Source organism: Chitinophaga sp. (assembly GCF_039596155.1).
GTDB lineage: Bacteria > Bacteroidota > Bacteroidia > Chitinophagales > Chitinophagaceae > Chitinophaga.
The window spans coordinates 1-57,671 of the sequence record NZ_JBCNKF010000007.1; the positions used below are offsets into that span (position 1 = coordinate 1).

The following is a 57,671-nucleotide window of genomic DNA, read 5'->3' on the forward strand; positions in this document are numbered from 1 at the left end:
CTACGGATAAAGTTTTACCTCTTGCCATATTTAAATATAGGAAGAGTTAATAAAATATTGATTAACAATACATTTTTTTATACAAATAAAAGAGGGTGCCTCATTTATTTATGAGACACCCTCTTCTATTTTACATTGACGCACCGCCAGGAGGAGGACCTCCCGGCATTCCGCCACCCGGAGGGCGCATAAAGCGCATTTCACGTGGCGGACCTTCGCGGTTGTTATTATTATTTGAACCAAACTTACGCAGGAAATATGTAAAGCTGACCATGAAGTAGCGTTGTAATACCATGTTCTGCGTATCCTGAATATAATTCTCTCCCGTAGTACGGCTGATACTCACATTTTGTTTCAGCAGGTCGTAAGCATAGAATTTAAATTGTCCCTGTTTTTTCTTTCCCACAAACTTAGATACATATCCGTTCAGTAAAGTGTAGTTTACATTGTAACCCGCAGCACGACCAGCATTCAACGTATACGTCATATCACTGCCTAGTTGAAAACCTGCAGGAAGATTGATATTGAAATCAAGAGAAAAAGAATAGTTGAAATAGTTCGTGTTATTGCTTGGCAGAATGTCATATCGTGCGGCTGCATATTGCACGCTACCGGATGTAGATACATCAAATAATTCTTTGTAGAAGTAGTTGAATGTAACACCCTCTGTCAGACTAAAGTTTCTGGTGTAGTACTTCGTAATATCCCTGAAATCTTTGTCTTCTCCGGTAAAACTTGCATCTCTTTTATAAGAGACATTCGTACTTACGTTCAGCGATGTTATATGATTTTTGATAGGAATAGAATTCACCATACTTCCACTTAATGAATACACACCATTTGTATTAATCGGTTTAGTGTATTGCTTACCGGTAGAGTCATCGGTGCGGTTTGCATTTACAATCTGATTGTTTGCAAACGTCGCATTTGCGTTGACAAAAATACCTCGGAATGAACTTCTGTTAAACGCATTGTAACCCGCCATCAGCGTATGTGTAAATGTAGGCTTCAGGTTAGGATTACCCTGTTGTACATATAAAGAAGAAGACAGGTCAGGCAGTGGTTGTAACTGAGAAATGGTAGGCTGTGTTGTACTACCATTGTATCGGAAACGGAACCTTCTGCCTTGCTCAAAGTTATAGTTGAAGCTTGCAGAAGGAAAATAGTTAACTGTGTTTTGCGTGATGTGTGTGTTTCTACTTACATTATCATTTACAAGACTGTTCCATTTCACATTCATGCCGAAGGTATAGTCATACTTGAACTTGTTTGTGCGTATGTTGATGCCTGCCTGGTTAGTAGAAAATGTATTTTCAAAGATGTTACTCAGACTATCATTCAATATATCATATTTACCCGAAGCATTCGCATCGTAGGTTAGATTCGTTGATGAACTGTAATTATTGCTGTATGTATAATTCAGTTCCAGATATCTGTCCTTCATCAATGGCTCGGTGTATGTGAGTGCAGCCTGATAATTTCTACCCAGGTTATTCGCATTCGTCTTCCTGTTATATCCGCTGCTATAGGCACTTGAAGTATCTGTTGCCACATAATTGTCCAGCGTGTTATAATAGTTCTGCCGGTCAGTAGTATTATATCCATACGTAAGGTTAGCACTTAGCGTACGACCCGCTTTATGGAATTTCTGACGATACAATGCGGAGCCTGCAAAGTTTGGAGATGAAGCACCGCTACGATTCATATTAGAACCATCGATAGATGTCACCTTGTTGTTATCCTGCTGCTGATAATAACTGGTAGAGTTAGTGCTACCATCCGTGTAGGTGAAGGTTGGTGTTAGGATCACGGAGTGGAAGGAGTCAATCTGGTACTCGATCCGCATATTCAGACGGTTATTCTTATTTTCTGTAAGAGAACCGGTTGTAGAGTTGTAATAGTAGGTACTATCTTTTGTAAAGGTTTGCCTGGCGTTTTGATTTTTGGTTTCAGTTTTTACGTCGTTGATGAAGTAACTTCCGTTTACTTTTAATTTCGATCCAAAGTCCTGGTTATAGTTGAAACCCGCATTCCAGTTGGTAGTGATACCAGTGCTGTTGTTACCTCCCAGGTTGCTGATGGTCGATTGTGCAGCTCCTCTTCCTCCGCCACCACTTCGGCCGTTGCTACCTCCGCTGCCATTGTTGCTGCTGGAGAAGTTGAATACATCCTGCATAGTAAAGCCCATGTTATTGACATTGTTTCCACTACCCAGGAAAGAGAGCTGCCTGTTATCGCGGAAGGCATTTGCATTTGCATTGACTGCAAAGCGATCGTCTGTACCGTAGCCGGCAGAAGCCTTTCCGAATACACCTTTTTTCTTGTCTTTTTTGATGGTAATATTGATGGCTTTTTCCGTGTTTCCATCATCTATACCAGTAAATTGCGCCTGATCTGATTTACGGTCTATCACCTGAATTTTATCAATCACCTCAGCAGGCAGGTTTTTGGTGGCAAGTTTTGGATCATCGCCAAAGAATGGTTTACCATCTACCAATATTCGTTTTACAGTTTCGCCTTGTGCGGTAACTGTTCCATCTTTATCCACAGTAACACCGGGCAGTTTCTTGAGCAGATCTTCCACCACTGCATTTTCACGTGTCTTGAAGGCATCCGCATTAAATTCGAGGGTATCTTTTTTTACTACTACAGGGGGTACTTCCTGTATAATCTCTACTTCCCCGAGGGTGATACCTTTGCCCTGCAGGTGAATGGTACCCATATCTACTACAGGTTGTGCAGCAGATACAGTAATGCTTTTGAAGATAGGCTTGTAACCAAGGTAAGTGATGTATACCCGGTATCCGCCCGCAGAGAGACCTGTAAAGCTGAATCCTCCTTTTTTGTCGGTAAATGCAGTCGCTGCAAGAGAAGAATCTTTGCCATTCAGCAAAGCAACAGTGGCGTCAGCCAGCGGATGTGAAGCGGATGAGTCAGTCAGTTGGCCTTTAACCTGGCCTGATTGCGCGCTGGAAACAAGCGCAATCAGGATCAGGCATAAAGTCATAAAGGAGATCCTTTTCATGAGGAGGATGTGAGTTAATGTAGATGTCTGTTTAATTCCTGTTTTGTCTGTCACGGAATTTCTGCATAGCCTCCCGACGCATGTTGCGCAGGTCTTCTTCACTCACTTTCTCCGCATTACCGGGCAGGTTAACTTTCTCAGCAGGTACTGGTTTAAATTCTACTTTTTTTGCTGTAAAGGAACGATTACTGCTTTCTGCCGCCAGTACTACCCCATTGGGTTCTGGTAACAGGCCATTTACCGGACTGTAGCTGAAAGGCAGTTCCGTGGTATACCATACAGTATAAGTTTCATCCCGTACAGTTACAGCTGCTTTTTTACAATTATAGCCAGCAATTTTTTTCGTCTTATCTCCGGGTTTTACATCTTTTGCCGGACGGTAATCTTCTTCTGCAAAGAAGGTTTTGGTAGAGTCATCAGGTTTGGTAAATGTTTGGAGATATTTGTGAGACTGCAGGTCTACGAATCCGCCACCCATCATACCAAAGCCACCACGGAAACGGCCACGTCCTCCACCCTGACCAGGGCCACTATTTCCTTGAGGAGGAGCACCGCCCGGAGGAGGACCTTGTTCGCCACCACTACCCGGAGGAGGTCCCTGGCGATCCCTTCCGCCAAAGTCGGGACGTTCTGTCTCCAGCTTACCATGGCCAGCTGAGAAAAAGAAATGTTGGTTTATAGTGATTACCTGCCCTTCTTCATCGCTTCCATCACCGCCTCTGGGAGGCATTTTTTGACTCACTTCATAGTCTATCACGCCGCTGTTCTTATCCTGTGCCTGTGCCGTAAAGCCTGTGAAGGCAATCAGGGCGGCACCTAAGAGGGTTTTTGATAAATGGTTCATGTGTTTGTTTTTTTGCTCTCACAAAAGTCAATATTCAGCACACATTTTCAGGTTAAATAGCTTTATTTATTGTTAATTACTGTTAAGAAAAGAACATAATATGGGCGCTATGGTTAAGGTTCCTTATTTACTGTTAATTACTGTTAATAGGATAGCCGTGATAACCTTATAATCAAATAGCTTTGCATGATAAATTCATTGAGATAATGCGCCAGCGGATCCGAAACATTCTGATACTCATGTGTATATGCATTTTAGGCATCTACATGTTCCAGGGGTACTGGTTATATAACTCCTATCATGTACAGTTGGATCAGTTCAGTAAAGATATCAACGAATCATTGCGTACGGCCGTTTATAACAAACAGTTTGCCGATGTACGCCGTTATTTCAGGCGCTATGGCAGAGAGCACGGCGATAGCCTGAGGGGCCCCGGTGAGCTACCACCGCCACCTGGGCCGGAAGATGGTGAAAGACATGTATTTAACGATGCCAGTCATCATCCGGCTTCTCATCAGAATCCTAACAGAATCTATGCTGATACACTGGCGCGGCAAATTTCCGACTTCCTCTTATTGAACAATATCACAAGTGATAGTGTCAAACTCATAAAGCTGGATTCCATTTTTAGCTCGGAACTACACAATCGCCAGATAAAAACAGACTTCCGCCTGGATACTTTTCATATCAGCTTCGATGGTTTTGCAAGGGATAGTTTCCGTGACAGTCTGCGCAGACGCAGCCCTCAGAAGACCAGTAAAATTCCATTCAATCCGGCCAGCAATTTGTTTGTGCAGGCAGTATTTGAGTCTCCGATGTCTTACATCCTGGCCAAAATGACCTGGACTCTTGTAGGCTCTTTTATGCTGCTGGTGCTTACCACGATCTGCTTTATCTACATGTTGCGCACCATCCTGAAACAGAAGAAACTTTCAGAGGTAAAGAATGATTTCATCAACAATATGACGCATGAGCTGAAGACACCTATCGCAACTGTATATGCAGCCGTAGAAGCCATGCAGAATTTCAATGCACTGAATGACCAGCGTAAAACGCAAACCTACCTGGACATCTCCAAACAGGAATTGCAACGGTTGTCCGATCTGGTTGAAAAGGTATTGCACATCGCATCAGAAGAAAGAGAAGAAATAGAGCTGTACAGGGAAGATACTGACATGAACGAGATCATGGATACGATCATTACCAACCATCAGCTCAAAACCCACAGACCAGTGCAATTCAGGTATGATAACCTGATTGGTGACCGGTTGGTGGATGTGGACCGTACACACCTGTCAAATGCCATCAGCAACCTGGTGGACAATGCCATCAAGTACTCAGGAGAATTACCTGTAGTACATATCCGCAGTTCCATAGAAAACGGTAACTTGATCGTTCGGGTGAAAGACAATGGGATCGGTATTCCTAAAACATACCAGGAAAGTATCTTTGATACTTTCTTTCGGGTACCCACCGGCAATCTGCATAATGTGAAAGGTTTCGGACTGGGACTCAGTTATGTAAAAAAGATCGTAGAACTGCATGGTGGCCGTATCACAGTACATAGTGAGCCGGATAAAGGCAGTGAATTTATAATACAGATACCTGTTTGAGATTAAATCTGTTTCTATGGCTAAAATATTATTGATAGAAGATGAATGGCAACTGGGACAAATTGTGAAGGATAGTCTGGAGATGCGTGGTTTTGAAATGCTCTATGCTTCAGATGGAAAGGAAGGGCTGGAACTCTACCAGCAGCATAAACCGGATGTGGTGGTGCTGGATATTATGATGCCAAACATGGATGGGTTTACTGTGACTACAGAGATCAGGAAACAGGACAAATTAACCCCGATCATTTTCCTTACGGCTAAGTCTCAGACGGCAGATGTGGTAAAAGGATTTGAACTGGGAGGCAATGACTACCTGAAAAAGCCATTCAGTATGGATGAACTGATTGTAAGGATCAAAGCGCTGCTGCAGCGATTCAATGACCAGCCGGCGGCACAGGAAACATCCGGTACTGACGTCATCCAGATTGGCCAGTACCAGTTTAATTATACCAAGCAGACCCTGACCCGCGACCATGAAACGGCCTTCCTTTCCCATCGGGAAGCCGAAATACTGCGGCGCTTGTCAGAAAACCTGAACCAGGTGATAGAAAGAAAAAGCGTGCTGCTGGATCTGTGGGGGGATGACAGCTTTTTTAATGCCCGCAGCATGGACGTTTTTATCACCAAATTGCGTCGCTACCTGAAAGATGACCCAAGGGTACAAATTGTCAATATCCGGGGAGTGGGTTATAAATTAATTTTCTGAGTATATCATTATCTTTGCTGTCTTATGGATCACATAGAACAGCAAATAGCTGCCTACAAACAGGAAATCCAGGCATTTGAACCGGCCACAGCTGCCGACCTGGAAGCATTCCGTATCAAATTCCTTGGCACAAAAGGGATTGTAAAAGCTATATCCGGAGAAATGGCGAACGTGCCCAAAGAGCAGAAAAGAGAATTCGGGTTACTGCTCAACGGGTTTAAACAAGTCGCTGAAGAGCGCTATGCGCAGTTTGAACACCTGAAAGATGGTGCCGGTGCCGCCTTTACTGATGCGGATTTTACCCTGCCTGCGGAACCTCATCGCCTGGGCACCCGTCATCCTATCAGCATTGTAAGAAATAACATCATCAGCATATTTGAGCGCCTGGGTTTTGCTATCGCAGAAGGGCCTGAAATAGAAGATGACTGGCATAACTTTACCGCACTGAACTTGCCGGAAAACCATCCGGCCAGGGATATGCAGGATACTTTTTACATCAGCAAGGCCCCGGATTGGTTGCTGCGTACCCATACCTCTTCCGTACAGGTTAGAGCAATGGAGAAGGGTCAGCTGCCTATCCGTATCATCTGCCCCGGTCGCGTATACCGCAATGAAACTATTTCAGCCCGTGCACACTGCTTCTTCCACCAGGTAGAAGGGTTGTATATAGACGAAAACGTTTCTTTTGCCGATCTGAAACAAACCCTTTATCACTTCGTGAAAGAGCTGTTTGGTGAAGATACCCGTATCCGTTTCCGCCCTTCCTACTTCCCTTTCACTGAGCCAAGTGCAGAAATGGATATTTCCTGCTTTATCTGTGGCGGTAAAGGTTGTAACGTATGTAAACATACCGGATGGGTAGAAATCCTGGGCTGTGGTATGGTACATCCTAAAGTGCTGGAAAACTGTGGAATCGATCCTGAAAAATACACAGGGTTTGCATTTGGTATGGGTATAGAACGTATTACCATGCTGAAATACCAGATCAAGGATCTGCGGTTGTTCTCAGAAAATGATGTACGATTCCTGGAACAATTTGAAGGGACAGTTTAGCAACGAGTATATTTAAATATATTTACAGACAGGAGAAAAGCGCGCAATTGAATCATCCATACGCCTTTTCTCCTGTTTTTCTTTTTAACCCCAAATGATAGCAATGATCGACCTGGAACAAATGCAAACAATTGCTGTATGCGGAGCAGGCACAATGGGCGCTGGCATAGCACAGGTAGCCGCAGTAAGCGGTTTCAGCACAGTATTGTTCGACGTACAACCAGCAATGCTGGAGAAAGCCAGGCAACAGATCGCTAGTCAGTTATCCGCCCTGGAGCAAAAAGGGAAACTGAAGGAGGGAATGGTGAATCAGATCATGGAACGCCTGCATTTTACAGCATATACCAGCGATGTAAAGGCAGATGTGATCATAGAAGCTATTGTAGAAAAGCTCGACATTAAAACAGCGTTATTCCGGGACTTAGCGGCTGTGAACAATGAGTATACAATCTTCGCTTCCAATACCTCTTCCCTTTCCATATCATCCATTGCAGCGGCGGTTCCCTATCCTGAACGGGTAGCAGGTATGCACTTTTTCAATCCTGCTCCGGTTATGAAACTGGTAGAAATTGTGAGTGGCGAAAAAACAGCGGATAGGGTATCACAACTATTACAGGCATTGGCGGTAAAGATGTGGAAGACACCAGTACAGGTCAGGGATACGCCTGGCTTTATTGTGAACAGAGTGGCCCGGCATTACTATTTGGAAGCAATGCAGGTGGCTGTAGAAGGAATTGCTCCATACAAAACGATAGATCGCCTGCTGGAAAGTGCAGGTTTCAGAATGGGGCCTTTTACCCTGATGGACCTGATCGGCAACGATGTAAATCTGGCCGTAACGCAATCCTTGTATGAAGCATTTGCAAAGGCTCCCCGTTTCACGCCAAATCCATTACAGATCGCCTGCGTGCAGGCCGGTGACTTAGGAAAGAAGACCGGAAAAGGGTTTTATAATTATCTTTAGACAAACGGAACAAGATTACATGATATTAGTAACAGGAGGAACCGGATTTTTAGGCAGTCATTTATTACGAAAACTGGTAAAAACAGGCATACCTGTAAGGGCATTATACCGCAAGGAAATACCTGAACAGCTCAAAGACATTGCAGATAAGATTACCTGGATCAAGGGGGACGTACTGGATGTATGCATTCTGGAAGAAGCCATGGAAGGAATTGAAAAAGTCTATCACTGTGCCGGTGTGGTATCATTCCGTCCGGAAGCCCGTGAACAGATTATGAAAGTGAACATAGATGGTACTGCAAATGTGGTGAACCTGGCGCTGGATGCAGGCGTAAAAAAACTGGTGCATGTAAGTTCTGTAGCTGCTTTGGGTCGCGCAAAAACCGGGCACATGATCGATGAAAACAACGAGTGGCAGGATAGTCATCATAATTCACAATATGCCGTGAGTAAGTATAAGGCAGAGATGGAAGTATGGAGAGGTATCGCCGAAGGGTTGCCTGCTGCTATCGTAAATCCTTCTATTATTCTGGGATCTGATTACTGGGAGGACGGCTCCGGCTTGCTCATCAAGAGTGCATGGAAAGAATTTCCTTATTATACAGAAGGGGTCACAGGTTTTACAGATGTCGAAGATGTGGCAGAGGTGATGATCCGCCTGATGGACAGCAATATCAGCGGGCAGCGCTACGTAATCTCAACCGACAACTGGCGCTATGTAGATCTGTTTACAGAAATGGCGATACAACTGGGCAAAAAGCCGCCGCATAAGCTGGTAAAACCATGGCAGGCAGAGTTAGTATGGCGGATAGAAACATTGAAAAGTAAGATCACCGGCAAAAAGGCGGTGTTAACGAAAGAAACAGCGCATACCGCACAACTGAAAGTGTACTATAGCAACGAAAAGATCAAAACAGCCTTTCCTGACTTTACGTTTACGCCGCTGAAAGATACCATTGCCCGTATGAGTAAGGCCTATCTGAAAAAGATGCAATCCTCATCTCAGCAATAAGGCGGCCATGGCCGCAGCAACAATACAGCGCTGCTCCTCTTTTAAATTATTCAGGTCTAACCATACCCGGGGATGAGTACCGGGTATGACGGCTGCCACCACCTTCTTCCGGGATACAAATTCGTACCGGATATTCTCATAAGAGTTTACAATGCCAAAATGGTTATTGGCCGTTACTTTGATCTCTCCCAGTGAGGAGCGGAGAATGCCTGCCTGCTTGTTTTCATTCAGCTCCAGATAAGTCATATTCCGAAGGATCATTTCCCAGTTACCTGGCGAAGAATCGCCAGCCTGGATGACTATATAAGTAAATTTATTGTCGCTCTCTGCATGTTCCAGCACTGACGGTAACGAACGATCTGAAAAAGCGATGCGAGGGGTATAAAGGGCCTGAATATGAGCCTTACTACCCGTTTTGCAGGTATCACATAGGAGGAGGAAATTGAAGGCGTCAATGGGGTTTTTAATGAAGGACAGGGAAGCGGGTTGATCGATTCCGTTTTTACGCTCAGCGGTGGTATACTTATCAAAAGAGATCGTTTTGGCGGTAAACCATCCGTCTTTTATCGTGACGGGAATTTCTGTGAGCCCTTTCTGGGCTACGCAGGTCAGGGTTGAAAACAGCAGGAGTAATGTTCGGAAAAGCATGTTCCAAATGTATAAAAAAATAGCTTCTGCCTATGACAGAAGCTATTTACGAAAGCGTTTATTTATTCTTTAATTTTTCCCAGATCTCTGGAATGCGTTTGATCCAGGCTACTTCCTTCATCTTCGCACGTGCATCATCTGCCGGCGTACCGAAGTAGGTCTTACCACCCTCCAGCGAACCCGGTACACCGCTTTGTGCCAGCACCACAGCTCCCTTACCGATCACCAGGTCTTTGGATACACCCACCTGACCCCACAGGATCACATTGTCTTCAATGTGCGCTTTACCACCGATTCCTACCTGTGCCGCAAAGAGGCAGTTGCGACCTATAATGGTGCCATGACCGATGTGGATCATGTTATCGAATTTAGTACCACGACCAATAATGGTATCACCACTTACACCTTTGTCAATCGTACATCCGGCGCCGATCTCCACATCATCTTCAATGATCACGCGGCCACAGCTCTCCATCTTATCATACATCACTTCCCTGTCAGCTCTTTTCTTAAAGTAAAATGCATCTGCACCAATTACAGTACCTGCATGAATGATTACATTGTTGCCAATCACGGTATGATCGTAGATAGTCACATTAGGATGGATAATACAGTTCTCTCCAATCGTCACGTGATTACCGATGAATACATTCGGTTGAATGATCGTGTCCTTCCCAATTACCGCAGTATCGCTGATGGGTTTGGTCGCTGGCTCAAAAGGACGGAACCTTTTCACAATTTTAACATAAGCACTGAACGGATCAGGTAATACAAGTAGTGTCTTACCAGGAGGACAATCAACTTTTTTATTGATGATAATAATTGTTGCTGCGGAACGCAGACACTTATCGTAGTACTTTTCAAAGTCTACAAATGAAATATCACCTGGAGTAACCTTATGTATTTCGTTAATGCCGGTTGCCATTTGCTGATCGTTGCCTTCCAGCTCTGCGCCTATGTATGCGGCGATTTCGGTTACCGGTATCGGAGCATTGAACTTCATATATTCTGCTGTTTAGTGCAGCAAAGGTAGGTGAGAATCGGGATATTATCGTTTGCGGAAGTATGGTTTGAGCATCGCCTGAAAAAAACTTTCGGCCACACTTTTTAACTGTTGTTATCCACACTTTTTTTACTGGTGTGAATAAAAAAGTTTGCTTTTTTTTTCTTTTGTGATAAAATTCTTTTTAATATTGTGTAGGGAATTTTTGTTCCCTGTACTTACTAACCCATTCACATAACAAGAAAGTCTGATTGTAAAAACGGTCAGACTTTTTTTATGCCTGCTCAACTCCTTTATTCATCAATGTTTCAGCTGATCGTTCCTTAAAATAATGTGATCGCTTATCACAGAATGAGTATTCCATTTTCTGGAAAAAATTCTATTCCCGGGATACTCATTCAGCGTAAAGCAATAAGAATGAAGTTAATAAGATTTAGATAGCACTACTGAACAGCTGTGATTGAGGTTGCCTGCGCCATAAACGCGCGTCAAATGCCATACAGATATTACGGATAAATGGACGCCCTTTTTCCGTTACAAAAACTTTCTTGGGTCTTACGGCAACTAAACCGTCTTTTTCAAGTTCCTGCAATCTTTGCAGACCTTCTACAATTGCATCACACTGCACATCCGCCTTATTCCAGGTCGTTTCAAAGTTGCACATCAGTGCCTGAATATGGCGGCGCAGTAACAAGTCTTCCGTGCTCAGAATATGTCCTCTTACCACCGGGAACTCATCTTTATTCACCCTTTCCATCCAGCGGTCAATCGTTTTCTCATTCTGTGTATAAGCATACCAGCTATCACCGATAGACGATGCACCTAAACCTATCATCAGGGAAGTGTGATGATCTGTATAGCCCATAAAATTGCGGTGAAGGGTACCCTCCTGCGCTGAGCGGTACAGGGAGTCATGTGGACGGGCAAAGTGATCCATACCTATTTCGGTGTACCCGTTTTCGGCAAACATTATTTTGCCTGATTCATACAGTGCCCGTTTTTCTTCATCTTTAGGCAGGTCTGCCTCAGAATATTTACGCTGACCGTTTCCCTTGATCCAGGGTACGTGTGCATAGCTGTAAAATGAGATCCTGTCCGGCCCCAGTTGAATAATCTTATTAATGGTATCCTGTACACTTGCCATGGTCTGCAAAGGCAGTCCATATACCAGGTCATAGTTGATGGAAGTATAACCAATCTCTCTCGCCTCGTTGGTTACCCGCTCTACCGTTTCATAAGGTTGTATACGGTTGATGATATCCTGCACCCTGGGATCAAAATCCTGGATACCCAGGCTCATACGTCTGAACCCTAAACTATACAGGGTCTGCATATGTGCCACGGTTGTATTGTTAGGATGCCCTTCGAAACTAAGTGATGCATCAGAAATCAGGTCAGCATGCTCGTAAATGCCGCTGATCAGTACCGCCAGGTTTTCGGCACTGAAGAAGGTAGGAGTACCTCCGCCAAGGTGAATTTCGCGGATACGGGGGCGTTTTTCAAACAGTTTGAGGTATAGGCCCCATTCACGTAAGATAGCGTCCATATAGGGCTTTTCCACCCCGTGGTTGACTGTTATATACTTGTTGCACCCACAGTAGGTACATAACTTTTCACAATAAGGAAGATGTATGTAAATGCTGATACCCTCGGTTGAGTTAGTAGCCTTAAAAGACTCCTGCAGGGATTGTTTCCAGCTGGTAGCATCGAAGGTTGATTCATCCCAGTAGGGAACGGTTGGATAACTGGTATACCTTGGTGCAGCGGTATTATATTTCTGAATGAGCGTCATTGTAATCAAGGTTTAATACAGTGTAAAGAAACCCTCTCTTCCTGAGGGGAAAGTACCGGGCTGATATAAGGTATGCCCAGGTTCAGGCCACGCATGATGAGTAATATGGCCATAATACCTGCTATAACGGGAATAAAGCGCCTTACTCTGGTGCGGAATTGAACACTGATCAGCTCTGTGAACCAGCTAACCGCTACCATCGCGGGTAAAGTACCTGTGCCAAATGCTGTCATGAAGAGTGCGCCCTGCCAGGTCGCACCGGTAGCTATCGCCCCGGCTATGGCAAAATAGACCAAACCACATGGCAATAAGCCATTGAAAAAACCGATTGCATAAAGTGTACTGAAACGACGTTGACGGAGTAAATTACCAAGGATCGATTTAATCCTCCTGGTATAAAATCCCCCTATTTCCGGAAGGCGAAATGATTTCCATCCGTACTGAAAAAAAATGACCAGCAGCAATAATCCTCCTACCGTAATAGAAAGCCATTGCTGCAGGCCACCCAGATAAAATTGCCTGCCCAGCCATCCGAAAAAGATACCAAGGCCGGTGTAAGCACTCACACGTCCTGCATTGTACAGTAATATGCCTCCCAGCCTGCGCGTACCTTCCAGATGCTGAACCGGCAAAGTAAGCGCTATCGGCCCACACATACCTATGCAGTGAAAACTGCCTATAAAACCGAGCGAAAGCGCATAAAGAAATGTCAGGAACATAGTGTGATATTTAAATTAGTTCACCGATATATTCTCTTCCTGGAAATAGTGTTTCCCATTAGCATCCCATTCCATCTGAACCTGGTATTGACCCTTGCTCAGTTTCTGTTTGCTGATGCTGACTGTACCCTCTACACCGGAGCGAAGCGGAACAGTGACATCCTGACGGGAATCTGCTGCCTTGTAGAAATATATCTTACCACTCAGCGGGGTCCCCTGCATTTCAGGAGGGAAGGTGATCGCTATCTGATCGCCGGCCTGATCGATCCTCACCGGTGCTGAAAGCAATGCTGCCTCTTTACGTCCATCTATCACCTGTTGGTATTTCAGCTCTTCCGCATAATAATCATTATTCACCATCTCCACATGTGCATGCATACTCTTGGTAACCAATGTGAGTATACCGGCGGCAAAAAGAACGAATACTACGATGATGCTATGTCCCCAGTTCATGATGATTAGTTTATTTAAGTTATTGGATCGGTCCCAGGAAAGTAGTTTTGATGGAACCAGTTTTCTTGTCGCCCGCATATAATGCTACATGCAGTACGGTTTTCCTTTTGTCGATTGCTCGCTTTGGCAATACGATAAAGAAGGTGCCTTCTCCCTGCGCTTCCGCTCTTACCCTGATCACAGGAGCTCCAATTGACTGTATACGACCTTCAATACCCTCCAGTTTTAATGTCAGCGGAATATCGGCGGTCGTTTTATTGATCAGTTTTATACTGTACAGATTGGATACGCTGTCCTCTCCCCTCTCCTGGTACAACATTCCCGGAGTACGAATGATGTCGCCACCTACCGGCTGTCTGCTAGCCAGCATAAAAGTGATGGCAGCGAGAATCAGTACCAGGATAGTGCTGTACACCTTCATACGGGCCGTGATCGTCAGCGGTTGTTTGCTGGCAATACCGTCTTCTGATGCGTAACGGATCAGGTTCAGCGGTCTGTTTACCTTTGACATCATGAAGTTACATGCATCAATACAGGCGGTACAACCTACACATTCCAGCTGGGTACCATTACGGATGTCAATACCTGTGGGGCATACCTTCACACATTGCGCACAGTCTATACAATCCCCGAAGTTTGCATCCTGTTGTTTTTTGAAATGGCTTCTTGGTTCTCCTCTGGAGTAATCGTAAGCCACAATCACGGAGTTTTTGTCAAGCAATGCGCCTTGTAGACGGCCATAAGGACAAACTATCGTACAAACCTGCTCCCTGAAAAAAGCAAAGACGCCATAAAAAATGCCTGAAAATGTGAGCATGGCAGTAAGACCGCCAATATGTTCAGTTACAGGTCCCGTAATAATGCGCGAAAGGTTATCTATTCCAATAATGTAAGCTAGAAAGGTGTTAGCTATCAGGAATGAAAGCAAATAAAAGAACACGTGTTTGCTGGTCTTTTTGAAAATCTTGTCTGTAGTCCAGGGGGCTTGATTCAGTATCCGTTGTGCAGCGGCATCGCCTTCTACCCAGTACTCTATCTTCCGGAAAAGCATCTCCATAAAGATGGTCTGGGGGCATGCCCAGCCGCAAAAGAGGCGGCCAAAGGCCATCGTGAAGATAACTATGAAGAGAATAAAGGCAACCATTGACAACCCAAAGATGAAGAAATCCTGGGGCCAGAAAATAGCGCCGAAGAGGATAAAACGACCTTCAACTACGTTAATCAGAAAAAGGGGCCGGCCGTTTACTTTAATAAACGGTCCGGCAAAAAACGCTATGAAATAGAGATAACTAAGAATACTTCTCGCATTATAAAGTTTACCCTTAGGTCTCTGTGCATAGATCCAATTGCGTTTCCCTTGTTTATTCACAGTCGCCAAACTGTCTCGAAACGTTGTATCCATTGTAGACACTTTAAAATTGGGCCGGAACTGGTTTCCGTTTACCGGTCAGTCCGGCCCGTAAAAGGTTATTTTTCCAGATTACCCTGTGGCTCCTTTGGATTAGGAGGATTAGAGCCATGGATGCTTTTGATATAGCTTGCCAGCTGTGCCAGCTGTACCGGAGAGAAATCATCTTTCCATGACTTCATCCCTTTTTCTGGTACACCATACTTGATGGTAGTGAACACTTTATTGATGCTTCCACCGTGTAACCAGTAGTCATCCGTGAGGTTGGGCCCTACCACTCCCTGGCCCTGAGGACCATGACATGGAGCACAGTTACTCGCGAAAAGCTTTTGTGCTGCAGCGAGATCCGCAGGATCGGTCAGCTGTTTTACTGTATTCTCATCCACATTGTTCGCCGCATTTTTCAGATAGGCAGCTTTTGCTTCATCCGCTTTCGCATTAGCCATGGCCAGCTCTTCTATCTGTGAAGGTGCTGAGTGAGCAACCTGGAATCGCCAGAGATATACTACTGCGAAAACAATACTGATGTAGAAACCATATCTCCACCACGGAGGTGTAGGATTATTCAACTCATGAATACCATCATAGTCATGACCCATGTCTTCTTCAGCTTCTGAATCAGCATCCAGTGTCCTGGTCGCATTCAGCTTCTCCAGCCAGTGAATACGAGGTTTCACTTCTATGCCCGCTTCAGCTGCTGCAATGGCAGCTTTCTCTGCTTTTACTTTGCGCCTGCTCTTGATACCTACCAGGATACGGAGCGCGTACAACAGCGCAATAATTACGAGCAATTCAAGGCCGATTACAGAAATCAGCAGGTAAAAGGAAGATTTGGACAGACCGCTGATCGTGTTTGTTGCTGCTGTGGATGTGACCGCGTCCTGTGCCATAGCACCAGATGCGGAAAAGAGACAGCCTACCAGCAAACCTCCAATCAGCAGGGCTTTACTGTTTTTAAGTCTTTCTTTATAGATATCGATGGCTCCGATTACAGCACTACCCAATATTACGATAGCGATAAACAAGCCTACGATCACGGTGAGGAGTACGATAGCTACAGGGTGACCCAGTTCTGATGGGCCATCTGGCTTGTAGGAGGTGTATTCTTCCGCAGCCGCAGGTAAGCTGGCCAGCAGTGAGAACAACAGTGTTGTATTAAAAAGTCTTTTCTTCATTGTTGGTCAGGTTTCAGCTTTCGTCTAATGGGATATTACTGATGTGGTCCACCATTCCTTTGGGCGCTTTGAAGGCCCAGATGGCTGCTGCTACAAAGAACAGCGAGAAGAGAACCAGTGATATCATCGGGTAAATGCTTACACCGGTGATGGATTGCAGATAGTTTATGAACTTCATGATAAATCAGTTTATTTCGTTTTGATATCCTTACCCATTCTTTGCAGGTAAGCAATCAGCGCTACGATTTCACGATCTTTACCAACATGCAGTTTTTCTTTTTCCAATGAGCCGGCAATTTCACTTGCCTGCTTCTCCAGATCTGCGTTTGCCTGATTTTCATATCCTGGCGCATACGGCACACCGAGTTTGCGCATCACAGTGATCATTGCTGGTGTCTTTGTCTTATCCAATCTGTCTTCAAATAACCATGGGTATCTTGGCATAATTGAACCAGGTGACATAGAGGTTGGATCCAGCATGTGATTGTAATGCCATGAGTCAGGATACTTACCGCCTATTCTGGCCAGATCCGGTCCCGTACGTTTTGAACCCCACTGGAATGGGTGATCATATACGAACTCACCTGCTTTTGAATACTCTCCGTAACGGGCTACCTCATCACGGAATGGACGGATCATCTGTGAGTGACAGGTATAACAACCTTCACGGATGTAGATGTCACGACCATGCAGCTCCAGCGGTGTATAGGGTTTTACAGAGGTAATTGTCGGAATGTTGCTTCTTACCAGGAAAGTCGGTACCAGTTCCAGCAAGCCACCTATCGCTACTACTATCAGACTGAATACCGCCAGTTGGATAGGACGACGCTCGATCCAGTTGTGCCAGTGTGCCTTACCATGTACCTCGATTACTTTTGGCAGTGCCGGTGCTTCTGCTGCCTCGTCAGCTACAAACGTACCACGGCTGATTGTTTTCGCCAGGTTCACGATCATCAGTACCACACCGGAAATGTAGAACACACCGCCTACTGCACGCAATGCATACATGGGCACTACCGTGTGAACCGTTTCAAGGAACTGGTATTTCAGCTGTCCTTCTGCAGTAAATTCTTTCCACATCATGCTCTGCGTGAAAGCTGCCCAGTACATTGGAATTACATAGAAGATGATACCCAGGGTTCCCAGCCAGAAGTGAGTATTTGCCCATTTGCGGTTATACAGTTCCGTGTTGAAAATACGTGGCAACATCCAGTACAGAATACCGAAGGTCAGGAAGCCATTCCAACCCAGCGCACCTACGTGTACGTGAGCAATAGTCCAGTCTGTATAATGGCTGATAGCGTTTACGTTTTTCAGAGAAAGCATCGGACCTTCGAAAGTCGCCATACCATAACAGGTCAGCGCTACTACAAAGAACTTCAGTATTGCATCTTCTCTTACCCTATCCCATGCTCCACGCAAGGTGAGCAGACCATTCAGCATACCACCCCATGATGGAGCGATCAGCATGATGGAGAATACAGTACCCAGCGACTGTGCCCATTCAGGAAGAGCTGTATATAACAGGTGGTGAGGACCAGCCCAGATGTAAATAAAGATCAGTGCCCAGAAGTGGATAATAGACCAGCGATAGGAATATACAGGTCTGTTCGCCGCTTTGGGAACAAAGTAGTACATGAGACCCAGGTAAGGAGTCGTCAGGAAGAAAGCCACCGCGTTGTGACCATACCACCATTGTACCAGTGCATCCTGTACACCCGCATACCAGGAATAACTTTTCATGAAGCTCAGCGGCAACTCGAAAGAGTTGATGATGTGCAGCATGGCAATAGCTACCCATGTACCGATGTAAAACCATATGGCTACATACAGGTGAGCTTCTCTCCTTTTCAGAATAGTACCTAGCATGTTAGCACCAAATACGACCCAGATGAGCGTGATCGCAATATCCAGCGGCCATTCCAGCTCGGCATATTCCTTACCGGTAGTAAAACCCATGAACAGGGAAAGAGCACCACAGGCTATGATCGCCTGCCAGCCCCAGAAGTGAATTTTGCTCAGCAGGTCGCTGTACATGCGCGCCTTACATAAGCGTTGTAGTGAATAGTACACACCCATGAAAATACCGTTACCTACGAAAGCGAAGATGACAGCATTGGTGTGAACGGGCCGGATACGGCCAAAGGTTGTAGGTGCAAAGTCCAGGTTGATGCCCGGGAGTACCAGCGCCAGCGCAGCCCAAAGGCCTGCCAGCATACCAATAAGCCCCCAGCCAATACTGGCATATGCAAACCATTTCACGGTACGGTTGTCGTACGCAAATTTTTCAAGAGACATATCTGTGCGATTACGGATGACGAGTTGATCGTAGAAATACTAAAACTTCCTGTTGCTGATTACTTATTGCTGCTTACAATTCTGTGGAGTGGCAGTGTTGTTGTTACAAGGTGCTGTTGGTGTAGATCCGCTGGCGCGTTCGGTTGGCTTGTGCTCAAATAGAATTCGATGGGCCGGCGAGAAATGATCTTCAAACTGTCCGCTTCTTACCGACCAGATAAAGGCCGCCAGGAAACATATCGCCACCAGTAGACTGGCTCCTAGTAATAAAATGATCACGCTCATGGTGAGTTGTTTTAATTTCCATGAACAAAGCTAGCCTACTACACTTGCGGGGACGATGATGCTGCTCAAGGAATGCACTGATTTATATCAGCGCATTCCTTGAGCAGCATCCTGCTTTAATAAAGTGATTAGGAGAACCTTCAAAACCTGCCTTTTCCCCAAAGGGGCAAAAGCAGGTTTTTTGACTCAGGTAATGGCTTGTTTTTAGCGTCTGTCGGCCCATTCGCTCAGGCCATATGAGAGTAATATCATACTGATAGAGTTGGCTGGCATCAGTATAGCGGCGGTGAGCGGCGATAAGATACCCTGCACTGCAAAGGACAATCCGATCACGTTATAGATCAGAGATATGACGAAGCTAATGACAATGATCCGTTTGTTCGCTATACAGATCCTGATAAACTTCGGCAATCTGGTCAGTTGTCCCGCCTCTAAAATCCCGTCACTGGCGGGTGTAAAGTTGTTGCTGTCTTCGGTTAATGAAATACCTACATCACTCTGTTTCAGTGCACCGGCATCGTTGAGCCCATCACCTATCATCAGCACACGTCTGCCCTTTGTTTGCAAATCCAGTATGTAGTTTAATTTGTCTTGCGGTTGTTGTGTAAAACGGAGCGTAGCATCCGCTCCCATCAATGATTTCAGATAGCCCGCTTCCCGGTCATTATCCCCCGAGAGCAGAGAAAGGCGGTAGCCTTTTGTTCGCAGGCTTTGCAACAGGGCTCCTATGCCCTCACGATACTGATTCCCGATCAGAAAATAGCCCAATGGTTCCTCGTTAATTGCCACATATACAATGCTACCATCATTGTGAACTGCAGGTGTTCTTGTACCGGTAAAGGAAGCGTTACCCAATAGCACCTCATCATCCTGAATATATCCACTTACGCCCATACCAGTGGTGGTTTTAAACCCGCTCACAGGTACCCGGGGTATGCTATGATAAAAGGCACTGATCAGTTTACTCAGCGGGTGGGTAGACTGGGCTGCTACAGCGGCAATACTCATGATCTGCGCCCTGGAAAGCGTTGGACCATGCCAAGTGACAGGAATATCCTTGTTTCCTGTCAGGGTACCGGTTTTATCAAATACAATGTCTGTAATACCAGCCATTCTTTCAATCGCGCCCGCATTGCGCAGATATAATTTATGTCTGCTCAGGATACGAAGAATATGACCATTAGTAAAAGATGCTGCTAATAATAATGTACAGGGGCAAGCTACAATCAGGATTGACGTGGCTGCCGGCCAGATCCTGGTGGGATCGGATTTCCACCAGTAAAGAGCGGACAATGCTGCTATCGCCAGCAGGATCCAGGTAAAGTTACGCGCCACCAGGTGAATAAATGATTCCTGTCTGGTCGCTTTCTGTTTCAATTCATCCCGGTTCCAGAGACTGGTCAGGTAGCTTTGTGCTACTTCCTTAATCGTAAGAATTTCAATGTTCCCTTCTAACTGCTTGCCTCCCGCATATACAATCTCGCCTATTGATTTGCTCACCGGCACCGATTCGCCGGTTACAAAACTATAGTCAACGAGAGCGGTACCTTTTACCAGGATACCATCTGCAGGTATTAGTTCGTTGTCATGAATGAGTAAGGTGTCGTTCACTTTGATGTCAGGAAGTGCAGTAGGCACTTCCTTTCCATCTTTTATAATTGTAATGGCTAACGGGAAATATGATGTATAATCTCTGTCAAATGATAACCCCTGGTAAGTCTTGTCCTGCAGAATTCTGCCGATCAGCATGAAAAATACAATACCGGTCATAGAATCGAAATAACCAGATCCGGTCCCCGATATCACATCGACCAGACTACGTACAAAGGTCACTACAATGGCCAGTACAATCGGTGCATCAATGTTCAGAAAGCCAGTCTTGATACCGCTCCATGCTGATTTGAAAAATACCTGTGCGCTGTAGAAGAATACCGGGAGTGAAAGACTCACATTCAGTATCCTAAACATCACATTCATTTTCGCATCGGAATAACCATAGTTACCAAAGTATTCAGGGAAGCTGAGCAACATAATATTGCCAAAGCAGAAGCCGGCCACTCCCAGTCGATAGATCAGATCCCGCTGCATGCGGGGTTTCTTTTTCTGCATGTCCTGCAGACTGATATAGGGCTCATAGCCGATGCTGGTCAGTATTTCAGCAATACGGCGTAGGGTGGTCTCTGACTGGCGGTATACAATGCGTGCCTCTTTCCGGGTAAATGTCACAGTCACGCTTTCAACTCCCTTGTCCAGTTTATGCAGGTTCTCCAGCAACCAGAGGCAGGAGCTGCAATGAATATGTGGAATGTAAAAAGTGATATGTGTATGTTCGTCATCCCGGTACTGAAGCAGTTGCTGCTGGATCTTACTATCTTCCAGAAAGGCAAATTTATCCTTCCTCACAGGTATCCTCTGAGCAAGTCCGGGTTTATTATTTAAATTATAGTATTCACAGAGGTCATTCTCATTGAGCAGTTCGTACACCAGTTTACATCCCTGACAACAAAAGATCTTATCCCCAAGAACGATGGTCGTGTCAGCACAGGCCTCTCCACAATGTTCGCACTCCACCTCAACACCAGGGACGGCGGTAAATGTAGCCATGATAAAGGATTTGGTGCAAAAATACCGGCAAAGGAAAGGGGGAAAAATGACAGGAGTCAAGAACCGGGGTGACAACAATCAGGAACTAAAGGAAATGACAGGACGGTGATAATTAGTCCTGCAGGTTGGCGGTTCGGGTAATCTCTTCCTGGTTAAGCAGGCGGATCTTCTTGCCTTGAAGTTCAATCAGACCATCCTTTTTGAATTCAGAAAGCAGGCGGATGGCCGATTCTGTAGCGGTACCTACCAGGTTGGCAATCTCTTCGCGACTCAGCCTTACGTTCAGGGTAGTGCCATCCTGCTCTACGCCATAAGTTTCCTTGATGAAGAGAAGGGTTTCCGCAAGTCTCTCCCGCACAGGTTTCTGTGCCAGGTGGGTTATCTTGGTTTCGGCTTTACGCAATTCGCTGGCAATGATACGCATCATCTCAAAAGAGAGGTTGGCATCTTTTTGCAGGATGCTCATAAAAAGGTCCTTGGGAATAAAGCAGACAGATGAGTCGTCGAGTGCAATTGCAGAAGCTGTGTACCTCTCCGCGGATAGTAATGCCTTATAGCCGATGATGTCACCTGGCTTAGCCAGCCTGACGATCTGTTCGCGGCCATCATCTCCTGAATGAGAGAGCTTAATTTTGCCGGTATTTACGCAGTAAATGCCGAAGGGATAGGTGCCTTCCTGGAATACTACTTCTCCTTTTTTATAGGTGGAGCAGACCTTGGCGGCGTCTATCTCTTCCAGATTGCACTTTTCCGCTTTGAATAAAATTGATCCAAAGCGATCCTGACAGTTCATACACGAGGCATTATGGAAAGGCGTACACATAGTATTCGATCCCCAAAATTACTAATTTAGTAGATTAAAACCTGCAAAAAATCGCATCTGTGAACACTCCTTATGGCATTTAGTTATTATATAATATATAAACCATTCCAGGTACTTACCCGTTTCGGAAAAGAAGAAGGTAAAGCGAGCCTGGGAGACTTTTTTAAAGTTCCTTCGGATGTTTACCCGGTGGGACGTTTGGATTACGACAGTGAAGGGCTCCTGATCCTGACCAACGATAAGGCCCTCAATCACCGGCTGCTTGATCCAAAATTTGCACATGAAAGGGAATACTGGGTACAGGTGGACGGGGCTGTTACTGATACTGCCATCCAACAGCTGAGCCAGGGAGTATCCATCAATATTGATGGTAAAATGTATAAAACACGTCCCTGTAAAGCCACCCTTTTTCAGGAAGAGCCGGCGGTGCCTGACCGAAATCCTCCTATTCGTTTCCGCAAGAGTATTCCGGCACCCTGGATAAAATTGTCTCTCAAAGAAGGGAAGAACCGACAGGTAAGGAAAATGACGGCGGCAGTAGGCTTTCCCACGTTGAGACTTATACGTTACCGGATAGGCAAGGCCACCATAGCGGGCTTACAGCCGGGCGATCTCAAAGAATACAGTAAACAGGAGCTCTACGACTTGCTTTTTAAAGCCTGATCCCGAAGGTTGTGCTGCTTTATTGTCAGGAAATCCCCTGCCCGTAGGCCTTTACGCGAAGCTTATTGACCGTACGGTGCCCTGTTTACATTTCATCGTAACACTGTCATCTTGAACGATTCTTTGTGCTTTGGGCTAATTTAGGTAGGTTTGTTGCTTACAAATCTCTAATATGCTGAAATCAATGACCGGCTTCGGACGGGCTGAAATAACCCGGGGAGAGACAACAATAGTGGTAGAAATTAAATCACTGAATGGAAAACAGTTTGAAGTCAACCTGAAAATTTCCCCGTTGTTAAAGCCCTACGAGTTTGATATACGCAATCAGCTGCAGCAAACATTAGTACGCGGCACGCTGGATGCCAGTGTTAATATCAGGCAGAACGGAGCAAACCGTCCGGTGGTCATTAATACAGATCTGGCAAAGTTCTACCATCAGTCTATCACTACCCTTGCTGATGAACTGAATCTGCCTAAAGAAGATATGCTCAATGTGCTCATGAAACTCCCCGAAGTGGTCAGCCCTGCTAATGAGCAAATCTCAGAAGAAGAGTGGCAGGAAGTGGAGAAGGCGCTGCAACAGGCTATCTCAGACCTCGATGCACATCGCCTTGATGAAGGCCAGGTGCTGGCTGCGGACTTACTCACCCGTATTGAGAACATTGAAAATTATACGATCAGGGTAAGAGAACTGGACCCCCAACGTAAAGACAGGGTAAGAACCAGACTTGAGTCGCTGCTGGCAGAATACGTAGGTAAAGAGAATATTGACGAGAATCGCCTGGAACAGGAATTGATATTTTATTTAGAAAAACTGGACATCTCTGAAGAACTGGTAAGACTGGAAAACCACTGCCGCTACTTCAAAGAGATCCTGAAAGAAGCGGAACCTTCCAAAGGCAAAAAACTGGGATTCGTGTTACAGGAAGTAGGCCGTGAAATCAATACGACCGGCTCCAAAGCAAATGATGCCAACATCCAGCAATGGGTTGTGCTCATGAAAGATGAGCTGGAAAAAGCGAAAGAGCAGGTGCTGAATGTGCTGTAATAAAAAACCGTATCGCAATAGTATATGAATAAATTCTTCCGGATGATGGCTGTAGGAGTGCTGCTGGTAGCAGCTTCCTGCGAGCCCATGAAGATGGACACCTATGAAAAGAACCTGGAGATACCGGGGCATGAATGGGCCTACAACTATAAGCCAGCATTTGAGGTCACCCTGCAACCGGCAGATACCGCCTATCTGTATAACATCTCTGTGAATATCCGCCACAAGGATGCATACCCCTATAGTAATATTTACCTGCTGATCAATACGCAGTTCCCGGGCGAACAACCGGTCTCCCAAAGGGTGGAATTACCCCTGGCTGACATGACTGGCAAATGGCTGGGTAGTGGACTGGACGACATTTATGAACACCAGATCCCCATTCAGCAACATGCAATTTTGAACAAACCAGGTACTTACAGGTTTACTTTTGAACAAAACATGCGGCAAAATCCGCTTCCGGATATCATGAATGTTGGCTTACGGGTGGAGAAAGCCGGTTTACGGACCAATGAAAAAGCTACTCAATAAATTACAGGACGGGAAAGCCATTTCCGTCATCTATCTGTTTGTACTTGCATACACAATCCTGGCACTCGTATGGTGGGGCGTACTCCTGTTTATGCAAAGTGAACAGATCTCCCGCTTTGAAATCCAGAACCTCGTGTTAAGAACTGACAGTGTTGCGCATCCGGTAGAATATCAACAGGAACTGGCACGCATCCAAACGACTGAATACCGCCGTACTGTCATGTTTATCGGAGAGGGGATTATTTTCCTGGCGATCATTTTAATGGGTGGTTTCTTTGTTTACCGCTCCATCTACAAGCAAATGAAGCTCTCACAGCAGCAGCAGAACTTTATGATGGCTGTAACACACGAACTAAAATCCCCTATCGCCGCCGCCAAACTCAATCTTGAAACACTTCGTAAACATAGACTGGATGAGGAAAAGCGGCTAAAACTACTCGACAATACTATTCGCGAAACCAACCGGCTTGACCAGCTCTGTAATAACATATTACTGGCATCCCAAATGGAGTCAGACCGCTATAAACTATTCCGCGAAGACCTCAACTTCTCCGAACTGTTGACCACCGGCGTAAAGGAAATCAAGGGCAGAATCGCCACACACGCCATACAGGCACATATTTTGCCTGATGTATGGCTGAATGGTGATAAGTTCATGTTGCAGATCGCGCTGAATAACCTCGTGGAGAATGCGGCTAAATATGCACCGAGAAATACGGTTATAGACGTACGGTTAGAGGAAAACGCCGGACAGCTAAGATTGATTGTAAAAGACGAAGGGCCGGGTATCCCGGTCGATGAACGGGAAAGGATCTTCCTCAAATTTTACCGCATTGGCAACGAAAATACCCGAAAAGCCAAAGGCTCCGGGTTGGGCCTCTTCCTTACCAGAAGGATCGTACAGCAGCATGGAGGCACCATCATCGTGAAAGATAATGTACCTACAGGAGCATGTTTTGAAATCACATGGCCGGTATATTCCGTACAAACGGCGTAAATTACATTATCAGTAATTTAAGCTATCGAAATTTAAACTATGAAGGAAGCTACAAAAGCATCCATACTACTGGTAGAAGACGAAGAAAACCTTCAGGAAGCCCTCAAGCTGAATCTGGAGCTGGAAGGCTATGAAGTAACGGCTGTAGATAATGGAACCGCTGCTTTAAAAGCAGTAAAGAACGAATATTTCGACCTCATTATACTGGATATCATGTTGCCGGAGATGGATGGTATCGCCGTTTGCGAGAATATCCGCATCCAGAACAACGAAGTGCCTATCCTCTTCCTCAGCGCCAAGAATAGCAGCGCGGACCGTGTATTGGGCCTGAAGAAAGGTGGCGACGACTACATGACCAAACCTTTCAACCTGGAAGAATTGCTGCTGCGTGTAGATAAACTCATTTTAAAGAATAAGAAGATTCAGGACAAAGACAGTGTATCTAATGTCTACCGTTTTGGCGATAACCAGATCGATTTTGCCGCACAGGAGTGCATCGGTAAAGATGGCAAACACTATGAGCTGAGCAAGAAAGAAACCATGCTGCTAAAGCTCCTGATTGAGAATAAAGGTGAAGTTGTAACCAGAGAAAAAATTCTGCAGGTAGTATGGGGGTATAACGTATATCCTACTACCCGCACCATTGACAACTTTATCCTCAATTTCCGCAAGTACTTTGAAGAAGACAGCCGGAATTCCAGGTATTTCCATTCAGTAAGAGGCGTAGGCTATAAGTTTACAGAATAGCCCCCTACCCGATCAATATTATTAATTGCGAAGTGCGGTTCTCGTATTTCGCAATTTTTTATTTTATAACCCCTGCTTCCCCTACCACTTACCGGTCAAATGACACCGTTTTTATTATAAATACTGCCTTGTAAGAAGTGTTGCTTCCTGCTTAAGCATATTTGACGGATATTGTTAGTACTGGTCAGAAAAGTAGCATTTCGTACCGAACTAAGATTTAATTGTATCCTTGGAATAGTAAACCGATAAGGCGTGAGTTTTTGCTTTGATTTATTCAATGCAGCGGGCTGGCAATATTGGCTGTTTTTTTTAATAAGCCTGACCCTGGTATTGATCTTGTTCCGAAGCCGGGAGAAAAAGATGAAAAAGGATGTGGCTAAAGAGATAAGGAGACAGCAGGCGCTCATCCACCTTGAAATGCATGCATTTCAGGCCCAGATGAACCCCCATTTCATTTTTAACAGCCTGAATGCCATACACCACTACATCCTTACAACCAGCACGGATCTGGCATCCCTGTACCTTACACGTTTTGCCCGCTTAATGCGGCTCATCATCCGTAATTGTAGCAAAGAATGGGTGAACCTTGAAGAAGATGTGGAGGCGCTGGAGCTTTATCTGCAACTGGAACAACTCCGGTTCGGCCCACAATTCGACTACCAGTTAGAAGTACTGCCCGCCGTTGCCCAACAGCTAACTTTTATCCCTCCCCTGCTCATACAACCATATGTACAGGATGTGATCTGGCGCCGTCTGCTGTTAAGGCCGGGCAAAGGCGGCATGCTACATATCACCATTGACCGCGAAGGCGATGAGATTGCCGTTTGTATTGAAGATAATGGTGTACAACAGGAGGCCGCTGACCTGGACCAACAGTCTTATCTGACCAAAGGCATCACCATTGCCGAAGAAAGACTACAGGTCATCAACGAAAAATATCACATCCAGGCCCGGATTGAGGAAGAAGAAAATCCCGCCGGTCACCGGATCAGAATCTCTATGCTTCATGTCAATAGCCGTATGATGCCTGCATATGAGGGATAATACGATCGCAGGGATTAAAATATCTCCGATGTCAGCAGATTTTGTATTTTCAACATGGAATTATAGCCAGTCTGCGATACGTTAAACTATTCACACATTACCTAGCCCTAAGCCGAGCGTAAAGGAATACAAATAGAACAAGAATTATTAATCGATCATGCGAACCATCATCGTTGATGACGAAAAGCTGAGTAGAAGTGTACTGAAACTATTACTGGAGAAGCACTGCCCCTCTGTTAATATCGTTGCGGTATGTGCTGATGGACTTTCAGCGCTTGAAGCCATAGAAAAACATCAACCGGAACTGCTCTTCCTTGATGTTGAAATGCCCGGCCTCAATGGTTTTGAGGTGATAAAAACCTGCGGTCATATAAACATTGCCATCATCATTACTACCTCTCACGAAGTATATGCACTGGAGGCTATCCGCAACCATGTTGTCGATTTTTTGCTGAAGCCTATCCTGAAAGAAGATTTGCAGGAAGCTGTGGATAAAGCGATGGTCCGGCAGGCCCATCGTAACGAAAAGACCCCGGCGCGCAACAGCAATACCATGGAACTACTGCACCAGCACCTCCATCCCGGAGAAAGACTGGGTCTGCCCAGCCCTGAAGGCTTACGAATGATCCTCGTAAAAGACATCCTGTATTGCGTGGCCGATGGGATCAATACCCGCGTACACCTGCTATCCGTAGCGGAACCAGCCACGGTATACCGCTCACTAAAAGAAATGGAAAATATGCTGAAGAACAAGGGGTTCTTCAGGGTACACCATAGCTATGTAGTGAACCTGAATCACATGGACCGGTACCTGAAAGGCGATGGTGGCGAGATCATTATGAATGATGGAAGTTGTATTCCTGTTTCCAGGCATAGGAAACAGGACTTCATGGAGCGAATCGAGCGACTATAGCTTTTTAATATCCCCACAGGCCATCCATCCGGTTTTGCCATCCGGCAATTCAATCTTGCAAAACTCACTGGTACCGTCTGTTATCTGCACTTTTACACCTTCATGTAGTTCAAACAGATCTTTACTGTTCTGATCCGGAGCGGATTTCACCTTTACCACATTGCCCATGATGATGCCGTTGTCGTGGGTAGTTGCATTGACATAGGTAGTGATCGCCATGAACAGGTAAAAAGCAAACAGTAAACCCAGTAACCCGGTTGCACTCTTTACAACCGTCGGAAATAAAGTGGGGCGTAGCAGGAGTAAGATACCTCCTGCAACTGCCAGCCAGAAAAAGATAATAGTGCCTGTCGCCCAGCCATTGGGAGCATGCATATATTTGATTGCCGTCCACCATTGCTGGAAAAACAGTTGAGGCAATTCATTGACATATCCTTCCACCCGTTGATTAGCAATATTGAGATTATGCTGCGCTGCCTTACTGAAAGGATCTACAAGCAAGGCTTTTTCGTAGCTATACACTGCCAGACCGGTACGGTTTGCTTTGTACCAGGCATTGCCTGTATTGATCAATAGTTCCGGCTGATCAAATCCTTCATCTACCAGTCGCTGATAGAGGTTGGCAGCTTCTGTATATTGTTTTTGTCTGAAAAGGGTGTTTGCTTTTTCAAAATCCTGCTGCTGGGGAGCCATTGCCGCCAGCAGGCGGGTACTGCTCAGCAGTATGCATAAAAGTATAGTGGTTACGATGTGTTTCACGTTGACTTCTATTTTATTTTAAACGGCGCTTTTCGCCCTTGTCAGTTCATCTTCCAGTTTGCTGATTACCTGTACGGCCTGTTGATATGTTCCCTGCATCTTGCTATTATTGTGGTTGGGCGTATACAAAGCCATTTCACAATTATCCAGCAGGTCAAACAGCTCAGCAGTATATTGTTCACTCACCTGTTGCTGGGCCAGTTTATCCTGGATCAGTTGCTTACTCAGGTCTGCAAACGGTACATGCAGTTTGTTACTCAGATAACCCCATACAGCACGGGATGTCTCTTCATAAAATGCTTTGTCTTTACCCTCTTTCAGATAACGGGCGGCGAGTTCCAGTCGTTTGAGTGCTACCTTGTTAGCATAGCGATGTTTCAGGAATGCAGCATTATTCTGTTGATACTCCAGGCGGCGACGGAACAGCCATGCACCAGTCAGTGCCAGTAACGGCAGGAGCAGGAGCAGGTAGAACCAGATAGAGGTAATGAAGTAGGTATTGTGTTTAACCCAATCCAGTACGCCGTTGCTGTTGTTAGTAATAGCGTTTTTGTTGATACTGAAGTCTTCTTTTTCACGCTTGGTTTGCTTGCCCGCCGTTACATGAATGGCAAAAGGCTTGGAGCTGACAGTTTTGTAGGTTTTAGAATCAGCATCAAAGTAAGAGAATTCCACAGGTGGAATCGTCTGCTCTCCCGCTTCTACCGGCATCAACACATATTCAAAAGTACGGCTACCAGATAGTGGGTTACTGTTCTTTTCAATATTGTCAGACACTTTAGGGTCATATTTATCAAAGCTGGCAGGGATGTCAACTTTAGGAGCATTCAACAGGTTCACATTCCCCTGGCCGGAAATCGTCACTTTCAGGGTCAGGGCATCGTCTGTAGACAAGCTATTCTTGTCCACAGTAGCAGTCATGTTAAATCTTCCCACGGCTCCATTATAGCTCGCAGGGCGGCTATCGATCGGCAGCGGTTTCACCGTTACCTTAACAGGTGCTGTCTGGATTTTGTAGGGAACATCCTGGTATTCTACTTCAGGACGGTTAAAGATATCATCAAAGAAAGGATCGTTGAACGCATCTTTGAAAGCAGGATCATTGAATATATCAGCCATGGGATCCCTGCGTTTACCATTCTTCACGAGTTTCACCAGTCTTACATGGTTTTCTACCTCTACAGGATCCAGTTCCAGCGTTCCGGATTGCATTGGGAACAACATGGTTTTACGGATTACGAATACCCTATATGGTATACCATTCACCATTTCCTCGCTGGCCTGTGGTGGATTGGGCAGTTCGATATCTTTAGCTGAAAAACCTTTGAAGGCAGGTACTTTAGTCACACTGGCATTAGTAGGGAGGCGGGTGTATAGCTTGTAGGTCGCAGTCAGCTGCTCTCCTTCGTAGAGCGATGTCTTGTCAACATCTACCTTTACGAAGATGTTCTTTTTAAGTTTGGCATTGATGTCCTCACCATTCTTCAGCACTCCTTCCATATCTTCTGCCTGGCGATTGGGAGCGTTATGCTGCCCCATGCCGGCAAAAGGATTAGCAGGCACCTGTTGCCGTTGCGGCTGCTGGGCAGCTGCATTGTTATTCCCTTTCAATACCTCGATAGTGACAGGATTTGATTTTACGATATCGCCATTCACCCTGGCAGCGGCAGCCGGAATGGTAAAGTTACCAACCCGTTTGGGCCTGATCAGGTAAATCAAAGCGATATAATCAGAACGCCTGCCATTGACAATTGACGTACCCTGCATCTGGTTAGGGCCCTGCAATAATTCAAAATCGTTGAAATTGGGTGGTGTGAACTGAGTTACATTCGTGCCATTTTCCAGCATAAACTGGATCTGGAATGGTTCGTCCAATGCCACTCTATTGCTTGAGACAGATGTGGTGAACTTAAATTCCTGCGCTCGCAGACTAGATACTATGCCCAGCAAAAACAATAGGGATAGTAGCGACCTCCTTATACTAACAGTAATGACCTTCATAATGTATAACAAATTTAACCAAACGGCACCCCTTACAGAGGCTGTCGCAGTTAAAAGTTAGTTAAAAAAAATATAAATATGAGGACTTGAAACGCTTGCTGGTAAGGGATTTAGCTAATATCGCCCAAAATTGGGCGCATGATCACTTCTTCCACAACAGCCTGAGCAGAGAGAGTGTAAGCAGCCCATAGCAGGTTCGCCACATCAGCAGGTGCCATCATTCTGTCTGCCGGCCCATCCCATCCATCCCACGATGCTGTGAGGGTAGGTCCGGGACTGAGTGCGGTGACTTTCACATGGTGATTTTTGAGCTCTTCACGCAGGTTCTTTGAGAAGCCCAGCAGGGCAAATTTTGTAATGCTGTAAGCCCCTCCATTGGGATAGGCCTGGTAGCTGGCTGTAGAGCAGAGGTTAAAAATGTGTCCTTTACGTTGTGCAATCATGGAGGGTAATAATTGCCGGGTGATGGTATGTGCGCTAAATACATTTACGGCCATCAGGTATTCCAGCAGACCGTCTTCCTGCTCATGCAGGGCCCCGGGAAAGTATAATCCCGCGTTGTTTACCAGGATGTCTACAGTCTGGAATGTTTCTTTTATTTTGTTGGCAAATGCCAGTACTTCTTCCTTTTTGCTCATATCAGCAGGGAATGTCAATACCTCCGCCTTTGGCGCTTTCGCTTTAATATCTGCTGCGGCAGCTTCCAGTTTGGCTGCATCCCTGGAACAGATGGCTACATTAAACCCTTCCATGGCCAGTTTTTCGGCGATGGCTTTCCCTATACCTTTACTGGCACCTGTGACTACTGCGTTCATAAATCTTGTTTAGAAGCTGGAAAATAGTAAAAAATGTGGATTCCGTATCTTTGCGATACATGAAATACAAGCATATATTTTTCGACCTTGACCACACATTATGGGATTTTGAAACCAATGCCTACCAGGTCTTAGAAGAATTATACCACACACATACGCTGGCCAGCAGAGGAGTTCCCTCGTTTGAGGTATTTCACCGCACCTACATGACCCATAACGATAAATTGTGGGACCGCTTCCGTAAAGGATTTATTACCCGCAATGATCTCAGGTATAAGCGATTTAGTATGACCCTGCTGGATTTCAAGATTGGGGACGATAAGTTATCACATGCAATGGGCACACAGTTCCTGGAAATATTGCCTTACAAAACCGTGTTATTTCCAAATGCTATCGAAGTACTGGAGTATCTGGCTGCAAAGAACTATCCTATGCACATGATCACAAATGGGTTTGAAGAAACCCAGCTGGTAAAGATGAAAAGTTCAAAGATAGATCACTTCTTTACCCATGTCATCACATCGGAAGTGGCAGGTAGCCTCAAACCATACCGCGAGATCTTTGATTATGCGATCAAACTGGCAGGCGCTACTGCAGACAGTAGTATTATGATTGGGGATGCGTTGGAAATTGATATTCTGGGAGCACACAATGCGGGAATGGATCAGGTATATTTCAATAACCTCGTGCCGGTCAATGGAACCTTACAACCGACGTATGTGATCAAAGGATTGGAGGAGTTGAAGAATATTTTATAAACGAAACAAAACCAGGGGCTTATCTTTTTATAGAAACGATACCGTTTCCATCTGGTACCTAATAAAAGGATCCTGTATCAAAAGAAAGACACAGGATCCTTTTTAATTATTTCTTGTTGGCAGGTTTTGCTGCTTGTGAAGCCTGTACATTAGCTGTAGTTGGCTTTGCCGTCTTCGTCCGCAGGCTGGCCGTATTACCCGGCTGCTTGCAGCAGGCACTTTTTCCGGTAGCATCTTTCTTACAGCAGGCTTTTGGCTTTTGCTTGTCCTGGGCCATTGCTGTACCTGTCAGGAAAAGTAAGGTCATTGCACCGAATAACATCTTCTTCATAGCTGGATGATTTAGTTACCTTTTAAAGTTAACCTTTTCTATTTACAAAGTAGCAATTACCGTCTGACCGGAACGAACTACCTGCTCCAGTTGCACATCTACTTTAGTCCCTATAGGCAGATACAGATCCACACGTGAACCGAACTTGATAAAGCCCAGCTCTTCGTTCTGGCTCACCTGCATACCAGGTTTCAGATAGTTAACGATACGCCGTGCAAGCGCTCCGGCAATCTGCCTTACCAGGATGTCAGCCTTACCATTGCCTATCACTACGGTATGACGTTCGTTTTCAGTAGAAGACTTAGGGTGCCATGCAACCAGGTACTTACCTGAATGGTATTGAGACAGCTTAACTTCTCCACTGATTGGGTTTCTGTTCACGTGCACATTTGCAGGGCTCATAAAGATGGATACCTGCAGACGCTTGTCTTTGAAGTACTCAGGCTCGTAAGTTTCTTCGATTACGACCACTTTACCATCGCAGGGGGCCATTACCAGGTTTTCGCCCAGTTTCATTTCTCTGGCAGGGATGCGGAAGAATGAAACGATGAACAGGAATAAAACCAGGGAAAAGGCAGCTACGATATTGCCTACGAGGGGCATACCGGGGAGGAAATAAATGACTGCACCGCTGATCAGTGCAAGTACTACAAAGGCGATCAGAATACTGGCCAATCCTTCTCGATGAATCTTCATGCTGTAATTGTTAGGTGATATAGTTTGGTTAAAGCGAATACAAAGTTAAATCATTGCGAAGAAATGGATGTAAATCCACGCAAAGGGCGCCGCCAGGATGAGGGAATCAAAGCGATCCATAAACCCTCCATGCCCCGGCATAATATTTCCGGAATCTTTTACCCCCGCCATGCGCTTGAGTTTGGATTCCATGAGATCGCCTGCGGTCCCTACCACAGCTGCCAGGCCCGCCAGCGCCATCCAGTGTTGGAGCGCCAGCCATTGACTCCCCCAGTAGTAACCATATACCCCAGCCGCCGCAACAGCCAGGATCATCCCTCCCACTGTGCCTTCGATGGTCTTTTTAGGAGAAATGGAAGGGAAAAACGGGGTCTTTCCTATCAGGGATCCCACGATGTAAGCCATGGTATCATTAATCCAGATAAAGATGATCAGCAACAAAGGAATGAGCCAGCCTGGTCCTGTTCCTACCCCATCTGGTCCGGCGGTAAAACGAATGGTGCCATAGTTTAGACAAAGGTGAATGAGCAAACCAAAAGAAACGGTGATATATAACAGGCCCATTGCAGAATAACCGATGTTTTTCAGGGAAAACTCCTTGCTCAGGAGTATTTCACCGATAGGTAGCACCATCACAAAGATGATGGCGATCCACCAGCCCAGAAAACCCAAAGAAAGGTTCCCGCCGGCAAAATGATCTCCCGTAAAAGAAAGGATCAATGCGCAGCTGGCCACCAATACCCCGGTTTTATGCCATTCAGATACGTTGCCATAGTCAGGATCGATATGCCTGATGAGTTTGAAATATTCCTTCAGGGCAAAGAAATTAACCAGGAAGAACAAAAGGAAAAAAGTAAACGGACTGTATAGGATACCGGCCAGCATGATCGCTACAAAAACTAACGCCGAAGCTGTACGGGTAAAGAATGTTTTCATCTATTAATGAGAATAGTTTGTACAAAAATGGGTAAAATAAACAGTCCATGCAAATGGTATCTGTAAAATTACCACGTAAATGTGTCTTATACTCAACAGGTTGCTATTGAATGGCTGGTTTGGAACGGCGCTGTAGCAACCATACCCACAGAGCCGTAAGTACCAGACTTGCAATGGCCGCCAGCCAGTTGGATTGCCCGCTTGCCATTGGATCGGTTTTCATCAGGTGCATCTGGAACAGGTACATTAATACGACCTGCAACCCATTATTGATGGAGTGAGCCAGAATGGACAACCAGAGATTTCCGGAGAGATAATAGATCACTCCCAACAGGAACCCCAGTATCACCCTTGGTACAAACGATAACCATTGCATGTGTACTGCACTGAATAGCAGTGCTGTAACAAGTATGGCTACCCATGCGCCATTCTTGACCGGCATCATTTTAATCATAAGTCGCTGTACAACGCTCCTGAAAAACGCTTCTTCAGCAATGGCAGGCATCACCGCGAAAAACAAAATATTCAATAATAGAGTAGAAAATGAGTCCATTTTGAGTAGATCGCGTGTCATCCTTTCTGCTACCTCTTCCTGCATACGCATGGTTTCAGACACAGGCCAGGTGAGGTTCCATTGAGCGGAAAGGTCCACCATTGGCAAACTTACAAGGATTATCAAAATTGCTAATATAGCCGGTATAAACTTCGGCGCACGCTGCATGGAAAGATATTCCAGAGGTTTAGGCGCAGCTAATCTGGCAAAAATTAACGCCGGGCAAAGATAAACGACTAAAGTATAAAGTATTTGCGTTAATTTCCTATAGCCGAGAACTTTAGGAACCGACGAATCCAGACTTTGCAGCGTAAAAATGGTATACCCGCTGATATGAGGAAAAACAATAATTAAAAATAGAAAATAAAGCAGGTAGAAACCGATAAAAAAGCCAATGAATATTGCAAATTGAAAGGACGGTGGGTACTGCTTCATATAACCGGTCTTAGATTAATTTTGCGTAAATTTACAGTGTGAAATTGAGTTGGCAATTGCAATCCGGGAAATTCCGGCACCTTGGTCAACCCTTAACAGAAAAAGATGGTAAAGATAGGTAACATACAATTGGGTGATTTTCCGCTATTACTTGCTCCCATGGAGGATGTAAGTGATCCACCCTTTCGTGCGGTGTGTAAAGATAAGGGGGCTGACCTGATGTATTCCGAGTTTATCTCTTCGGAGGGACTTATACGTGACGCAATCAAAAGCCGGCAGAAACTGGACATCTTCCCTGAAGAGCGTCCGGTAGGCATCCAGATCTTCGGCGGTGATGAAGAACCTATGGCCATGGCCGCTCAGATCGTGGAAGCTACCAATCCCGACCTGCTGGACATCAACTACGGATGTCCCGTAAAAAAAGTAGTATGCAAGGGCGCCGGCTCCGGTATCCTGAAAGATATTCCCAAGATGATACGACTGACCGCAGCCGTAGTGAAAGCGACCAAACTTCCTGTCACCGTAAAGACCCGCCTGGGATGGGATGATGATACCAAGAACATTGAAGAAGTAGCCGAAAGATTACAGGATGTAGGCATCCAGGCCCTCACTATCCACGGGCGCACCCGCACCCAGATGTATAAAGGCCATGCCGACTGGACCCTTATCGGGAAAGTCAAAAATAACCCCCGTATCCATATACCGATCTTTGGCAACGGCGATATCACCACCCCCGAACAAGTCATCGCCGCCCGTGCGAAATATGGCGTAGACGGCGTTATGATAGGCCGCGCTGCAATAGGATATCCGTGGATCTTCAATGAGATCAAACACTTTATGGCTACAGGCGAACACCTGCCCCCTCCATCTGTGCAGGAAAGGGTCGACGTATGTAAAAAACACCTGCAACAATCCGTAGCATGGAAAGGGGCCGTAGTAGGTATCCTCGAAATGCGCCGGCACTATACGAATTATCTCAAAGGACTACCACACATAAAAGAATTCAGGCAACAATTAGTAACTTGCAGTACACTGGCAGCAGTAGAAGAAGTTTTAGATACAATAGCAGAACATTACAAAGGTCACATTATAGAAAGGGCCTCTCCCCTTCCTGATAATTCCAGCCTGCCAGTAAACTTAGACAATGAAGTAGCAGATTGTAACGTTTACGGATAAACCCCAGGTTCAACTATTAAATTTTCTTTCACATGGCCACGATTAAAAATCTGAAAAATGAAGTCTGGAAAGACTTGCAGATCAAAAACAAATCTGCCCTGCGTAAAAAGTATGCAGTATCTAACATGGGAAGAGTGATTAGCTATTATGAAGAGATAACTGACGGTAAACTGCTCTCCGGCTCTACCGTTGAAGGTTATACCGTGCTAAATGTAAAACCCGCTGATAGTTATCAGTCACTGTACCTACACAGAGAAGTAGCGAAATTATTTAACAAAAAGCCCGGTCGTTCTCACAAGTATGTGATTCACATCGATTACGACAAAAAGAACAACAAAGCCACAAACCTCCAATGGGCTACTAAAGAAGAAATGGAAGCCCACCAGCAATTCAGCCCCGCCAAACTCGCTTACAAAGAAAAACAACGTAACCGCGTCAAAGGTCTGAAACTGAACATTACTAAAGTAAAGAGCATCAAGCGCTTACTGGCCAAACCTGGTCGCAAGACCATGAAACAGATCGCTGAACAATTCGATATCAGCGAAATGCAGTTATACCGTATCAAAAGCGGTGAAAACTGGAGCCATGTTACTCTGGATTAAAGCCTGACTAGTCAGGAATGATCATATGATGTTGTCTGACATATAGCCATCTGCCTTATGGTAGATGGCTTTATTTTTTATTTTTTATTGTGCCCTGATCTTATCCAGCACCTTCCCATAGTGTAAACTACCACGCAGCGCCGGCTCATATCCCATCAATATCACCTGCTGCCGCGCCCGCGACAATGTTACCAGCAGCTTCCTGTCCACCTCTATCGTATGCTCTTCCCACCGGAATGTACCCAGGCTTTGCAGCATATTCAACTGCGTAGGATGGTATACCGCCAGTGAAATAATAATAATATCATTCTCAGCCCCCTGAAAACGTTCGGCCGTGTCGATATTGATGGCCTGCAACGCCTCATTGGTCCCTATCAGCTCTCTGATCAGACTGATCTGGGTGCGCCATGGCGTTACCACACCTACCAATTCTTTGTTGAAAGCAGCTCCCCTGCTCTCCTGCAGATACGTTAGTAACGATACTACCTGCTGTGCTTCTGTCCTATGCATTTTGGACGTGGGCTCCATCGGACTGGGGAGAAAGATGGTCCTTCCCTGCGAAAGGATCTCCGCCCAATTACCCTCTCCTATATCCTGCTTTACAAAAGGCGCTGCCTGTAAGGCCTGCCCCGGTGATAACTGGTGGGCATAATAATGATTGATCAGATCCGCAATATCATTGTGCATCCGGAAGTGGGTATTCAGCATTCCCCACCCATGATGCCACCCGTTTTGCTTACAGGCATGGATCAATCGTTCGAATAATGTGCAGCGCAGATCTGAGATCCCCACATGCTGCAACAGCGGGGATGCTGTCATACAAAAGTTATCTGATTGTGCCACCACAGGAGGTAGCTGGTTCTGATCACCTATCAGTATGAATTTCCTGAAGGGAAGCACCAATCCCAGGAGCTGTGGCTCTGTCAATTGAGAGGCCTCATCTACGATGAGTGTATCTGTTCTGACCCCTAATAATTGTAGATTAGGTAGTCTGGTAGCCATGGTAGCAACAGTTGCCACAAAAATTTGCTGGTTGGCAATGAAAGCCCTGGCCTGGTCTAAATCCCCTTCCAGGCAATAGGTTCTCAATTGATGTTCTGCTGCCGAACGCCGTCCTCCCAGCCGAAGGTATTGTACACCTTTACTCTCCAGCTTTTTACAGATCTCATCTACCGCTTTATTGGTAAAAGCTACGATCATCATCTGGGTGCCTGCTGCTGCCAGGGTAGTCACCAGCGCAGTAAGCAGTGAAGATGTCTTCCCCGTACCCGGAGGACCCTGTACCAGGTAATAGTCTTTTGCATCCAGCGCCGCCTGCAGGATCTCCTGCTGGTTGCTGTTAAACATTTTAGGGGCTGGAAGGGGAAACGGCACCTTTACTGGTTCGCGCATACCCAATAGAAGCTCCATTCTGGCAGCGAAACGAGGTTCCAGTACATGAAACAGTGCCGTGGCTGAAATCCAGAAGTTGGATTCATAAATATCGTGTTCGATCACCCATTGCTGCTGGTATGCAAAGAAATCGTGGGTGATCTGCCGGTTGTTCAGTGAGAATGTAAGCCGGTCTTTTTGTAGTTCATCTACCCTGCCTTTAAGGATCTGGTGCTGTAATGGTGCCAGTCCGGTGGTATCCCTCGGGTAAATGATGGCCGTATCTCCGGGGCGGAAGTTGTGGTTGACCGGTGCCTGGATCGTAAATACTACACTACTCTGCGCTTCATCAAAGTGTTGAAAACAGAGGCCGGGTATTATCGTAAAGCGTGACAGCTTTTCTGATTCAGGTTGCAGCCAGAGAGCCGCAAATCCTTCTGCATCTTCTTCCCTGTGCATGGATGCATACATGCCACACTTGGCCAGCAGAAACTCCCTGAGTAAGAAAGAGAGAAATTGCTGGTAATAGGTTTTCATCAACGGATTGGCTTTGCCGTACGTTTCTTCGAAGTTGGCAAAATGCACCACGCTGAATGAAGGTAAGCCTTCCGCAGCCAGTGTCGTGATCTTTTCCAGTATGTCATATTCTCCGGCTGAGAGTCGTAATAGCTGGGATACGATTTCATTGCGCAGGGCAAGCAGTTCGTTTTCCGCAGGCCGGTTATTGGTCACGTTGCGTAAGGGGCTGTTGGCGGCAGCAGAATAGAGGATCGCCGAGCTGCCACAGCGCTCATCGCCAAAGGTAGATTGCAGCAACAGGTTATACCCTGTTACCTGCATTTCGTGGTTCTTCCAGGCACCGAAGTCCGGTGCCCTGCCACTCTTCAGTTCGAAGATCTCTTTACGGGTAGGATCGGTGTCATCTTCTGCCAGGATATCCAGGCGCCCCTGCAATCCATAGAGTGCTGAAAAGAAAGTGGGCTCTATTCGTACCGGCCGGTCTCTCAGTTCCCTGGAAGCTTCCAGCAGGTTAGGCCAGTGATTTTCACGGATATCGGCATACATGCTGTTTAACTCCTGCTTCCCATAGCCGACCGCCTGCAGAACATTTTCAGCTACCGATTCTACAAAGGACTCCCGCAACTTCATCTCCGGATGGCGCAATACATTGTCTAGCAGAGAGTTGACAATATTACCCTTGAAAGCAGCAATACCGGTAGTTTGTGGTACCAGTTTCCTGACCAGGTATAAAAATGGATTCGGACCACTTCGACCAAAGCATTCTGCCAGGTCACTGATGTCGATCAGCAGGTCAGGTTCCAGAATAAAACGGGTGGCTTTCACGGCTTCGTACCGGGCAGTGCCGGCATGGAAGTCAGCATGCAATATATGCAGGGTATCGTATACCCTCACTTGTTTGTGCAGAGCACTGGTATGCGGTTGGTAAACGGAACTTATATTGATAAGGAATTCCCCTGCCTCATCATCCTTGCCCTGCAATACAAATGATGTTACCCCGTCAGGCGTTGTCTGCAAAGGACCTATGCCTGTCACGAGGCATTTGAGCAGCGGCACCAGGGGATTGTCATCAACAGGTCCCTGTATCAGGGTTTTCCCCGCTACAGGCGCGCAGCGTTCCAGCAATGTTTCGGGCTGGGGTACTTCATAATATTGCTCAATGACATTGGCCAGGGTTTGCACACAGAGCAGTGCATCTTCCTGATCGGCACGGAGGCCGCCAGTCATAGCTTTGGTGGTGAGAATGCGTAGAATGGTCAGTTGTCGTCGTTGATCTGCCGCTACTCCGTGCTTATCGAAGTAGAACTGCATACGGGCAAACAGGTTGCTGAAGCTGCGGGCTTCATTCCTCGTAAGATGCCGGAATAACTGCTCCAGCACTCCCCGCAAAAAACGCAGGGTAGCTAGTGGCTGCTGCCCGTCTCCGGCTTCCAGCAGGCGCATATACAACATATGGCCGGTGAGGGCTTTATCGCTGGTATTCACTGACATAAATAAAGTGAAATTTCCCTTATTGAAAATATCCCTAAAATAACGCTTATGCCTTATGCATAGCCGTTATTTTAGGGATATCATCATCAGGAGTCGTTAATTAAGCAGCCTTTTTCTTCCTGTTCTTGTTTTTGGCTGCGCGGAACTCCCATGGCGCAACGGGTTTAGCCTGCTTCCAGAGTCCCAGTTTATTACGTTTGGCAGTGGCTTGTGCTGCTGCCAGTGGTGCACTTTTAGAATATTCTGTATAATGCCAGGCATGGCCTCCGGCTATCATCCAGCCATTGATATATTCACCCTTGCTGCTATATACGTCACCAATCCAGCGCTGATACCTGTCTTTTCGCAACAGTTCGACCGTTACTGTCTTGTTGAAGCACAAATCGGACAATGCCTGTTTGCTTTTCTGGTAGTAGTCCTGTCCCTTTTCCGGTGCATCGATGGCCGAAAGCCGGATGCGCACGGTCTCCTTTTTCACCAGCACTTCAAATGTATCCCCATCTATGATCCGCACTACCTTTCCTTTTATTTTCTTCGGAGGGCTGGCAACAATTGTCTGAGTAAACAGACAAAGGAGCATACACATGATCACTCTAAAAAAAATTTTAGGCATTGCATAGGATTTTGGGATGCGAAGTAACAAATTTTCCCCGGAAGAGCCTAACCATTGTGGCTGATTCATTTGCACATCTGCATATCTTGTTATACCTTCCCCTTGATTTAAAGCATATAGTGAACATCATGTCGAGCAAAAAAATAGCTATCATAGGTGGTGGTAATCTGGGTGCTGCCATTGCACAGGGTTTACTGAAAAGCGGGTTTTCTGCACCTGCTGATCTGACTATTACCAGGAGGAACGTAACTGCGCTGAAAGAATTTCAGGCAGCTGGTGTAAACACAACCGCAGACAATGATGCGGCCATTCGTGATGCAGAGATTGTGGTTATTGCGCTCAAGCCGTACAACTGGAAAGAAGTGCTGAGCAAGGTACAGGGTGCTTTTGATCCAACCAGGCAGGTAATGATCAGTGTGATGACCGGCGTATCTATGGATGACCTGGAAAAGGTGGGCGGTACAGGCATCGCTGTAGTACGTGCTATGCCAAATACTGCAATTGCCATTCAGGAGTCAATGACCTGTGTTTGCTACAAAAACGTGGCGCCGGCGCTGCAGGACTATGTAAAGGATATGTTTGACCAGCTGGGGGTAACCGTCGCGATCGACGAGAAGCTGATGGACGCAGCTACCGTGCTGGGTGCCTGTGGTATAGCCTACGCACTGCGCTTTATCAGGGCGAATATCCAGGGAGGCATCGAAATCGGTTTTGACGTACGCACAGCAAACCTGATCGCGGCTCAAACCGTGAAAGGGGCGGCAGAATTGCTGATACGTGAAAAACGTCATCCGGAAGAAGAGATCGATAAAGTAACTACTCCTAAGGGATGCACGATTGCTGGTCTTAATGAGATGGAACACCAGGGATTCAGCTCTTCACTGATCAAAGGAATCACCGTATCGTACAATAAGATTCAGAAAGATTAATAGGGAGAAACAGAACGGGGCTCAGACTACTTCCGCTTTGGGGTAATCAAAGAAAAGAAAGCTCTTATTGGCGCTGTCAAACTCTTTCCATGAATCGATATTAGCTTTTACAGCAAAAACGCCTGAAGTAGGAATATTATCTATCCTTATTTCCTGCGTAATGTAGTTGGCAAAATCCGTGATACCGGGATTGTGAGCGAAGATGGCGACTGTGTCGATATCATCGTCAATTTTGGTGATCATTTTCAGGAAGGTAGAGGCGTAACAGAGATAGAGTTCATCTTCGAGCAGTATAGCATCTTTGTCGTAGTGCCATTCCTTGGCCATAAGACGGGCCGTATTCCTGGTACGTTTGGCAGGGCTGGCGATTAGTAGTTCGGGTATAATGCCCCGGCTGCGCAGACGATTAGCCATTTCAGGTGCGTTTTGCTTGCCCCGTTTGTTGAGTGGCCTGTCAAAATCATCTACGTCCGGATCATTCCAGCTCGATTTTGCATGGCGGATCAGCAGTAACGTTTTCATCCTTTAATTGATAATTGACTTTTAGTTACTTACTAATTTACTGATTTTACCGGATCAGTTCATGGAGCATACAGCAACAGAAGTGCGGAATTAAAGTAAAATTAATACTTGGTGTTGCTTTCCACCTGGCCCCGGCCCAAAAATAAAGCCCGTTGCAACGCAACGGGCTTTATTTTTGGTATTTTTCTACTAGTAACCTCTTTCGTTTTTGCCTTCCATGAAGTTCATAAACGCTTTATTCACTACCCGGTTCCCTCCTGGTGTCGGATAATTCCCTGTAAAGTACCAGTCTCCCAGGTTATTAGGACAAGCCTCATGCAGGCTTTCAATAGACTGGTAAATCACATCCACTTTCGCATTAATGCCCTTCGGTGTAATGATTTCCGCAATCTTCGCAGAGATCTGCTCAGTAGTAAATGGTTTATAAATATTCCTTACCACATTCTGTGCATGCAGGGTGTTTGTACGCTGTAGTTCATTGCACAAACCATACGCCTCCTGCAGTATATGCTCCTTACCATGGTCTTTCAGCAGGGCGATGGCAGCCTGGAAAGCTACGAAATCACCCATCTTGCTCATGTCAATACCATAACAGTCAGGATAACGGATCTGTGGTGCAGAAGAAACGATAATAATACGTTTCGGACCAAGCCTGTCCAGCATTTTAATGATGCTTTCACGCAGTGTGGTACCCCTTACGATAGAGTCGTCGATCACCACCAGTGTATCAACACCCGGGCGAACAGTACCATAAGTGATGTCATATACGTGCTGTACCATCTCATTACGGCTGGTATCAGAAGTGATGAAGGTACGCATCTTCACATCCTTGATAGCAATCTTATCGATGCGGATCCGGCGGTTCACCATTTCGGTTAGCTTCTCCTCATCGAAATCTTTGCCCCATGATACGATCCTTTCCACCTTGATCTTATTCAGGTAGTCTTCCAGGCCTTTGAGCATACCATAAAAGGCAATCTCAGCGGTATTGGGAATAAAGGAGAAGATGGTATTCTTCAGGTCGTTGTTAATGTCAGAGAGTACTCTTTCTGCCAGGTTGTAACCCAGGCGGGTACGCTCTTTATAGATCTTTTCGTCGTTACCACGGGAGAAGTAGATACGCTCAAAGCTACAAGCTTTACGTTCTTTCGGTTCCAGGATCTGCTCAATGCTGTATTCGCCGTTTTCTTTTACGATCAGGGCGTTACCTGGCATCAGTTCCAGTACTTCATTTTCACCTACGTTGAATGCGGTACGGATAGCAGCACGCTCAGAAGCAGCCACGATCACTTCGTCATTCACATAATAATAAGAAGGACGGATACCATGCGCATCACGAATCACGAAAGAATCACCGCTACCTACCAGCCCACATACATGGTAGCCACCGTCGAACATAGAGAAGGCGTCCTTCAGTATCTTCTTTACATCCAGCCCGTTCTGGCGCACTTCATCTTCTTTGCACAGGAAATGGTGTACCACTTCCAGCATGGCGGCGAGGTCACTGTTACGGTGAGTTTCTCCCGGGTCCACATTTACGAACTTGAACAGTTCATCAGCATTTACGAGGTTGAAGTTTCCTGCGATAGAAAGGTTGCGTGCAGGTACGGTGTTATATCTTACGAACGGGTGGCAGAGTTCTACGTTGTTCTTACCTTGAGTGGCGTAGCGGAGGTGACCCATCATGAGCTCTCCGAGGAAACGCATGTGGCCTTTCATGAGGCCGGGGTACTTGGTGATTTCGGGTTGGTACTTTTCGATCTCGTCGATTTCGTCCCGCACCTTGCCGAAGATGTCTCCTATGGCCTGGGGAGCGCTGCTTCGAAGTCTGTGCATGAAGGGAACCCCGGGTTCGGTGTTCAACTTCACGGTGGCGATACCTGCACCATCCTGTCCACGGTTATGCTGCTTTTCCATCAGCAGGTACAATTTGTTGAGGCCGTAGAAAACCGTTCCATATTGTTGCTGATAATAAGAAAAAGGCTTTCTAAGTCTTATAAATGCTAATCCGCATTCATGTTTTATGGCTTCGCTCATCCCATTAGAATTGAAGGCGCAAAGTTACGTTGAAATATCCTAAACAAAAAAGGCGGATCGATTCGATCCGCCTTTTCAGTAATTACTTCTGTGCGACTGCCCCCATCCATTTAGCGATATGCCCGCATTTCTTGAAGTCATTATCGACATGGATGTAATATGTAGGGATTGTTTCTCTCAGCCATTTATCTCTTGCCTCGGCCTGTTTGATGGCCAGTGTACGCTGTTGAATACGTGCATAGTCATCGTTCAGGTTCTCGCGGTGAGGGTTGGTACGCGTCTTCAGATAGACGATACGGAGATTAGTGGATCCGTTTTCGTCGTCAGTATACTGTTGCGGAGCGGAGACACCACCTGGTTTCAGGGTATCGAGCATCAGCACGATATCTCTTTCAGAAGGTTGGTCCAGCTGATCTATGGTCAGCAGGGTACCGCCACCCACGTTATTCTGCAGCATACCGCCGGTAAATTTAGACATTGGTTCATCACTGAAATTCCTTACTGCCTCAGCGAAGGTTATTTTACCGTTTACAATGTTCTGACGGATCGTGTCCAGTTTAGTTCTCGCAGCAGCGATATCTGATTTACCGATGTTTGGTTTGAGCAGGATGTGCTGAACAGTGATATTGTCACCCTGGCGTTTCAGGCACTGGATCAGGTGGTAACCGAACTGACTTTTTACAGGAGAAGAGATCTCATTTTCCTTGAGCCTGAAGGAGGCTGCGAGGAATTCAGGATCCCATTGCTTGTCAGTACGGTTCAGGATGTAGATACCGTTATTTTCCTTGGTACCCGGGTCCTGGGAGTAAAGAATAGCGAGGCGACCGAAGTCTGCCTTCTTTTCCTGTACCTCTTTTTTGAACTCATTCAGGCGGTCGATGGTGTATTGTTCCATCTCCTTCGTTGCCTTTGGAATGATCACCAGCTGTCCTATTTCCAGTTCAGACTCATAGAATTTGAGACTGTCTTTAGGAATGCCATCGAAATATCTTTTCACCTCAGAAGGGGTTACCTTTACAGCATTGGTGATTTTGTCCTGCATAGCCTTGGCCAGCAACCCTTCTTTGATAGGCTGACGGAAGCGCTCACGCAGCTGGTATATAGAATAACCGGTTACTTCTTTCATTTTTTCACGGCTACCATACAGTTGCTCGAAATAACGGATACGGTTGTCAATCTGACCATCCACATCTGATTCACTTACGGGCAAACTGTCTCTTTCTGCCTGAATCACCATTACTTTCTGAGCAATGATCTGTTCCATGATCGTACAGGCTGCATCAGGAGGTAGGTGGCCATCCGGCACCTGGCGTTGCATATTTACCAGCTCCCCTTCCACATCAGAACTCAGTATGATCTTATCCCCCACAATAGCGGCAATTTTATCCGCCACCATTCGCTGCTGTGCAGCGGCAACCTGACCGAGCAGCATCACACCTGCAGAAAAAGCCAAAAATTTATTCATATTGTTTAATAGCACAGTGAGGTTCAAAAATAACCAAAAAATAAGCCGCGTTAGAGCGGCTTATTTTTTTAACAAAATTTTATTGCTGTAAAAGCCTTATGCAGGCTGCATTAGAGCGTACGTTTCACTTCAACTTCTTCGAAACCTTCTACGATATCACCCACCTTGAGGTCGCTGTAATTCTTGATACTCAGACCGCACTCCATATTCGCTGCCACTTCTTTCACATCATCCTTATAGCGTTTCAGGGACTGGAGTTCGCCGGTGTAAATCACGATACCTTCACGTACCAGGTTGACACGTGTGTTACGGGTGATCTTACCATCCAGAACGAAGCAACCTGCAACGGTAACCTTGTCGAAGCGGTAGGTTTCGCGGATTTCCACGTTTGCAACCACTTTCTTCTCGATCTTCGGTTCCAGCATACCTTCCATCGCGCTCTTCAGTTCATCGATAGCGTCATAGATGATGGAGTAAGTACGGATTTCGATGTTTTCTTTCTCTGCCAGTTTGCTAGCCTGAGAAGAAGGACGAACCTGGAAGCCGAGGATGATCGCATCGGAAGCGGTAGCCAGCAATACATCGGATTCGGTGATCTGACCTACTGCTTTGTGTACTACGCTCACCACGATTTCTTCGGTAGACAGTTTCTGCAGGGAGTCGCTCAGCGCTTCTACAGAACCATCGAAGTCACCCTTGATGATTACGTTCAGCTGTTTGAAGTTGCCCAGTGCCAGACGGCGGCCAATTTCATCCAGTGTGATATGTTTCTTGGTACGGATACCTTGTTCGCGTATGATCTGTGCACGACGGTTTGCAGTTTCCTTCGCTTCAGATTCATTTTCATACATTCTGAATTTCTCACCGGCCTGTGGTGCACCGTTCAGACCCAGCACCTGTACAGGAGCAGATGGTCCTGCGGAGTCTACACGCTGACCGCGTTCGTTGAACATCGCCTTGATCTTACCGAAGTTAGAACCAGAAGCGATTGTATCACCCTGACGGAGCGTACCGCTCTGTACGAGCAGGGTAGCTACATAACCACGACCTTTATCGAGAGAGGCTTCGATCACGCTACCGGAAGCTTCCCTGTTAGGGTTGGCTTTCAGTTCGAGCAGTTCAGCTTCGAGAAGGATCTTTTCCAGCAGAACATCTACGTTCAGACCGCTCTTCGCTGAGATTTCCTGGCTCTGGAATTTACCACCCCAGTCTTCCACCAGGAGGTTCATACCGGCCAGCTGTTCTTTGATCTTCTCAGGGTTAGCACCGTCTTTATCAATCTTGTTGATCGCAAAGATCATTGGCAGACCTGCAGCCTGCGAGTGGGAGATTGCTTCACGTGTTTGAGGCATGATAGCATCGTCCGCAGCGATCACGATAATGGCAATATCCGCCACCTTGGCACCACGGGCACGCATCGCGGTGAACGCTTCGTGACCAGGGGTATCGAGGAAGGTGACGCGTTTACCACCAGCGGTCGTTACCTGGTAAGCACCAATGTGCTGGGTGATACCGCCGGCCTCGCCAGATACTACGTTTGCATTACGGATATAGTCAAGCAATGAGGTTTTACCGTGGTCAACGTGACCCATGATCGTAACGATGGGTGCTCTTGGTACCAGATCTTCTTCATTGTCCTGTACTTCTTCTTCTTCCATTTCGTCGGATTCATCAACACCGATGAATTCAACTTCATAGCCAAACTCACCAGCTACCAGTTCGATTACTTCTGCATCCAGACGTTGGTTAATGGATACCATGATACCCAGACCCATACATTTCGAGATCACTTCGGCAAAGCTTACATCCATCAGGTTGGCCAGTTCGCTTACAGAAACGAACTCAGTAACCTGGAGCTTGTTGTTTTCGCCGGCCTGGTTTGCCATTTGCTCAGCGAGCTCATGACGTTTTTCACGGCGTTGTTTAGCTTTGATGTTTTTGCCTCGGCCTCCACTATTGCCCATTTTGGCCATAGTTTCCTTGATCTTGTTCTGGATTTCGTTTTTGTCGATCTCCTTATCCTCAGGTTTGGCGTTGCGGTTATTGTAGTTATTACCACCTGGGCGGTTGCCGAACTGGCCACCTCCACGGTTATAACCACCACCTTGTCCTCCCGGACCACGGTTACCACCCTGATGGCCCTGACCTCCCGGACCGCGGTTGCCGCCCTGATGACCCTGACCTCCTGGTCCGCGGTTACCACCCTGATGACCCTGACCACCACCTGGGCGGTTGTCACGGTTAGGTGCGGTATGTGGTCTGCTTGGACCACCACCCGGACGGTTGTTATTGTTATTATTATTGTTGTTGTTATTGCCGCCGTGGCTGTGATCACGGTTGCCGCCACCGCGGTTATCTCTGTTGAAGTTGCGGTTACCATCACGGTTACCACCCTGGTTGCCATGGTTTCCATGGCCGCCGCGGTTACCTTCACCGCCCTTGTTGGCTTCATCACCTGGCTGGATTGGCTCAGGTTTCTTTTCTACAATAATACGCTTGCGTTTACGGTTGTTGTCGGCATTATTATTATTGCCACCGCGGTTGAAGTTATTATTGCCTTTAGGGTCCCGGTCTCTCCTTTCCTGATGAACAGGGAGATCAATTTTACCGATGACCTTAGGACCGGTCAGTTTTTCTGCCTGAATATTTGAAATCACGGCAGAACCGGTGCTGTCATCTTGCTCAGATGTGATATCTGCTGCTGCAACTACGTCCATATGCTGTGCGGCCGGCTTAATTGGTTCTTTTGCAGCCGGTTCTTTTGTTTTTTCCTGAGCAGCTGCCGGTTTTTCGGTAGCTGGCGCCTGTTTCTCTTCTACAGCTTTTGGAGCAGTTTTTTCAGCAGCAGGCGCTGAAATTTTTTCTTTTTCTATTGGTTGTTGTTGTTGTACCGGCGTTGGCTTTACTTCTGTGGCGGCAGGTTTTTCTGTCGCGGCAGGAGTCTGTACCGGAGGAGCAGTCTGCTGTTGTGCAGGCGGTACCTGAACAGGTTCTGGTGCCTTAGCTACTGGCTCTGGTTGTTTAGCAACCGGTGGTTGTTTCTCTTCCTGTTCCGGTCTTTTGGCAGCCGCAGCAGGTTGAGGTTTTTTGTTATGTCTGTTCAGAGCATCGAGGTCGATGGTACCCATGATCTTAGGACCATTTATTCTTGGCGCATCTGGTTTCTTTTCAGGTTGTGCTTCCGGCTGTGACTGTGGTTCCGGCGCTTTTTCAGCGACAGGGGCAACAGGCGGTTGCTGAGGTTTTACCTCTTCCTTCACCACTACCGGAGGAACTTCGGCAACCGGGGCCTTCACAGGCTCAGGTTTAGGCTCTGGCTTCGGCTCCGGTTTGGGTTCGGGCTTCGGCTCAGCTTTAGGTTGTTCCACCTTCGGCTCGGGTTTGGGTTCTGGTTTAGCTTCTGGTTTTGGTACCTCTGCTACCGGGGCTGTGGGCTGCTCTTCCTTGGCAGCTGCTTCTTTTTTCTTAGCGGCTGCTTCTGCTTCTTCTTTTTCCTTCTTCTTCATTGCATCTAACACGCTTCCTTTGGGCAGGGCTATCTGATCGCTTTTGCGCTTATTAGCCTTGTCCTGTTGGAATTCAGATTGCAGGGCGGTATACATCTGAGAGGTCAGGCGGGCATTGGGTGAACCGAATCCATCCATGTCATAGCCTTTATTAGAAAGAAAGTCGATCAACGTTTCCTTTCCAATATTAAACTCTTTCGCTGCTGCCAGCAATCGCGGCGTGTTGTTTGTTACTTCAGGCATATTGTAATCTCGGGCCTCCCCTTTTTTCCCGTTTATCAACGGGACTCCTTTTTAACAATTAACAATAACTTAAAAAAAATCCTGTCAAGTAAGCCCACATCCCGGGGAAGTGGTGGTGCGGTCTTACTCTTTGTCAAATTCTTCCTGCAGGATCCTTCTCACGTCCTTTACAGTTTCTTCTTCCAGATCAGAACGACGTACCAGTTCCTCAACAGTCAGGTCTAATACGCTACGCGCAGTATCACAACCAATACGTTTGAGTTCATCCAGTACCCATTCTTCGATCTCATCTGAGAACTCGGAAAGGTCAATATCGAATTCTGCCTGCTCTTGTTCTTCGTCACGGAATACATCTATTTCATATCCGGTCAATTCACAGGCCAATTTGATATTCACCCCTTTCTTACCGATAGCCAGGGATACCTGATCTGCCTTGAGAAAAACGGATGCATATTTATTATCATTATCTATCTCCATACGACTGATACGCGCAGGTGTCAACGCACGCTGGATCAACAGTTGGATATTCGCAGTATAGTTAATGATATCAATATTTTCGTTTCGCAGCTCACGTACAATGCCATGGATACGGCTTCCTTTCATACCCACACAAGCGCCTACAGGGTCGATACGGTCGTCATAAGATTCAACTGCCACTTTCGCTCTTTCTCCGGGCTCACGAACGATTTTCTTAATTACAATCAGGCCGTCAAAGATCTCCGGAACTTCAATTTCCAGCAATTTAGCGAGGAAGGTAGGATGGGTGCGGGAGAGAATGATGAGCGGAGCATTGTTCTTCATCTCCACTTTTTTTACTACTGCCCTTACATTTTCACCTTTCTTGAAATAATCGGTAGGAATCTGTTCAGATTTAGGTAAAATTAACTCATTCCTTTCATCATCAAGCAATAAAACTTCTTTTTTCCAAACCTGATAAACTTCACCTGTTACAATTTCACCTACTCTATCCGCATATTTCTTAACTAAAATGTTCTTTTTCAGGTCCCCGATACGGGCAGACAATGTCTGCTTTGCAGCCAGTATGGCCCTGCGACCAAAATCCATGATCTCAACTTCCTCGTACAAATCCTCACCTACCTGGTAATCCGGTTCTACTAAAATGGCTTCAGAATAAGCGATCTGTGCATTATCATCTTCTACCTCACCATCGTTAACAATGGTACGGCGGCGCAATATTTCCAGGTCACCCTTCTCAGTATTTACAATCACGTCAAAATTCTCATCAGAGCCATATTTCTTACGGAGAAGTGTTTTAAACACATCCTCTAACACCTTCATTAACGTAGGACGGTCAATGTTTTCCGCTTCTTTAAACTCCGTGAATGACTCAATCAGATTAATACTAGCCATGTTTTGCTTATATTATATATTTTAAAACACGATGCACACCTTGGTGTGCTTGATTTCGTTAAGGTTTATGTCAGTAATTTTTTTCTCTTTCTTCTTACCGATCGTCTCCTCTATTGTCAGCGCCTCCTCTGTAGCCGCCAGCAGGGTGCCTTCCTTTTCGGAACCATCCAGCAGGGTTACAGCTACTTTTCTACCAATGTTCTTGACAAATTGACGGTGCAGTTTCAAAGGTTCGTCCAGTCCGGGGGATGAGACTTCCAGAGAGAAATCGTTGTCAGGAAACAACGCCGCGGCTTCCAGCCTTGCGTACATGTTGCGGTTGAATGAGACCAGCTTCTCCACAGGTACACCATTATCACCATCCACAAATAGCTTTACATTATTAGTGGGCTTAATCCTGATATCGACCACGAAATATTCCGGATATTCAGCGAGCATTGCGTCTGCATGCTCCCGGATGCTTGTTATCACTTGTTCGTTTGCCATACAAAAAACGAGAAGGGGACTTCCAGTCCCCTTCGTTAGAATCATTTTCCTATGCAAAATTAGGATTTTATTTTGATCAAAGCACATTTTCTTTAACTTGTAGGAAATAATTTACATAAGCAAATCCTTTATCTACATAGATTACGACAAAATCTAATAACTTCGTGGGGACGTTTGTTATATGTCGATATTTCACCACATACAACGTATTAACATAGAATTGATCATATGGCCGGTAGCGTTAATCCTACTTTACTGCATGCATCCGGCAGCAAATGGCAATTTTAGTTTATGTCCCTTCAAATGGATCGGATTTACCTGGTGCCCGGGATGTGGATTGGGACATGGCATTCATTATTTATTACACGGTGACTGGAAAACAGCCATTCATTATCACCTATTAAGCCCCTTTGCTGTAGCTGTATTGTCATTCAGAACCTTTCAGCTTGCAAAAGCACAGTTGAAACTTAAAAACCATCATACATGACCGATTTCTCCTTTGCCATGTTACCTGGCGTTGACCAGGAAGAGATCCTGTGGTTACAGGAACTCACCAGAAATTATAGTGAGGACAATAAACGCCAGTTTATGGCCCTCTACCAGGGACGCCGTAAAGACCCCCAGACAGTACTGATCTGCTGCCTCATTGGACTGGTATGCGTTGCAGGTATCCACCGCTTCGTGCTCAACCAGGTAGGTATGGGTATCCTGTACGTTTTCACCGGCGGACTTTGCTTTATCGGAACCATCGTTGATGCTGTAAACCACCGCAAACTGGCATGGGAATTCAATAAAGCGGCTGCTATGGAAGCTGCTTCCCTGCTGAAGCAATATTAATCTATACGGCGCCGGTTCCGGCTGGCGCCTATTTTTTTGTTTTTAGCGCCTGGAGGAACACCTTTTCCCCCAGATTCAGGAATTTTTCTCTCTTTTAAACGCCCTTTACTGTTTTTCAGCCCCCTCCCCTGTCAGAAGAACTGTCAAAGGACTCTTTTTAAGCAATTCCCTTCCTGCGGCCTCTTTCCTTATTTTAAAGCCCCCTTTACCCTGTTAAAGGAATCTTAAAATACCCCCCTTTTTCTGCCCCTGAACCGGATTAAGGGCTACCTTTGCCCCATGGGTTATATCATTGCAATAATAGTCTGCTATATACTATATAAGTTCATATTCAACCTGGTACTGCCAATGTACCAGACTGCCAGACAGGTGCGCCGCCAGATGGGCGACATCCAGGACCGCATGCGCCAGCAGTACGAGCAGGAACAACAGTATTATCAGCAACAACAGTCGCCGAATAATTTCAGCCGCGAACAGTCTAAACCAAAAGTGGATAAGGGTGATTACCTCGATTTCGAGGAAATCAAGTAGTCCCTATTTGAATATGTCTGTGATGGTTCTGGGTGCAAGGAGATGAATAGTCTGCACGCCTACCGCTGTAGCCCCTTCTACATTGGGAAGGGTATCATCTATAAATAAGGTCTCTTCAGGTTTCAACCCGTTCTCATCTAACACCAGCTGATAAGATTCTTTTTCTGGTTTGCGATAGCCAATCAGGTGGGAATAATATGCCTTGTCAAAAAATTCTCCCATTGACAGGATTCCCCTGCTCTCTTCCAGTATCTTATTAAAAGCTGCCAGGTGAATGGCATTGGTATTACTCAGCAGGTACAGGTTATAGTGCTGCCGCAATTGCTGCAGTAACTGCAGTCTGCGTAGCGGGAAGTCCAGCAGCATCGCATTCCAGGCATCAATAATCTGTTGCTCAGTGGTACCTTCCGGGGTATGCTTTAGCATTTCTGACAGAAACTCCGCTGTACTTACACGACCTGTTTCCAGGTCATCAAATAACTTATTGCCTTTAAACTGACTGTACAGACTGGTAAAGTCCGCCACTCCCAGGTCGGCAAATGCCTTATAAGTTGCCTGATAGTCAATATTCAGGATAACGCCGCCGAGGTCGAAGATGATGTTTTTAATGCCTTTCATACTTAGAATGCTATTGCTGTGTATTGCAAATTAATGTCTATGCCGGAGAATTTTATTTATTTTCAGGTGTTTAACCTGATTCCATGCATCTTGCCTTCCATACATTGATGTTACTGGGGACCCTGCAGGGGGTCATTATGTGCGGACTGCTCTTCTTTTCCAGAAAGAACAGGTATGCTAACCGGTTGTTGGGAATGTTGATCTTATTAATCACCCTGGCAGTATTCAATATGTACCTGAATGGCGTGTCCCTTGAACCTCCTATTATCCGGTTTGTATTGACTTTCGTGCCTTTGATCATCGTGATGCCGTTTGGCCCACTGGTCTATTTTTATGTCAGATCCGTGACGGACCCCGATTTCCGCCTAACCCGGAAAGATCGCCTGCATTTCTGGCCGGTTATAATAGATATGGGGCCGCAGTTGGTCGCAATTATTTATGTAATCGGGTTGATTTCGGGCCTGTTGAAGAATAATGGTCGTCCCTGGGCAGATTTTATAGACAACTATAATGTGTATTCCGATATTCCCCGCTGGGCGTCGATCACCTTTTATTTGGTTTTAGCCTACCGGCATCTGAAGGGATTTAATCTGGCAAAGGACCGGTTGGCGTGGATGAAACAGTTCACAGGCGTGTTTATGGCATTTCAGGCTATCTGGCTCCTGTATTTAATACCTTATGTGATCCCTCAGCTAACCAATCAATTATTAGATACTGTAGATTGGTACCCGATTTACATTCCAATGGTGGCGTTAGTGTATTTCCTGGGAATAAAAGGGTTGTTGATGCCGGAAAGAGAAGTAAAGGCGACCCCTGCCCCACTTGAAGCACGTTTAATTGCCACGGCAGTACCGCTTTTGCAAAAAGCCATGAAGGAAGACCGGTTGTTTTTGAACCCTTTATTGAACCTCTCTTTATTGGCCGAACACACCTCACTACCCCCCAAAAACATCTCGGCTGTATTAAACCAGCACCTGCATACGAGCTTTAACGAGTTTGTGAATAATTATCGCATTGAGGCATTCAAAGAAAAGTTGTCAGATCCTAAATTTGAGCACCTGACTATTATGGGACTGGCACTGGAGTGTGGGTTCAATTCCCTTCCTACTTTCCAGCGGGCATTCAAAAATAAGGTGGGGATGTCGCCTAAAGAATACATCAAAATGAATGATCAAATCCGGATTTGAGTAGACTGGTGGCGGTATTTCCGGTTGTTTTGCCGGAAAAAGATCCATGAAGTATTTGTTTTTCCTGTTGTTGCCTACCTCGGTTTTTGCCCAGATTGTTAACCTGAAAGAAGTGGCTGTTCGTCCTGGTCAGGCACTGGAGATTGTCAAAAAGATGATCGCAGCTATTCCTGAAAATTACGATACGGGTGCTGTGCGAATGACAGCTTTTTATAAGGAGAATATCCGGTTGGCAGATGATACCCTTAATTATAATGAGTCTGAACTGGATATAAAGGGGGATCAGTGGAAAGTGACGAAGTCCGGGCGGAAAAAGACCTTTTTAAGCCGGGATTTCCAGTTTTATAACTGGATCAGTCATATAATGAACGCACCTGGAGGGGCTTTGAGGGAGGATCTTATTAAATATGGAAATACGAAGTATTCAATATTGAATCCCGGTTATTTCAGGTACTTCAATTACTATGTGGATACATTGCAGGGAGATCAGCTGGTAATAGCTGTGACACCCAGGAATAATAACCGGAAGGCACTGGCGAGTGTGCGATTATTTATTGATACGGCAAGTCTGGCGTTGGTGAAGTTTGAGCTGGTGGCTAGTCCGGCGGGCATCAGGCATGTGAACCGGTATGGCAGAGGGGGGATTACTTATACGCTGATGTCTGCTTATATGCAGGCGTCGATGAAATTTGAACAGATTAAGGTGTCGACAGATTACCAGCAAGTGGGAGGGAAATACTATATACATCAGGTGAAGCGGCATTGGGAAACGGTGATCAACAGTCATAAGCGAGGGTTGAAAGATGTACCCTGGCGGGCAGATTTTGAGTTATCCGTGCTTTCTTTACAAAAGGACTCCACTACTGGTTATCAAAGAGATGCAATCGGTGCGCTGGTCCGGGATAAAAATATTTCTACCGGACTTCAAAAAACTGATAGTAGCTACATTCCCCTGTCACCCACTGTTTCCAGCCAGCCGCAGAATTTTACCAACGCCGATACACTCAGGGGAATGTTGTCCCCGCTCCGCAGCTGCTATGACGTTACTTTCTATCACCTGGATGCAGCGGTTAACCTGGATATGCATGTCGTCAGCGGTAATAACATCATTCGCTACAGGGTCATCACTCCTTTTAACAGGATGCAGATAGACCTATATGCGAATATGCACATCCAAAAGATCCTCTTCAGAGGGCAGGTGCTCTCATATACCCGCGAAGCCAATGCTGTCTTTGTCCAGTTTCCCGGCATACAACCTGCCGGCGAAATCCAGGAGATCCAGGTTTATTATGAAGGGATCCCTCAGGTGCCTGATAAAAGTATCAGTATGAACGGCGGGGTGTTATGGGACAAAGATGATCTGGGCAACCCATGGGTACAGATAGTATGTCAGGGGTCGGGAGCCAGTGTATGGTGGCCCTGCAAGGATCACTTATCTGACGAACCGGATAGCATGCATATCTGGATCACGGTTCCGGAGGGCTTTACAGAAGTCTCCAATGGTCGTTTACAACAGCAGGTGCCGGTCGCCGGTCATAAAACCCGTTTTGAATGGTCAGTGAGTTATCCTATCAATAACTATAATGTCACCTTTAGTATAGGAAAATATACCCATTACACGGATCAGGGTGTGGACTATTATGTCATGCCTTATCACCTGGAACAGGCAAAGGTCTACTTCAGGGAGGTACCTGCCATGTTAGCCTGTTATGAAAAACATTTCGGCCCCTACCCCTTTTCCAGGGATGGATTTAGGCTTGTAGAAAGTCTTTATCCTATGGAGCATCAAAGTGGTGTTTGTATAGGGAGGATTCCTGCGGATCCCCACCCTGAATTTGCCTTTATAGTCTGGCATGAGGCGGCGCATGAGTGGTGGGGGAATAACATCAGCTGTAAAGATATCGCAGATATGTGGATACATGAAGCTTTTGCTACCTATGCAGAAAGTGTGTATGCTGGCTGTCGGGTCGGGGATGAGGCTATGCGTGAATTCCTGTATGATCAACAATCGCAGGTGAAGAATAAAAGGGCTGTCACTGGTAATTATGATGTGAATGATATTTTTTATGACATCAATGATATGTATACCAAGGGAAGCCTGATGATCTTCACTTTACAAAACGTTATTAACGATGATTCCCTTTGGTGGAGGCTTTTATTGGCTATCCAGCAACATTTCCGGTACCAGACGCTCTCTGCAGATGAGTTGGAGCAGTTTATCTGTGATTTCACGGGGAAGGACTATCACTATTTTTTCAATCAGTATTTGCATTATACGCGGATTCCCAGGCTGGAATATGTGCTTTCCGAGAAGGGGAGGAATCTTACTATTCGATATCGTTGGGTTGCGGATGTTCCTGATTTCCGGATGCCGGTAAAAATAAGAGGTGGTGGATTTATTTATCCTACGCCTGATTGGCAGACTTTGACGCTTTATAATCGGTCAGCAGAGGATTTTGATATAGATGATGAGAATTTCTATATTGAGGTGGAGGGGGTGGAATAAAAATTTTTA

The 57,671-nt window shown here is 45.9% G+C and carries 50 protein-coding genes; 20 read left to right on the top strand and 30 right to left on the bottom strand.

Annotation, left to right across the window (positions count from 1 at the left end; all coding sequences use genetic code 11):
- Positions 1-130: 130 nt before the first annotated feature.
- On the bottom strand, positions 131-3,025 hold the full coding sequence (locus tag ABDW33_RS08585; protein WP_343689649.1) for an outer membrane beta-barrel family protein: 2,895 nt from the start codon (positions 3,023-3,025) through the stop codon (positions 131-133).
- A gap of 31 nt (positions 3,026-3,056) precedes the next feature.
- The gene (locus tag ABDW33_RS08590; RefSeq protein ID WP_343689650.1) at positions 3,057-3,869 is read right to left on the bottom strand and encodes a GLPGLI family protein; all 813 of its coding nucleotides are present in this window, start codon (positions 3,867-3,869) and stop codon (positions 3,057-3,059) included.
- Positions 3,870-4,108: 239 nt separating this feature from the next.
- Between ABDW33_RS08590 and ABDW33_RS08595 the strand changes: the two genes are divergently transcribed.
- From ABDW33_RS08595 to ABDW33_RS08615, 5 genes are all read left to right on the top strand, one after another.
- Entirely contained in the window at positions 4,109-5,482 is a 1,374-nt protein-coding gene (locus ABDW33_RS08595) for a HAMP domain-containing sensor histidine kinase (protein ID WP_343689651.1), read from the top strand.
- 16 nt (positions 5,483-5,498) lie between these two features.
- Positions 5,499-6,188 carry a response regulator transcription factor gene (locus ABDW33_RS08600; protein ID WP_343689652.1) on the top strand — a complete coding sequence of 230 codons (690 nt, stop codon included), beginning with the start codon at positions 5,499-5,501 and terminating at the stop codon, positions 6,186-6,188.
- A gap of 24 nt (positions 6,189-6,212) precedes the next feature.
- Positions 6,213-7,241: a phenylalanine--tRNA ligase subunit alpha gene (pheS, locus tag ABDW33_RS08605; RefSeq protein WP_343689653.1), complete on the top strand. Its 1,029-nt coding sequence runs from the start codon at positions 6,213-6,215 to the stop codon at positions 7,239-7,241.
- A 103-nt stretch (positions 7,242-7,344) separates the two neighbouring features.
- Entirely contained in the window at positions 7,345-8,205 is an 861-nt protein-coding gene (locus ABDW33_RS08610) for a 3-hydroxyacyl-CoA dehydrogenase NAD-binding domain-containing protein (protein ID WP_343689654.1), read from the top strand.
- A 19-nt stretch (positions 8,206-8,224) separates the two neighbouring features.
- A complete protein-coding gene (locus ABDW33_RS08615) occupies positions 8,225-9,217 on the top strand; it encodes an NAD-dependent epimerase/dehydratase family protein (protein ID WP_343689655.1) in 993 nt (330 codons plus the stop codon).
- Here the strand turns inward: ABDW33_RS08615 and ABDW33_RS08620 are convergent.
- The 12 genes from ABDW33_RS08620 to ABDW33_RS08675 all read right to left on the bottom strand — a co-directional run bounded on the left by ABDW33_RS08620 (position 9,203) and on the right by ABDW33_RS08675 (position 22,395).
- Positions 9,203-9,865: a hypothetical protein gene (locus tag ABDW33_RS08620; protein ID WP_343689656.1), complete on the bottom strand. Its 663-nt coding sequence runs from the start codon at positions 9,863-9,865 to the stop codon at positions 9,203-9,205. The two genes, ABDW33_RS08615 and ABDW33_RS08620, sit on opposite strands and share 15 nt — an antisense overlap.
- A gap of 58 nt (positions 9,866-9,923) precedes the next feature.
- Complete coding sequence (locus ABDW33_RS08625) at positions 9,924-10,868, bottom strand: UDP-3-O-(3-hydroxymyristoyl)glucosamine N-acyltransferase (RefSeq protein WP_343689657.1); 945 nt, start codon at positions 10,866-10,868, stop codon at positions 9,924-9,926.
- A 433-nt stretch (positions 10,869-11,301) separates the two neighbouring features.
- Positions 11,302-12,660 carry an oxygen-independent coproporphyrinogen III oxidase gene (hemN, locus tag ABDW33_RS08630; RefSeq protein WP_343689658.1) on the bottom strand — a complete coding sequence of 453 codons (1,359 nt, stop codon included), beginning with the start codon at positions 12,658-12,660 and terminating at the stop codon, positions 11,302-11,304.
- Positions 12,661-12,665: 5 nt separating this feature from the next.
- Positions 12,666-13,379 (bottom strand): sulfite exporter TauE/SafE family protein, encoded by a 714-nt coding sequence (locus ABDW33_RS08635; RefSeq protein ID WP_343689659.1) that lies wholly within the window; start codon positions 13,377-13,379, stop codon positions 12,666-12,668.
- 15 nt (positions 13,380-13,394) lie between these two features.
- The gene (locus ABDW33_RS08640; RefSeq protein ID WP_343689660.1) at positions 13,395-13,832 is read right to left on the bottom strand and encodes a FixH family protein; all 438 of its coding nucleotides are present in this window, start codon (positions 13,830-13,832) and stop codon (positions 13,395-13,397) included.
- Positions 13,833-13,851: 19 nt separating this feature from the next.
- A complete protein-coding gene (ccoG, locus tag ABDW33_RS08645) occupies positions 13,852-15,234 on the bottom strand; it encodes a cytochrome c oxidase accessory protein CcoG (protein ID WP_343689661.1) in 1,383 nt (460 codons plus the stop codon).
- A 65-nt stretch (positions 15,235-15,299) separates the two neighbouring features.
- The gene (locus ABDW33_RS08650) at positions 15,300-16,415 is read right to left on the bottom strand and encodes a cbb3-type cytochrome c oxidase N-terminal domain-containing protein (RefSeq protein WP_343689662.1); all 1,116 of its coding nucleotides are present in this window, start codon (positions 16,413-16,415) and stop codon (positions 15,300-15,302) included.
- A 13-nt stretch (positions 16,416-16,428) separates the two neighbouring features.
- Positions 16,429-16,593, bottom strand: coding sequence for a CcoQ/FixQ family Cbb3-type cytochrome c oxidase assembly chaperone (locus tag ABDW33_RS08655; protein ID WP_343689663.1), 165 nt, complete (start codon positions 16,591-16,593; stop codon positions 16,429-16,431).
- A gap of 11 nt (positions 16,594-16,604) precedes the next feature.
- Complete coding sequence (gene ccoN / locus ABDW33_RS08660; RefSeq protein WP_343689664.1) at positions 16,605-18,713, bottom strand: cytochrome-c oxidase, cbb3-type subunit I; 2,109 nt, start codon at positions 18,711-18,713, stop codon at positions 16,605-16,607.
- Positions 18,714-18,776: 63 nt separating this feature from the next.
- Positions 18,777-18,998, bottom strand: coding sequence for a cbb3-type cytochrome oxidase assembly protein CcoS (gene ccoS / locus ABDW33_RS08665; protein ID WP_343689665.1), 222 nt, complete (start codon positions 18,996-18,998; stop codon positions 18,777-18,779).
- A gap of 204 nt (positions 18,999-19,202) precedes the next feature.
- The gene (locus ABDW33_RS08670) at positions 19,203-21,602 is read right to left on the bottom strand and encodes a heavy metal translocating P-type ATPase metal-binding domain-containing protein (RefSeq protein WP_343689666.1); all 2,400 of its coding nucleotides are present in this window, start codon (positions 21,600-21,602) and stop codon (positions 19,203-19,205) included.
- A gap of 112 nt (positions 21,603-21,714) precedes the next feature.
- Complete coding sequence (locus tag ABDW33_RS08675) at positions 21,715-22,395, bottom strand: Crp/Fnr family transcriptional regulator (RefSeq protein ID WP_233525546.1); 681 nt, start codon at positions 22,393-22,395, stop codon at positions 21,715-21,717.
- A gap of 102 nt (positions 22,396-22,497) precedes the next feature.
- Between ABDW33_RS08675 and ABDW33_RS08680 the strand changes: the two genes are divergently transcribed.
- From ABDW33_RS08680 to ABDW33_RS08710, 7 genes are all read left to right on the top strand, one after another.
- Entirely contained in the window at positions 22,498-23,088 is a 591-nt protein-coding gene (locus ABDW33_RS08680; protein WP_343689667.1) for a pseudouridine synthase, read from the top strand.
- Positions 23,089-23,260: 172 nt separating this feature from the next.
- Positions 23,261-24,136 (top strand): YicC/YloC family endoribonuclease, encoded by an 876-nt coding sequence (locus tag ABDW33_RS08685; protein WP_343689668.1) that lies wholly within the window; start codon positions 23,261-23,263, stop codon positions 24,134-24,136.
- Between the two features lie 24 nt (positions 24,137-24,160).
- The gene (locus ABDW33_RS08690) at positions 24,161-24,667 is read left to right on the top strand and encodes a gliding motility lipoprotein GldH (protein ID WP_343689669.1); all 507 of its coding nucleotides are present in this window, start codon (positions 24,161-24,163) and stop codon (positions 24,665-24,667) included.
- The gene (locus tag ABDW33_RS08695; protein ID WP_343689670.1) at positions 24,648-25,664 is read left to right on the top strand and encodes an ATP-binding protein; all 1,017 of its coding nucleotides are present in this window, start codon (positions 24,648-24,650) and stop codon (positions 25,662-25,664) included. Before ABDW33_RS08690 ends, ABDW33_RS08695 begins: the two co-directional genes overlap by 20 nt.
- A 39-nt stretch (positions 25,665-25,703) precedes the next feature.
- Positions 25,704-26,411: a response regulator transcription factor gene (locus ABDW33_RS08700; RefSeq protein WP_343689671.1), complete on the top strand. Its 708-nt coding sequence runs from the start codon at positions 25,704-25,706 to the stop codon at positions 26,409-26,411.
- A gap of 252 nt (positions 26,412-26,663) precedes the next feature.
- Positions 26,664-27,455: a histidine kinase gene (locus ABDW33_RS08705; RefSeq protein WP_343689672.1), complete on the top strand. Its 792-nt coding sequence runs from the start codon at positions 26,664-26,666 to the stop codon at positions 27,453-27,455.
- Between the two features lie 157 nt (positions 27,456-27,612).
- On the top strand, positions 27,613-28,368 hold the full coding sequence (locus ABDW33_RS08710) for a LytTR family DNA-binding domain-containing protein (RefSeq protein ID WP_343689673.1): 756 nt from the start codon (positions 27,613-27,615) through the stop codon (positions 28,366-28,368).
- Here ABDW33_RS08710 and ABDW33_RS08715 read toward each other — a convergent pair.
- From ABDW33_RS08715 to ABDW33_RS08725, 3 genes are all read right to left on the bottom strand, one after another.
- A complete protein-coding gene (locus ABDW33_RS08715) occupies positions 28,363-29,127 on the bottom strand; it encodes an SH3 domain-containing protein (RefSeq protein ID WP_343689674.1) in 765 nt (254 codons plus the stop codon). The genes ABDW33_RS08710 and ABDW33_RS08715 overlap by 6 nt on opposite strands.
- 18 nt (positions 29,128-29,145) lie before the next feature.
- Positions 29,146-31,128: a BatD family protein gene (locus tag ABDW33_RS08720; RefSeq protein ID WP_343689675.1), complete on the bottom strand. Its 1,983-nt coding sequence runs from the start codon at positions 31,126-31,128 to the stop codon at positions 29,146-29,148.
- A 110-nt stretch (positions 31,129-31,238) separates the two neighbouring features.
- Complete coding sequence (locus ABDW33_RS08725) at positions 31,239-31,943, bottom strand: SDR family oxidoreductase (RefSeq protein ID WP_343689676.1); 705 nt, start codon at positions 31,941-31,943, stop codon at positions 31,239-31,241.
- Positions 31,944-32,002: 59 nt separating this feature from the next.
- Between ABDW33_RS08725 and ABDW33_RS08730 the strand changes: the two genes are divergently transcribed.
- The gene (locus ABDW33_RS08730) at positions 32,003-32,701 is read left to right on the top strand and encodes a YjjG family noncanonical pyrimidine nucleotidase (protein WP_343689677.1); all 699 of its coding nucleotides are present in this window, start codon (positions 32,003-32,005) and stop codon (positions 32,699-32,701) included.
- Between the two features lie 106 nt (positions 32,702-32,807).
- Here ABDW33_RS08730 and ABDW33_RS08735 read toward each other — a convergent pair whose 3' ends face one another.
- The 4 genes from ABDW33_RS08735 to ABDW33_RS08750 form a co-directional block, all read right to left on the bottom strand.
- A complete protein-coding gene (locus tag ABDW33_RS08735) occupies positions 32,808-33,032 on the bottom strand; it encodes a hypothetical protein (RefSeq protein WP_343689678.1) in 225 nt (74 codons plus the stop codon).
- A gap of 42 nt (positions 33,033-33,074) precedes the next feature.
- Positions 33,075-33,728: a phosphatidylserine decarboxylase family protein gene (locus ABDW33_RS08740; RefSeq protein WP_343689679.1), complete on the bottom strand. Its 654-nt coding sequence runs from the start codon at positions 33,726-33,728 to the stop codon at positions 33,075-33,077.
- A 45-nt stretch (positions 33,729-33,773) separates the two neighbouring features.
- Positions 33,774-34,664 carry a phosphatidate cytidylyltransferase gene (locus ABDW33_RS08745; protein WP_343689680.1) on the bottom strand — a complete coding sequence of 297 codons (891 nt, stop codon included), beginning with the start codon at positions 34,662-34,664 and terminating at the stop codon, positions 33,774-33,776.
- A 103-nt stretch (positions 34,665-34,767) separates the two neighbouring features.
- Complete coding sequence (locus ABDW33_RS08750) at positions 34,768-35,343, bottom strand: CPBP family intramembrane glutamic endopeptidase (RefSeq protein ID WP_343689681.1); 576 nt, start codon at positions 35,341-35,343, stop codon at positions 34,768-34,770.
- Positions 35,344-35,757: 414 nt separating this feature from the next.
- Between ABDW33_RS08750 and dusB the strand changes: the two genes are divergently transcribed.
- Positions 35,758-36,828, top strand: coding sequence for a tRNA dihydrouridine synthase DusB (gene dusB / locus ABDW33_RS08755; protein WP_343689682.1), 1,071 nt, complete (start codon positions 35,758-35,760; stop codon positions 36,826-36,828).
- Between the two features lie 32 nt (positions 36,829-36,860).
- Positions 36,861-37,430, top strand: coding sequence for an NUMOD4 domain-containing protein (locus ABDW33_RS08760; RefSeq protein WP_072358832.1), 570 nt, complete (start codon positions 36,861-36,863; stop codon positions 37,428-37,430).
- An 84-nt stretch (positions 37,431-37,514) separates the two neighbouring features.
- On the opposite strand, the gene ABDW33_RS08765 is transcribed toward ABDW33_RS08760, so the two are convergent.
- Together ABDW33_RS08765 and ABDW33_RS08770 are read right to left on the bottom strand one after the other, a co-directional pair.
- Positions 37,515-40,811, bottom strand: coding sequence for an AAA domain-containing protein (locus ABDW33_RS08765; RefSeq protein ID WP_343689683.1), 3,297 nt, complete (start codon positions 40,809-40,811; stop codon positions 37,515-37,517).
- A gap of 100 nt (positions 40,812-40,911) precedes the next feature.
- Complete coding sequence (locus tag ABDW33_RS08770; RefSeq protein ID WP_343689684.1) at positions 40,912-41,424, bottom strand: thermonuclease family protein; 513 nt, start codon at positions 41,422-41,424, stop codon at positions 40,912-40,914.
- 128 nt (positions 41,425-41,552) lie between these two features.
- Between ABDW33_RS08770 and proC the strand changes: the two genes are divergently transcribed.
- Entirely contained in the window at positions 41,553-42,353 is an 801-nt protein-coding gene (proC, locus tag ABDW33_RS08775; RefSeq protein ID WP_343689685.1) for a pyrroline-5-carboxylate reductase, read from the top strand.
- A 21-nt stretch (positions 42,354-42,374) separates the two neighbouring features.
- On the opposite strand, the gene ABDW33_RS08780 is transcribed toward proC, so the two are convergent.
- The 6 genes from ABDW33_RS08780 to ABDW33_RS08805 all read right to left on the bottom strand — a co-directional run bounded on the left by ABDW33_RS08780 (position 42,375) and on the right by ABDW33_RS08805 (position 51,983).
- Positions 42,375-42,875: a histidine phosphatase family protein gene (locus ABDW33_RS08780; RefSeq protein ID WP_343689686.1), complete on the bottom strand. Its 501-nt coding sequence runs from the start codon at positions 42,873-42,875 to the stop codon at positions 42,375-42,377.
- A 189-nt stretch (positions 42,876-43,064) separates the two neighbouring features.
- Entirely contained in the window at positions 43,065-44,912 is a 1,848-nt protein-coding gene (locus ABDW33_RS08785; RefSeq protein WP_343689687.1) for an amidophosphoribosyltransferase, read from the bottom strand.
- A gap of 82 nt (positions 44,913-44,994) precedes the next feature.
- Positions 44,995-46,377: a peptidylprolyl isomerase gene (locus tag ABDW33_RS08790; protein ID WP_343689688.1), complete on the bottom strand. Its 1,383-nt coding sequence runs from the start codon at positions 46,375-46,377 to the stop codon at positions 44,995-44,997.
- A gap of 110 nt (positions 46,378-46,487) precedes the next feature.
- Positions 46,488-50,126, bottom strand: a complete 3,639-nt coding sequence (gene infB, locus ABDW33_RS08795; RefSeq protein ID WP_343689689.1) for a translation initiation factor IF-2 — start codon at positions 50,124-50,126, stop codon at positions 46,488-46,490.
- 123 nt (positions 50,127-50,249) lie between these two features.
- Complete coding sequence (gene nusA / locus ABDW33_RS08800; RefSeq protein ID WP_146968542.1) at positions 50,250-51,497, bottom strand: transcription termination factor NusA; 1,248 nt, start codon at positions 51,495-51,497, stop codon at positions 50,250-50,252.
- Between the two features lie 21 nt (positions 51,498-51,518).
- Entirely contained in the window at positions 51,519-51,983 is a 465-nt protein-coding gene (locus ABDW33_RS08805; protein WP_343689690.1) for a ribosome maturation factor, read from the bottom strand.
- A 483-nt stretch (positions 51,984-52,466) separates the two neighbouring features.
- Here ABDW33_RS08805 and ABDW33_RS08810 point away from each other — a divergent pair, with 483 nt between their 5' ends.
- Both ABDW33_RS08810 and ABDW33_RS08815 read left to right on the top strand, forming a co-directional pair.
- Positions 52,467-52,820: a TM2 domain-containing protein gene (locus ABDW33_RS08810; RefSeq protein ID WP_343689691.1), complete on the top strand. Its 354-nt coding sequence runs from the start codon at positions 52,467-52,469 to the stop codon at positions 52,818-52,820.
- A 279-nt stretch (positions 52,821-53,099) separates the two neighbouring features.
- The gene (locus ABDW33_RS08815; RefSeq protein ID WP_343689692.1) at positions 53,100-53,351 is read left to right on the top strand and encodes a DUF4834 family protein; all 252 of its coding nucleotides are present in this window, start codon (positions 53,100-53,102) and stop codon (positions 53,349-53,351) included.
- A 3-nt stretch (positions 53,352-53,354) separates the two neighbouring features.
- Here ABDW33_RS08815 and ABDW33_RS08820 read toward each other — a convergent pair whose 3' ends face one another.
- On the bottom strand, positions 53,355-53,969 hold the full coding sequence (locus tag ABDW33_RS08820; RefSeq protein WP_343689693.1) for an HAD family phosphatase: 615 nt from the start codon (positions 53,967-53,969) through the stop codon (positions 53,355-53,357).
- Positions 53,970-54,052: 83 nt separating this feature from the next.
- Between ABDW33_RS08820 and ABDW33_RS08825 the strand changes: the two genes are divergently transcribed.
- Both ABDW33_RS08825 and ABDW33_RS08830 read left to right on the top strand, forming a co-directional pair.
- The gene (locus ABDW33_RS08825; protein ID WP_343689694.1) at positions 54,053-55,156 is read left to right on the top strand and encodes a helix-turn-helix transcriptional regulator; all 1,104 of its coding nucleotides are present in this window, start codon (positions 54,053-54,055) and stop codon (positions 55,154-55,156) included.
- Between the two features lie 46 nt (positions 55,157-55,202).
- Entirely contained in the window at positions 55,203-57,662 is a 2,460-nt protein-coding gene (locus ABDW33_RS08830) for a M1 family metallopeptidase (RefSeq protein WP_343689695.1), read from the top strand.
- The last annotated feature ends 9 nt before the right edge of the window (positions 57,663-57,671 follow it).

Excerpts from the sequence above, each read along its gene's own strand:
- ABDW33_RS08585 (WP_343689649.1), bottom strand. The coding sequence starts at position 3,025 with ATGAAAAGGATCTCCTTTATGACTTTATGCCTGATCCTGATTGCGCTT.
- ABDW33_RS08590 (WP_343689650.1), bottom strand. The coding sequence starts at position 3,869 with ATGAACCATTTATCAAAAACCCTCTTAGGTGCCGCCCTGATTGCCTTC.
- ABDW33_RS08595 (WP_343689651.1), top strand. The coding sequence starts at position 4,109 with ATGTGTATATGCATTTTAGGCATCTACATGTTCCAGGGGTACTGGTTA.
- ABDW33_RS08600 (WP_343689652.1), top strand. The coding sequence starts at position 5,499 with ATGGCTAAAATATTATTGATAGAAGATGAATGGCAACTGGGACAAATT.
- pheS (WP_343689653.1), top strand. The coding sequence starts at position 6,213 with ATGGATCACATAGAACAGCAAATAGCTGCCTACAAACAGGAAATCCAG.
- ABDW33_RS08610 (WP_343689654.1), top strand. The coding sequence starts at position 7,345 with ATGATCGACCTGGAACAAATGCAAACAATTGCTGTATGCGGAGCAGGC.
- ABDW33_RS08615 (WP_343689655.1), top strand. The coding sequence starts at position 8,225 with ATGATATTAGTAACAGGAGGAACCGGATTTTTAGGCAGTCATTTATTA.
- ABDW33_RS08620 (WP_343689656.1), bottom strand. The coding sequence starts at position 9,865 with ATGCTTTTCCGAACATTACTCCTGCTGTTTTCAACCCTGACCTGCGTA.
- ABDW33_RS08625 (WP_343689657.1), bottom strand. The coding sequence starts at position 10,868 with ATGAAGTTCAATGCTCCGATACCGGTAACCGAAATCGCCGCATACATA.
- hemN (WP_343689658.1), bottom strand. The coding sequence starts at position 12,660 with ATGACGCTCATTCAGAAATATAATACCGCTGCACCAAGGTATACCAGT.
- ABDW33_RS08635 (WP_343689659.1), bottom strand. The coding sequence starts at position 13,379 with ATGTTCCTGACATTTCTTTATGCGCTTTCGCTCGGTTTTATAGGCAGT.
- ABDW33_RS08640 (WP_343689660.1), bottom strand. The coding sequence starts at position 13,832 with ATGAACTGGGGACATAGCATCATCGTAGTATTCGTTCTTTTTGCCGCC.
- ccoG (WP_343689661.1), bottom strand. The coding sequence starts at position 15,234 with ATGGATACAACGTTTCGAGACAGTTTGGCGACTGTGAATAAACAAGGG.
- ABDW33_RS08650 (WP_343689662.1), bottom strand. The coding sequence starts at position 16,415 with ATGAAGAAAAGACTTTTTAATACAACACTGTTGTTCTCACTGCTGGCC.
- ABDW33_RS08655 (WP_343689663.1), bottom strand. The coding sequence starts at position 16,593 with ATGAAGTTCATAAACTATCTGCAATCCATCACCGGTGTAAGCATTTAC.
- ccoN (WP_343689664.1), bottom strand. The coding sequence starts at position 18,713 with ATGTCTCTTGAAAAATTTGCGTACGACAACCGTACCGTGAAATGGTTT.
- ccoS (WP_343689665.1), bottom strand. The coding sequence starts at position 18,998 with ATGAGCGTGATCATTTTATTACTAGGAGCCAGTCTACTGGTGGCGATA.
- ABDW33_RS08670 (WP_343689666.1), bottom strand. The coding sequence starts at position 21,602 with ATGGCTACATTTACCGCCGTCCCTGGTGTTGAGGTGGAGTGCGAACAT.
- ABDW33_RS08675 (WP_233525546.1), bottom strand. The coding sequence starts at position 22,395 with ATGAACTGTCAGGATCGCTTTGGATCAATTTTATTCAAAGCGGAAAAG.
- ABDW33_RS08680 (WP_343689667.1), top strand. The coding sequence starts at position 22,498 with ATGGCATTTAGTTATTATATAATATATAAACCATTCCAGGTACTTACC.
- ABDW33_RS08685 (WP_343689668.1), top strand. The coding sequence starts at position 23,261 with ATGCTGAAATCAATGACCGGCTTCGGACGGGCTGAAATAACCCGGGGA.
- ABDW33_RS08690 (WP_343689669.1), top strand. The coding sequence starts at position 24,161 with ATGAATAAATTCTTCCGGATGATGGCTGTAGGAGTGCTGCTGGTAGCA.
- ABDW33_RS08695 (WP_343689670.1), top strand. The coding sequence starts at position 24,648 with ATGAAAAAGCTACTCAATAAATTACAGGACGGGAAAGCCATTTCCGTC.
- ABDW33_RS08700 (WP_343689671.1), top strand. The coding sequence starts at position 25,704 with ATGAAGGAAGCTACAAAAGCATCCATACTACTGGTAGAAGACGAAGAA.
- ABDW33_RS08710 (WP_343689673.1), top strand. The coding sequence starts at position 27,613 with ATGCGAACCATCATCGTTGATGACGAAAAGCTGAGTAGAAGTGTACTG.
- ABDW33_RS08720 (WP_343689675.1), bottom strand. The coding sequence starts at position 31,128 with ATGAAGGTCATTACTGTTAGTATAAGGAGGTCGCTACTATCCCTATTG.
- ABDW33_RS08725 (WP_343689676.1), bottom strand. The coding sequence starts at position 31,943 with ATGAACGCAGTAGTCACAGGTGCCAGTAAAGGTATAGGGAAAGCCATC.
- ABDW33_RS08730 (WP_343689677.1), top strand. The coding sequence starts at position 32,003 with ATGAAATACAAGCATATATTTTTCGACCTTGACCACACATTATGGGAT.
- ABDW33_RS08735 (WP_343689678.1), bottom strand. The coding sequence starts at position 33,032 with ATGAAGAAGATGTTATTCGGTGCAATGACCTTACTTTTCCTGACAGGT.
- ABDW33_RS08740 (WP_343689679.1), bottom strand. The coding sequence starts at position 33,728 with ATGAAGATTCATCGAGAAGGATTGGCCAGTATTCTGATCGCCTTTGTA.
- ABDW33_RS08745 (WP_343689680.1), bottom strand. The coding sequence starts at position 34,664 with ATGAAAACATTCTTTACCCGTACAGCTTCGGCGTTAGTTTTTGTAGCG.
- dusB (WP_343689682.1), top strand. The coding sequence starts at position 35,758 with ATGGTAAAGATAGGTAACATACAATTGGGTGATTTTCCGCTATTACTT.
- ABDW33_RS08760 (WP_072358832.1), top strand. The coding sequence starts at position 36,861 with ATGGCCACGATTAAAAATCTGAAAAATGAAGTCTGGAAAGACTTGCAG.
- ABDW33_RS08765 (WP_343689683.1), bottom strand. The coding sequence starts at position 40,811 with ATGTCAGTGAATACCAGCGATAAAGCCCTCACCGGCCATATGTTGTAT.
- ABDW33_RS08770 (WP_343689684.1), bottom strand. The coding sequence starts at position 41,424 with ATGCCTAAAATTTTTTTTAGAGTGATCATGTGTATGCTCCTTTGTCTG.
- proC (WP_343689685.1), top strand. The coding sequence starts at position 41,553 with ATGTCGAGCAAAAAAATAGCTATCATAGGTGGTGGTAATCTGGGTGCT.
- ABDW33_RS08780 (WP_343689686.1), bottom strand. The coding sequence starts at position 42,875 with ATGAAAACGTTACTGCTGATCCGCCATGCAAAATCGAGCTGGAATGAT.
- ABDW33_RS08785 (WP_343689687.1), bottom strand. The coding sequence starts at position 44,912 with ATGAGCGAAGCCATAAAACATGAATGCGGATTAGCATTTATAAGACTT.
- ABDW33_RS08790 (WP_343689688.1), bottom strand. The coding sequence starts at position 46,377 with ATGAATAAATTTTTGGCTTTTTCTGCAGGTGTGATGCTGCTCGGTCAG.
- infB (WP_343689689.1), bottom strand. The coding sequence starts at position 50,126 with ATGCCTGAAGTAACAAACAACACGCCGCGATTGCTGGCAGCAGCGAAA.
- nusA (WP_146968542.1), bottom strand. The coding sequence starts at position 51,497 with ATGGCTAGTATTAATCTGATTGAGTCATTCACGGAGTTTAAAGAAGCG.
- ABDW33_RS08805 (WP_343689690.1), bottom strand. The coding sequence starts at position 51,983 with ATGGCAAACGAACAAGTGATAACAAGCATCCGGGAGCATGCAGACGCA.
- ABDW33_RS08810 (WP_343689691.1), top strand. The coding sequence starts at position 52,467 with ATGACCGATTTCTCCTTTGCCATGTTACCTGGCGTTGACCAGGAAGAG.
- ABDW33_RS08815 (WP_343689692.1), top strand. The coding sequence starts at position 53,100 with ATGGGTTATATCATTGCAATAATAGTCTGCTATATACTATATAAGTTC.
- ABDW33_RS08820 (WP_343689693.1), bottom strand. The coding sequence starts at position 53,969 with ATGAAAGGCATTAAAAACATCATCTTCGACCTCGGCGGCGTTATCCTG.
- ABDW33_RS08825 (WP_343689694.1), top strand. The coding sequence starts at position 54,053 with ATGCATCTTGCCTTCCATACATTGATGTTACTGGGGACCCTGCAGGGG.
- ABDW33_RS08830 (WP_343689695.1), top strand. The coding sequence starts at position 55,203 with ATGAAGTATTTGTTTTTCCTGTTGTTGCCTACCTCGGTTTTTGCCCAG.